This is a genomic window from Palleronia salina (assembly GCF_900141995.1).
Taxonomy (GTDB): domain Bacteria; phylum Pseudomonadota; class Alphaproteobacteria; order Rhodobacterales; family Rhodobacteraceae; genus Palleronia; species Palleronia salina.
Window position 1 is genome coordinate 391,262 of sequence record NZ_FQZA01000002.1, and the last position, 55,322, is coordinate 446,583.

Annotated in this window: 57 protein-coding genes (2 of these 57 running past the window's edge); 31 read left to right on the forward strand and 26 right to left on the reverse strand. The window is 68.8% G+C overall.

What is annotated here, in order from left to right:
* The 3 genes from BUB76_RS04870 to BUB76_RS04880 form a co-directional block, all read left to right on the forward strand.
* Positions 1 to 504: the end of an amidase gene (locus BUB76_RS04870; protein WP_073127553.1), read on the forward strand. The gene continues 822 nt to the left of window position 1, outside the view; only the last 504 of its 1,326 coding nucleotides appear in the window; its start codon lies off the left edge, out of view; it ends in the stop codon at positions 502 to 504.
* Positions 505 to 621: 117 nt separating this feature from the next.
* Entirely contained in the window at positions 622 to 1,806 is a 1,185-nt protein-coding gene (locus tag BUB76_RS04875; RefSeq protein WP_073127322.1) for an aminotransferase class I/II-fold pyridoxal phosphate-dependent enzyme, read from the forward strand.
* Positions 1,807 to 1,825: 19 nt separating this feature from the next.
* On the forward strand, positions 1,826 to 4,705 hold the full coding sequence (locus tag BUB76_RS04880; RefSeq protein ID WP_073127324.1) for a DNA translocase FtsK: 2,880 nt from the start codon (positions 1,826 to 1,828) through the stop codon (positions 4,703 to 4,705).
* A gap of 322 nt (positions 4,706 to 5,027) precedes the next feature.
* Here the strand turns inward: BUB76_RS04880 and dps are convergent, their stop codons facing one another.
* Entirely contained in the window at positions 5,028 to 5,507 is a 480-nt protein-coding gene (gene dps, locus BUB76_RS04885) for a DNA starvation/stationary phase protection protein Dps (protein ID WP_073127327.1), read from the reverse strand.
* A 190-nt stretch (positions 5,508 to 5,697) separates the two neighbouring features.
* Here dps and BUB76_RS04890 point away from each other — a divergent pair, with 190 nt between their 5' ends.
* From BUB76_RS04890 to BUB76_RS04900, 3 genes are all read left to right on the forward strand, one after another.
* Positions 5,698 to 6,300, forward strand: a complete 603-nt coding sequence (locus BUB76_RS04890; RefSeq protein ID WP_139250774.1) for a LolA family protein — start codon at positions 5,698 to 5,700, stop codon at positions 6,298 to 6,300.
* A 45-nt stretch (positions 6,301 to 6,345) separates the two neighbouring features.
* On the forward strand, positions 6,346 to 7,263 hold the full coding sequence (locus BUB76_RS04895; protein WP_073127329.1) for a DMT family transporter: 918 nt from the start codon (positions 6,346 to 6,348) through the stop codon (positions 7,261 to 7,263).
* 99 nt (positions 7,264 to 7,362) lie between these two features.
* Positions 7,363 to 7,557, forward strand: a complete 195-nt coding sequence (locus tag BUB76_RS04900) for a hypothetical protein (protein ID WP_073127331.1) — start codon at positions 7,363 to 7,365, stop codon at positions 7,555 to 7,557.
* 6 nt (positions 7,558 to 7,563) lie between these two features.
* Here BUB76_RS04900 and BUB76_RS04905 read toward each other — a convergent pair whose 3' ends face one another.
* Entirely contained in the window at positions 7,564 to 8,433 is an 870-nt protein-coding gene (locus BUB76_RS04905) for a branched-chain amino acid aminotransferase (protein WP_073127333.1), read from the reverse strand.
* Between the two features lie 153 nt (positions 8,434 to 8,586).
* Here BUB76_RS04905 and BUB76_RS04910 point away from each other — a divergent pair, with 153 nt between their 5' ends.
* The 8 genes from BUB76_RS04910 to BUB76_RS17315 all read left to right on the forward strand — a co-directional run bounded on the left by BUB76_RS04910 (position 8,587) and on the right by BUB76_RS17315 (position 14,751).
* Positions 8,587 to 9,090: a MarR family winged helix-turn-helix transcriptional regulator gene (locus BUB76_RS04910; RefSeq protein ID WP_073127335.1), complete on the forward strand. Its 504-nt coding sequence runs from the start codon at positions 8,587 to 8,589 to the stop codon at positions 9,088 to 9,090.
* A complete protein-coding gene (locus BUB76_RS04915; protein ID WP_073127337.1) occupies positions 9,087 to 9,797 on the forward strand; it encodes a response regulator in 711 nt (236 codons plus the stop codon). The genes BUB76_RS04910 and BUB76_RS04915 overlap by 4 nt, the downstream gene beginning before the upstream one ends.
* A gap of 41 nt (positions 9,798 to 9,838) precedes the next feature.
* Positions 9,839 to 10,765, forward strand: coding sequence for a histone deacetylase family protein (locus BUB76_RS04920; protein ID WP_073127339.1), 927 nt, complete (start codon positions 9,839 to 9,841; stop codon positions 10,763 to 10,765).
* Entirely contained in the window at positions 10,762 to 11,004 is a 243-nt protein-coding gene (locus BUB76_RS04925; RefSeq protein WP_073127341.1) for an exodeoxyribonuclease VII small subunit, read from the forward strand. Before BUB76_RS04920 ends, BUB76_RS04925 begins: the two co-directional genes overlap by 4 nt.
* On the forward strand, positions 11,001 to 11,867 hold the full coding sequence (locus BUB76_RS04930; protein ID WP_175550265.1) for a polyprenyl synthetase family protein: 867 nt from the start codon (positions 11,001 to 11,003) through the stop codon (positions 11,865 to 11,867). The genes BUB76_RS04925 and BUB76_RS04930 overlap by 4 nt, the downstream gene beginning before the upstream one ends.
* 99 nt (positions 11,868 to 11,966) lie before the next feature.
* Positions 11,967 to 13,892, forward strand: a complete 1,926-nt coding sequence (gene dxs / locus BUB76_RS04935; RefSeq protein WP_073127344.1) for a 1-deoxy-D-xylulose-5-phosphate synthase — start codon at positions 11,967 to 11,969, stop codon at positions 13,890 to 13,892.
* 127 nt (positions 13,893 to 14,019) lie between these two features.
* Positions 14,020 to 14,586: a redoxin domain-containing protein gene (locus tag BUB76_RS04940; protein ID WP_084140537.1), complete on the forward strand. Its 567-nt coding sequence runs from the start codon at positions 14,020 to 14,022 to the stop codon at positions 14,584 to 14,586.
* 3 nt (positions 14,587 to 14,589) lie between these two features.
* Positions 14,590 to 14,751 carry a thioredoxin domain-containing protein gene (locus BUB76_RS17315; RefSeq protein ID WP_175550266.1) on the forward strand — a complete coding sequence of 54 codons (162 nt, stop codon included), beginning with the start codon at positions 14,590 to 14,592 and terminating at the stop codon, positions 14,749 to 14,751.
* Between the two features lies 1 nt (position 14,752).
* Here BUB76_RS17315 and BUB76_RS04945 read toward each other — a convergent pair whose 3' ends face one another.
* The 4 genes from BUB76_RS04945 to BUB76_RS04960 all read right to left on the reverse strand — a co-directional run bounded on the left by BUB76_RS04945 (position 14,753) and on the right by BUB76_RS04960 (position 18,845).
* Positions 14,753 to 16,087 carry a TrkH family potassium uptake protein gene (locus tag BUB76_RS04945; RefSeq protein WP_084140539.1) on the reverse strand — a complete coding sequence of 445 codons (1,335 nt, stop codon included), beginning with the start codon at positions 16,085 to 16,087 and terminating at the stop codon, positions 14,753 to 14,755.
* Positions 16,084 to 16,743 (reverse strand): potassium channel family protein, encoded by a 660-nt coding sequence (locus BUB76_RS04950; protein WP_073127346.1) that lies wholly within the window; start codon positions 16,741 to 16,743, stop codon positions 16,084 to 16,086. Before BUB76_RS04950 ends, BUB76_RS04945 begins: the two co-directional genes overlap by 4 nt.
* A 93-nt stretch (positions 16,744 to 16,836) precedes the next feature.
* The gene (locus BUB76_RS04955; protein WP_073127348.1) at positions 16,837 to 17,694 is read right to left on the reverse strand and encodes an SDR family oxidoreductase; all 858 of its coding nucleotides are present in this window, start codon (positions 17,692 to 17,694) and stop codon (positions 16,837 to 16,839) included.
* A gap of 167 nt (positions 17,695 to 17,861) precedes the next feature.
* Entirely contained in the window at positions 17,862 to 18,845 is a 984-nt protein-coding gene (locus tag BUB76_RS04960; protein WP_073127350.1) for a DNA topoisomerase IB, read from the reverse strand.
* Between the two features lie 106 nt (positions 18,846 to 18,951).
* Between BUB76_RS04960 and BUB76_RS04965 the strand changes: the two genes are divergently transcribed.
* The 8 genes from BUB76_RS04965 (at position 18,952) to BUB76_RS05000 (ending at position 26,039) form a co-directional block, all read left to right on the forward strand.
* Entirely contained in the window at positions 18,952 to 20,433 is a 1,482-nt protein-coding gene (locus BUB76_RS04965; protein ID WP_073127352.1) for an AMP nucleosidase, read from the forward strand.
* Positions 20,430 to 21,311 carry a DMT family transporter gene (locus tag BUB76_RS04970; protein ID WP_084140540.1) on the forward strand — a complete coding sequence of 294 codons (882 nt, stop codon included), beginning with the start codon at positions 20,430 to 20,432 and terminating at the stop codon, positions 21,309 to 21,311. The genes BUB76_RS04965 and BUB76_RS04970 overlap by 4 nt, the downstream gene beginning before the upstream one ends.
* Before the next feature lie 136 nt (positions 21,312 to 21,447).
* Positions 21,448 to 21,738, forward strand: coding sequence for an HU family DNA-binding protein (locus tag BUB76_RS04975; protein WP_073127354.1), 291 nt, complete (start codon positions 21,448 to 21,450; stop codon positions 21,736 to 21,738).
* Between the two features lie 212 nt (positions 21,739 to 21,950).
* A complete protein-coding gene (locus BUB76_RS04980) occupies positions 21,951 to 22,244 on the forward strand; it encodes a DUF1330 domain-containing protein (protein ID WP_073127357.1) in 294 nt (97 codons plus the stop codon).
* A 187-nt stretch (positions 22,245 to 22,431) separates the two neighbouring features.
* The gene (mtgA, locus tag BUB76_RS04985; RefSeq protein ID WP_073127359.1) at positions 22,432 to 23,187 is read left to right on the forward strand and encodes a monofunctional biosynthetic peptidoglycan transglycosylase; all 756 of its coding nucleotides are present in this window, start codon (positions 22,432 to 22,434) and stop codon (positions 23,185 to 23,187) included.
* Between the two features lie 71 nt (positions 23,188 to 23,258).
* A complete protein-coding gene (gene fzlA, locus BUB76_RS04990; RefSeq protein ID WP_073127361.1) occupies positions 23,259 to 23,924 on the forward strand; it encodes an FtsZ-binding protein FzlA in 666 nt (221 codons plus the stop codon).
* On the forward strand, positions 23,924 to 25,009 hold the full coding sequence (gene queG, locus BUB76_RS04995) for a tRNA epoxyqueuosine(34) reductase QueG (RefSeq protein ID WP_073127363.1): 1,086 nt from the start codon (positions 23,924 to 23,926) through the stop codon (positions 25,007 to 25,009). The genes fzlA and queG overlap by 1 nt, the downstream gene beginning before the upstream one ends.
* A 13-nt stretch (positions 25,010 to 25,022) precedes the next feature.
* On the forward strand, positions 25,023 to 26,039 hold the full coding sequence (locus tag BUB76_RS05000; protein ID WP_073127365.1) for an App1 family protein phosphatidate phosphatase: 1,017 nt from the start codon (positions 25,023 to 25,025) through the stop codon (positions 26,037 to 26,039).
* Between the two features lie 6 nt (positions 26,040 to 26,045).
* Here BUB76_RS05000 and BUB76_RS05005 read toward each other — a convergent pair whose 3' ends face one another.
* Positions 26,046 to 27,152 (reverse strand): zinc-ribbon domain-containing protein, encoded by a 1,107-nt coding sequence (locus BUB76_RS05005; protein WP_073127368.1) that lies wholly within the window; start codon positions 27,150 to 27,152, stop codon positions 26,046 to 26,048.
* Positions 27,153 to 27,301: 149 nt separating this feature from the next.
* Here BUB76_RS05005 and BUB76_RS05010 point away from each other — a divergent pair, with 149 nt between their 5' ends.
* The 4 genes from BUB76_RS05010 (at position 27,302) to BUB76_RS05025 (ending at position 30,637) form a co-directional block, all read left to right on the forward strand.
* Positions 27,302 to 27,979, forward strand: coding sequence for a cell division ATP-binding protein FtsE (locus BUB76_RS05010; protein WP_073127564.1), 678 nt, complete (start codon positions 27,302 to 27,304; stop codon positions 27,977 to 27,979).
* Positions 27,980 to 27,984: 5 nt separating this feature from the next.
* The gene (locus BUB76_RS05015; protein WP_073127370.1) at positions 27,985 to 28,878 is read left to right on the forward strand and encodes a cell division protein FtsX; all 894 of its coding nucleotides are present in this window, start codon (positions 27,985 to 27,987) and stop codon (positions 28,876 to 28,878) included.
* A complete protein-coding gene (locus tag BUB76_RS05020; protein ID WP_073127372.1) occupies positions 28,875 to 29,621 on the forward strand; it encodes a lysophospholipid acyltransferase family protein in 747 nt (248 codons plus the stop codon). The genes BUB76_RS05015 and BUB76_RS05020 overlap by 4 nt, the downstream gene beginning before the upstream one ends.
* Positions 29,622 to 29,695: 74 nt before the next feature.
* Complete coding sequence (locus tag BUB76_RS05025) at positions 29,696 to 30,637, forward strand: 2-hydroxyacid dehydrogenase (protein ID WP_073127374.1); 942 nt, start codon at positions 29,696 to 29,698, stop codon at positions 30,635 to 30,637.
* On the opposite strand, the gene BUB76_RS05030 is transcribed toward BUB76_RS05025, so the two are convergent.
* The 7 genes from BUB76_RS05030 to BUB76_RS05060 all read right to left on the reverse strand — a co-directional run bounded on the left by BUB76_RS05030 (position 30,634) and on the right by BUB76_RS05060 (position 37,743).
* A complete protein-coding gene (locus tag BUB76_RS05030; protein ID WP_236737859.1) occupies positions 30,634 to 31,536 on the reverse strand; it encodes a DMT family transporter in 903 nt (300 codons plus the stop codon). The two genes, BUB76_RS05025 and BUB76_RS05030, sit on opposite strands and share 4 nt — an antisense overlap.
* A gap of 35 nt (positions 31,537 to 31,571) precedes the next feature.
* The gene (locus BUB76_RS05035; protein WP_073127376.1) at positions 31,572 to 32,297 is read right to left on the reverse strand and encodes an SDR family oxidoreductase; all 726 of its coding nucleotides are present in this window, start codon (positions 32,295 to 32,297) and stop codon (positions 31,572 to 31,574) included.
* 1 nt (position 32,298) lies between these two features.
* Positions 32,299 to 33,186 (reverse strand): NAD(P)-dependent oxidoreductase, encoded by an 888-nt coding sequence (locus BUB76_RS05040; RefSeq protein ID WP_073127378.1) that lies wholly within the window; start codon positions 33,184 to 33,186, stop codon positions 32,299 to 32,301.
* A 21-nt stretch (positions 33,187 to 33,207) separates the two neighbouring features.
* On the reverse strand, positions 33,208 to 34,158 hold the full coding sequence (locus BUB76_RS05045) for a phytanoyl-CoA dioxygenase family protein (protein ID WP_073127380.1): 951 nt from the start codon (positions 34,156 to 34,158) through the stop codon (positions 33,208 to 33,210).
* Positions 34,159 to 34,228: 70 nt separating this feature from the next.
* Entirely contained in the window at positions 34,229 to 35,824 is a 1,596-nt protein-coding gene (locus BUB76_RS05050) for a TRAP transporter large permease (protein ID WP_073127382.1), read from the reverse strand.
* Between the two features lie 7 nt (positions 35,825 to 35,831).
* A complete protein-coding gene (locus tag BUB76_RS05055) occupies positions 35,832 to 36,635 on the reverse strand; it encodes a TRAP transporter small permease subunit (protein ID WP_073127384.1) in 804 nt (267 codons plus the stop codon).
* An 88-nt stretch (positions 36,636 to 36,723) separates the two neighbouring features.
* Positions 36,724 to 37,743, reverse strand: a complete 1,020-nt coding sequence (locus BUB76_RS05060) for a TRAP transporter substrate-binding protein (protein ID WP_073127386.1) — start codon at positions 37,741 to 37,743, stop codon at positions 36,724 to 36,726.
* Between the two features lie 225 nt (positions 37,744 to 37,968).
* Here BUB76_RS05060 and BUB76_RS05065 point away from each other — a divergent pair, with 225 nt between their 5' ends.
* Together BUB76_RS05065 and BUB76_RS05070 are read left to right on the forward strand one after the other, a co-directional pair.
* The gene (locus tag BUB76_RS05065) at positions 37,969 to 38,619 is read left to right on the forward strand and encodes a GntR family transcriptional regulator (protein WP_073127388.1); all 651 of its coding nucleotides are present in this window, start codon (positions 37,969 to 37,971) and stop codon (positions 38,617 to 38,619) included.
* A gap of 69 nt (positions 38,620 to 38,688) precedes the next feature.
* Positions 38,689 to 39,534 (forward strand): fumarylacetoacetate hydrolase family protein, encoded by an 846-nt coding sequence (locus tag BUB76_RS05070; protein WP_073127390.1) that lies wholly within the window; start codon positions 38,689 to 38,691, stop codon positions 39,532 to 39,534.
* A 164-nt stretch (positions 39,535 to 39,698) separates the two neighbouring features.
* Here BUB76_RS05070 and BUB76_RS05075 read toward each other — a convergent pair whose 3' ends face one another.
* The 11 genes from BUB76_RS05075 to BUB76_RS05125 form a co-directional block, all read right to left on the reverse strand.
* The gene (locus BUB76_RS05075; RefSeq protein WP_073127391.1) at positions 39,699 to 40,286 is read right to left on the reverse strand and encodes a flavodoxin domain-containing protein; all 588 of its coding nucleotides are present in this window, start codon (positions 40,284 to 40,286) and stop codon (positions 39,699 to 39,701) included.
* Between the two features lie 106 nt (positions 40,287 to 40,392).
* Positions 40,393 to 41,430 (reverse strand): transketolase family protein, encoded by a 1,038-nt coding sequence (locus tag BUB76_RS05080; RefSeq protein WP_084140542.1) that lies wholly within the window; start codon positions 41,428 to 41,430, stop codon positions 40,393 to 40,395.
* Positions 41,427 to 42,272 carry a transketolase gene (locus tag BUB76_RS05085; protein WP_073127393.1) on the reverse strand — a complete coding sequence of 282 codons (846 nt, stop codon included), beginning with the start codon at positions 42,270 to 42,272 and terminating at the stop codon, positions 41,427 to 41,429. Before BUB76_RS05085 ends, BUB76_RS05080 begins: the two co-directional genes overlap by 4 nt.
* Complete coding sequence (locus BUB76_RS05090; RefSeq protein WP_073127395.1) at positions 42,269 to 43,036, reverse strand: hydroxypyruvate isomerase family protein; 768 nt, start codon at positions 43,034 to 43,036, stop codon at positions 42,269 to 42,271. The genes BUB76_RS05085 and BUB76_RS05090 overlap by 4 nt, the downstream gene beginning before the upstream one ends.
* A 46-nt stretch (positions 43,037 to 43,082) precedes the next feature.
* On the reverse strand, positions 43,083 to 44,573 hold the full coding sequence (locus BUB76_RS05095) for a UxaA family hydrolase (protein WP_073127397.1): 1,491 nt from the start codon (positions 44,571 to 44,573) through the stop codon (positions 43,083 to 43,085).
* 4 nt (positions 44,574 to 44,577) lie between these two features.
* The gene (gene otnC, locus BUB76_RS05100) at positions 44,578 to 45,225 is read right to left on the reverse strand and encodes a 3-oxo-tetronate 4-phosphate decarboxylase (RefSeq protein WP_073127399.1); all 648 of its coding nucleotides are present in this window, start codon (positions 45,223 to 45,225) and stop codon (positions 44,578 to 44,580) included.
* The gene (gene otnK / locus BUB76_RS05105; RefSeq protein ID WP_073127401.1) at positions 45,222 to 46,463 is read right to left on the reverse strand and encodes a 3-oxo-tetronate kinase; all 1,242 of its coding nucleotides are present in this window, start codon (positions 46,461 to 46,463) and stop codon (positions 45,222 to 45,224) included. Before otnK ends, otnC begins: the two co-directional genes overlap by 4 nt.
* Positions 46,457 to 47,356: an L-threonate dehydrogenase gene (ltnD, locus tag BUB76_RS05110; RefSeq protein ID WP_073127403.1), complete on the reverse strand. Its 900-nt coding sequence runs from the start codon at positions 47,354 to 47,356 to the stop codon at positions 46,457 to 46,459. Before ltnD ends, otnK begins: the two co-directional genes overlap by 7 nt.
* A gap of 12 nt (positions 47,357 to 47,368) precedes the next feature.
* Entirely contained in the window at positions 47,369 to 48,337 is a 969-nt protein-coding gene (gene denD / locus BUB76_RS05115) for a D-erythronate dehydrogenase (protein ID WP_073127405.1), read from the reverse strand.
* Positions 48,334 to 49,251, reverse strand: a complete 918-nt coding sequence (locus BUB76_RS05120) for a sugar kinase (RefSeq protein ID WP_073127407.1) — start codon at positions 49,249 to 49,251, stop codon at positions 48,334 to 48,336. The genes denD and BUB76_RS05120 overlap by 4 nt, the downstream gene beginning before the upstream one ends.
* Entirely contained in the window at positions 49,248 to 49,847 is a 600-nt protein-coding gene (locus BUB76_RS05125; protein WP_073127409.1) for a LysE family translocator, read from the reverse strand. The genes BUB76_RS05120 and BUB76_RS05125 overlap by 4 nt, the downstream gene beginning before the upstream one ends.
* A gap of 149 nt (positions 49,848 to 49,996) precedes the next feature.
* Here BUB76_RS05125 and BUB76_RS05130 point away from each other — a divergent pair, with 149 nt between their 5' ends.
* The 3 genes from BUB76_RS05130 to BUB76_RS05140 all read left to right on the forward strand — a co-directional run bounded on the left by BUB76_RS05130 (position 49,997) and on the right by BUB76_RS05140 (position 53,677).
* The gene (locus tag BUB76_RS05130; RefSeq protein WP_073127412.1) at positions 49,997 to 50,887 is read left to right on the forward strand and encodes a phytanoyl-CoA dioxygenase family protein; all 891 of its coding nucleotides are present in this window, start codon (positions 49,997 to 49,999) and stop codon (positions 50,885 to 50,887) included.
* A gap of 257 nt (positions 50,888 to 51,144) precedes the next feature.
* Positions 51,145 to 52,926 carry an IlvD/Edd family dehydratase gene (locus tag BUB76_RS05135; RefSeq protein WP_073127414.1) on the forward strand — a complete coding sequence of 594 codons (1,782 nt, stop codon included), beginning with the start codon at positions 51,145 to 51,147 and terminating at the stop codon, positions 52,924 to 52,926.
* Between the two features lie 10 nt (positions 52,927 to 52,936).
* The gene (locus tag BUB76_RS05140) at positions 52,937 to 53,677 is read left to right on the forward strand and encodes an SDR family oxidoreductase (protein ID WP_073127418.1); all 741 of its coding nucleotides are present in this window, start codon (positions 52,937 to 52,939) and stop codon (positions 53,675 to 53,677) included.
* Between the two features lie 215 nt (positions 53,678 to 53,892).
* Here BUB76_RS05140 and pheT read toward each other — a convergent pair whose 3' ends face one another.
* Positions 53,893 to 55,322, reverse strand: the 3' portion of a protein-coding gene (pheT, locus tag BUB76_RS05145; RefSeq protein WP_073127421.1) for a phenylalanine--tRNA ligase subunit beta. 967 nt of this gene lie beyond the right edge of the window; only the last 1,430 of its 2,397 coding nucleotides appear in the window; the start codon falls outside the window, past its right edge — the gene reads right to left on this strand; it ends in the stop codon at positions 53,893 to 53,895.

The window sequence follows — 55,322 nt, forward strand, 5'->3', positions numbered from 1 at the left end:
GAACGGGCCGGGGCGGTGGTCGAGCGCCGCGCGCTGCCCTGCGTCGATACCGCGCTGGCGCAAAGCCCGCTGGTTTTCGCGCCCGAGGGCTATGCCATCTGGCGCGAGACGATCGAATCCGCGCCCGACAGGATGTATCACCAGGTGCGGACCCGGTTCCGGGCGGGCGCCGATGTCAGCGCCTGCGACTTCGTGGCCGCGTGGCGCACGCTCGACCGAATGCGCGCCGAATACGCCGCGGCGACCGCCGGATACGACGCCGTGATCCAACCGACCTGCCCGATCCTGCCGCCCAAGCGCGCCCGGCTCGAGACCGACGACGACTACTACGTCAGCGCGAACCTGATGACCCTGCGCAACACCCGGATCGGCAACCTTCTGGGCCTGGCCGGGCTGAGCCTGCCCAGCGGCACGCCCTCGGTCGGCCTTCTTTTGCAGGGGCTTGCGGGGCACGAGGGGCGTCTTCTGCGGCTCGGGCAAGCGGCTGAACGGGCGCTGGCCTAAAAGCCACAGGCCCCCCGCCAAGCCCCGTGCCGCCCGCCAGCCGGCTGGACCGCCCGGCGGGCTTCACGTTATCGTTCGTCCCAAATGGGGCGACAGACCCCTGTATCGAGGCACCTAATGCAGCACCCCGCGCGGTTCCAAACCCTGCCGGCCTATGCGTTTCCGCGTCTGCGGAGCCTTCTCGACGTGCACGCTCCCGGCGGCGACGTGATCCACATGACCATCGGTGACCCGCGCCACGCGCCGCCGGACTTCGTCCTGGACGAGATCGCGGCGCATGTGGGGGCCTTTGCGAACTACCCGCCCAATGACGGCACGCCCGTGCTGCGCCACTCGATCACCGCCTGGCTCAAGCGGCGCTACGGTGTCGAGGTCTGCGCCGAAACCCAGGTCCTGCCGCTGAACGGCACACGCGAGGGGCTGTTCAACGCCGCCGTCGCCCTGTGCCCCGAGGAAAAGAACGGCCAGGTGCCGGTCGTTCTGACCCCGAACCCGTTCTACCAGGTCTACGCGGTCGCGGCGCTGGCCATGGCGGCCCAGCCGCATTACGTGCCCGCGACGGCCGCGACCGGGTTTCTGCCCGACTACACGGCGCTGCCGCCCGAAGTGCTGGACCGGGTCGCCGTCGCCTATATCTGCTCGCCCTCGAACCCGCAGGGTGCCGTCGCGGACACCGAATACTGGCGCAGCCTGCTGGAGCTGGCCGAGCGGCACGATTTCCGGGTCTTCGCGGATGAATGCTATTCCGAGGTCTATCGCGGCACGCCGCCGCCGGGCGCCATGGAAGTGGCGCAGAAGATGGGCGCCGACCCCGAGCGGCTGCTGATCTTCCATTCGCTGTCCAAGCGTTCGAACCTCGCCGGTCTGCGCTCGGGCTTCGTCGCGGGCGGCAAGCAGACGATCGCGGCGCTGAAGCAGCTGCGCAACTACGCGGGCGCGCCCCTTCCGGTGCCGTTGCAGGCGGTGGCCGCCCGCGCCTGGGCCGACGAGGCCCACGTGGACGCCAGCCGCGCGCGCTATGTCCGCAAGTACGAGATGGCCGACCGCATCTTCGCGAACATACCGGGCTGCGCGGCGCCCCAGGCGGGGTTCTTTCTGTGGCTGCCGGTCGAGGATGGCGAGGCGGCCGCGCTGAAGCTGTGGCAGACAACGGGGGTCCGGGTGCTGCCGGGCGCCTACCTGTCGCGCGATACCGACGCGGGCAATCCGGGGAAGAAGTTCATCAGGGTGGCGATGGTCGCCGACGAGGACGAGGTGGCCGAGGGTCTGACACAGATCCGCGACTGCCTGTTCAAAGAATAAAAAGAGCAACGAGGCAACGATGGCGTATCAGACACGCGGGCGGGACCCGCTGTTCGACAGCAACACCCAGGCGGCGCTGGAACGGCGCGGGCGCGAACTGCTGGGCCTTCTGCTGATTGGTTTGGGCGTCGCCGTCGCGCTGATGCTGGCCAGCTATCGCCCAGACGATCCCAGCTGGCTTTCGGTCACCTCCGAGCCGGCGCGCAACCTGCTGGGGCGCATGGGCGCCTCGATCGCGTCACCGCTGAACATCATCGTGGGCTGGGGCGCCTGGGGCATCGCGCTGACCTTCCTGGTCTGGGGCGGGCGGTTCCTGATGCACCGCGGCGAAGAGCGCGCCCTGTCGCGCGCCGTCTTCGCACCGATCGCCATCGCGCTGGGCTCGGTCTATGCCTCGACCCACGTGCCGGGTGCCGACTGGGGCCATTCCTTCGGTCTGGGCGGGCTGTTCGGGGATACCGCGCTGGGCACGCTGCTGGGCGTGCTGGGCGTCTCGGGGGCCTTCGGGCTCAAGGCCACGGCGTTCCTGCTGATGGTCGCGACGCTGGTGATGGGCGGCTTCGTTCTGGGCGTGACCCGGGCCGAGCTGCGCCAGATCGCGGGCTGGCTGCTGCGCGGCATCGTGATGACCTATGCCTCGCTGATGACCGCGCTGGCCGCCGGGTCTCGGACCGTGGGCGCCGGCGTGGGCGCGGGGGCCGCCGCCGCGGCACAGGCACGCGCCCGCCGGGCCGAGCGCGCCGCCGAACGCGAAGCCGCGCGCCAGGCCGCTCTGCTGGAACCCGAGACGGACGGCCCGGCGCAGCCTCGCCCCGTTCTGCGCGCCGCCCCGCCGCGCCCCGTCGCGAACGAGGACGAGGAGCTCTTCGGAGAGGACGAGGACGATTATGCCGATCAGCCCCGCGCCGGTATCCTGGGGCGGCTGACCGGCGCCCTGCGCACGTCCGACGCGGCCGCCGAGCAGATGCCGCCCCTGTCCGGTGAGGACCGCATCAAGTCCAAGATCTCCGATGTCATCAAGGCCCGGGCGCGCAGCCAGCCGGTGCTGACGGCGGGGCACGCGCGTGGCGCCGAGCCCTTGCTGGCGCGCCGCCATCCGCGCGGCCCGCAACCGTTGCGCATCGACCAGACGCCGCCGCTGACGGCGACGGACGCCCCCCAGGCCGAGCCGGTCGAGGATGACCTGAGCGCGCGTGAAATGCCCGAGCCCGAGCTGGTCGCGCCCACCCCGCACCGCCCCGAACCGCAGCCGGCCCCCCGCGCCGCGCCGCCGGCCCCGCAGACCAAGCCCGTGGTCCAGCACATGAACCGCAAGGCCCCCGCGCCGTCGACCAAGGCCAAGGACGAGGCGCAGCCCAAGCTGGCCTTCGACGACCAGAGCGCGGCCTACGAGCATCCGCCGCTGTCGCTGCTGACCAGCCCCGACACGGTGACGCGGCATGTTCTGAGCGACGAGGCGCTGGAAGAGAACGCGCGGATGCTCGAGAACGTGCTGGACGATTACGGCGTGAAGGGCGAGATCGTCAGCGTCCGCCCCGGCCCCGTCGTCACCATGTACGAGCTTGAGCCGGCGCCGGGTCTGAAGGCCAGCCGCGTTATCGGCTTGGCCGACGACATCGCGCGATCCATGTCGGCCCTGTCGGCGCGGGTTTCGACCGTTCCGGGGCGCAGTGTCATCGGCATCGAATTGCCCAACGAGAACCGCGAGATGTGCGTCCTGCGCGAGATCCTGGCCACCCGCGATTTCGGCGACGGCAACCACCGCCTGCCGCTGGCGCTGGGCAAGGATATCGGCGGTGACCCGGTGGTCGCGAACCTTGCCAAGATGCCCCACCTCCTGATCGCGGGGACGACCGGCTCGGGCAAGTCGGTGGCGATCAACACCATGATCCTGTCGCTGCTTTACAAGCTGACACCGGACGAGTGCCGGATGATCATGATCGATCCGAAGATGCTGGAACTGTCTGTTTATGATGGGATTCCGCATCTTCTGAGCCCCGTCGTCACCGACCCCAAGAAGGCGGTCGTCGCCCTGAAATGGGTCGTTGGCGAGATGGAGGACCGGTACCGCAAGATGTCCAAGATGGGCGTGCGCAACATCGAGGGCTACAATGGCCGCGTGCGCGAGGCGCTGGCCAAGGACGAGATGTTCGAGCGGACGGTCCAGACCGGGTTCGACGACGACACGGGCGAGCCGATCTACGAGACCGAGGAGATCCAGCCCGAGATCCTGCCGTTCATCGTCGTCATCGTGGACGAGATGGCCGACCTGATGATGGTCGCGGGCAAGGAAATCGAAGCCTGTATTCAACGGCTTGCGCAGATGGCACGGGCCAGCGGCATCCACCTGATCATGGCCACGCAGCGCCCGTCGGTGGACGTCATCACCGGCACGATCAAGGCGAACTTCCCGACGCGGATCAGCTTCAGCGTGACCTCGAAGATCGACAGCCGCACCATCCTGGGCGAGCAGGGGGCCGAGCAGCTTCTGGGCATGGGGGACATGCTCTACATGGCGGGCGGATCGAAGATCACCCGCGTGCACGGGCCGTTCTGCTCGGACGAGGAGGTCGAGGAAATCGTCAACTATCTCAAGAGCTTCGGTCCGCCCGAATACATGTCGGGCGTGGTCGACGGCCCCGCCGAGGACAAGGGCAGCGACATCGACGCGGTGCTGGGTCTGGGCGGCGGCGACGGCAATTCCGAGGACGAACTGTACGACAAGGCGGTCGCCATCGTCATCAAGGACCGCAAGTGCTCGACCTCGTATATCCAGCGCAAGCTGGCCATCGGCTACAACAAGGCTGCACGGCTGGTGGAGCAGATGGAGGAAGAGGGCGTCGTCAGCAGCGCCAACCACGTGGGCAAGCGCGAGATCCTGGTGCCGGAACCGACCTGAGGGGGCGCGCAACCGCGGCGCGGGCCGTCCTGTCCACGATCTGTGCACGGATGGTGCCGCGGTCGTGCCCCTAGCGTGCGCCCCGCGTGCCGCTTCCGTGCGGCGGGGGTGCACCGGCAGGCCCATGATGTCGGACCGGCGGCCTAGATCGTGCACGGGGCGTGCACCGGACGTGCCGACGCGAAGACGACAATGTGCACCTGGGCCATTGGGGTTGAATACTGAAGGCGCTCGCCGGGACACGGGATCTGCGCCTTGCGGGGTGCAAAAACGAGAACGGCCCGCCGAGGGCGGGCCGTTTCGTCTTAAGCGGTCGTGACGCTTACTGCTTGCCGTTGGCGCCGATGAACCAGCAGTCCTTGTCCATCGTGCGGCTGATCTCGACGAACAGGTCTTCGCTGTCGGGGTCGCCGGCCTCGTCGGCGGTCTCGGCGGCCTTGCGGATCATCTCACCGCATTTCAGGAACCGGTCCTTCAGCGCTTTGATGTGATCCTCGATGTGCTCCATGTCGGTCGGATACGGCTCGATGTTCGACTCGGCCGCGACGACCTCGACGGTGCCTTTCGCCTGGCCGCCCAGGATGGTGCAGCGTTCGGCGATGGTGTCCTGCGCCTCGCGCAGGTTGTCGGCCACGTCGTCCAGCAGCTCGTGGACGCCGATGAAGCCGGGGCCCTTCAGGTTCCAATGGGCCTGCTTCACGGCGAGGGCCAGGGCCGACACGTCGGCGAGGCGGGCGTTGAGCAGGTCGATGACCTTGTGGCGGGCCTGATCGTCGATTCCTTGAACAAATGCTTCGGGCATTGCGGATTCCTTTTATCAGTCGTGCATGGGTGCGAGCGGCCTTGCCGCCGCGCTTGTCCCAGTAATCCGCGCGGGGCCTGCCCGGTTCCATCGCCTTTGTCGCAGGGCGACACGGGCGTGTTATTGCCTGACGATGGCGGGGTGCGGCATGCGGTCCTATATGCGGTGCAAGAAACGGAAGGACGCAACCATGCTTACCAAACGACATTTTCTGATGGGCACCGCCGCCGTGCTGGCCGCCAGGCCGGCGATGGCCGCGCCGATCTCGCTGAATGCGTTGTCGCAATACTTGAACGCCATGCGCACCGCCGAGGCCGAGTTTACCCAGATCAACGCCGACGGCACGATCTCGACCGGGCAGATCTACATCCAGCGGCCCGGGCGCGTGCGCTTCGACTACAACCCGCCGGAGGAAACGCTGGTCATGGCCGGCGGCGGACAGGTCGCCGTGTTCGACGGCAAGTCCAACACCGGCCGCCCCGAGCAATACCCGCTGAGCCGCACGCCGCTGAGCATCATCCTCGAGGCGAACGTGAACCTGGCGCAGCGCAACATGGTGGTCGGCCACCGCGAGGACGGCGCCAAGACCATCGTCACCGCGCAGGACCCCGAGAACCCGCAATACGGCCGGATCGAGCTGGTGTTCACCGCCAACCCGATCCAGCTGCGCCAGTGGGTGATCATCGACGGGCAGGGCAGCCGGACCACGGTGGTGCTGGGCGATCTGCAGACCGGGGGCAACTTCCCGGCGCGGTATTTCTCGATCCCGACCGAGATTTCGCGCCGCGGCTAGGGGCGGCCACTGGCCGCCGCCGCCGCCCGGGTGTAAGGCCGCCCCATGGCCCCCACCCGCGGCATCCTGATGATCCTCGTCGCCATGGCGCTCTTCACCCTGATGTCGAGCTTCGTGAAGGCGGCATCGGTGCGCGTGCCCACGGGCGAGGTCGTTTTCTTCCGCGCCGGCCTGTCGATCCCGATCATCGCGGCGTGGCTGTGGATGCGGGGCGACCTGGCGGCGGGGCTGCGCACCGCGAACTGGCACCGCCACGCCGTGCGCGGACTCGCGGGGACGATGGCCATGGGCATGGGGTTCGCCGGATTGGCGCACCTGCCGCTGGCCGAGGTGACGGCGATCCGCTTCGTCACGCCGGTGATGCTTGTGATCTTCGCAGCGCTGATCCTGGGCGAACGGGTGCGGCTGGTGCGGATCACCGCCGTGGCCATGGGCTTGGTCGGCGTGGGCATCATTGTCTGGCCGCAGCTTGGGCAGGAGGGGCTGGGCCCCACCGCCACCCTGGGCGTGGCGCTGACGCTGGGCTCGGCCACGCTGGCCGCGCTGGCGCAGACCTTCATCAAGGCGATGTCGGGCTCCGAGCGGGTCGAGGCCATCGTCTTCTACTTCTCCTGCACCGCCGCCACCCTGTCGCTGCTGACGCTGCCCTTCGGCTGGGTCTGGCCCACGCCCTATGAATGGGCGCTGCTGCTGGGCGCGGGCAGTATCGGCGTGGTGGGGCAGTTGCTGATGACCGCCAGCTATCGCCACGCCGACGCGGGCGCGCTGGCGCCGTTCACCTATACCTCGATGCTGTGGGCGATCGGGCTGGGCTATGTCTGGTTCGGGGACGTGCCGGGGCTTTATACGCTGGCGGGCGCCGCTCTGGTCATCGCGGCGGGCATCGTCATCGTCTGGCGCGAACGGCAGCTGGCCCGCGGCGGCACCGCGCGCCGCAAGCTGCGCGCCAAGGGGATGATGTAGCCGGTCCTTGCATTCCCGTCGCGGGCCGAGGTCGGGGCATGAAATCGGCGCGGTGTTATGGTATGTTCAGCGCACGCATTGGCACTGGGAGGAGCCGACATGACACGCCACATCATCGACAAGAGCGCGCCGAGCCCGTCGCGCCGCGCGATTCGCACGTTCCTGCGGATGGAGCGGGCCGAGGCCAGCGGCGGCATCAGCCGGCTGGTCGCCCGGCTGGACCGGCAGCCCGGCCGGCGCACCGGGGCGCGCCTGCCTGCGTTTCTGCGGATCGACCGCGGCCGCGAGGCCTGACCGGCCCTAGCTGCGGACCAGCTTTTCGTAGCTTTCGGCCACGTCGCGGGTCAGCGCGCCGACCTCGAACGTGTAGTCGCCGATCTGGCCCACCGGCGTGACCTCGGCCGCGGTGCCGGTCAGCCAGCACTGCTCGAAGCCCTCGAGCTCTTCGGGCATGATGTGGCGTTCGTGCACCGTCACGCCCTTGTCGCGCAGCATGGCAAGCACCGTCTGCCGGGTGATCCCGTTCAGGAAGCAGTCGGGCAGGGGGGTGTGCACCTCGCCGTCCTTGACGAAGAAGATGTTGGCGCCGGTCGCCTCGGCCACGTAGCCGCGATAGTCCAGCATCATGGCGTCCGAGCATCCCTTGGCCTCGGCCGCGTGCTTGGACATGGTGCAGATCATATAGAGACCGGCCGCCTTCGCCTCGCAGGGGATGGTTTCGGGCGACGGGCGCTTCCACTTGGACAGGTCGAGCTTGGCGCCCTTCATCTTGGCGTCGCCGTAGTAGTTGCCCCATTCCCAGGCCGCGACGGCCATGCGCACCGGGTTACGCGCCGAGGCGACCCCCATGTCGGACCCCGCCCCGCGCCACGCCACCGCGCGGACATAGGCGTTCTCCAGCCCGTTGGCCTTCAGCACCGCTTCTTTCGCGGCGTCGATCTCGGCCACGGTATAGGGGATCTCGAAGTCGACGAGGTTGGCGGATTTCTTCAGACGCTCCGAATGCTCGGTGCCCTTGAAGATCTTGCCGTTGTAGCAGCGCTCGCCCTCGAAGACCGAGCTTGCGTAGTGCAGCGCGTGGGTCAGGATGTGCACCTTCGCGTCACGCCATTCCACCATCTGGCCGTCCATCCAGATCTTGCCGTCACGATCGTCATAGCCGCCAGACATGGCCGTATTCCTTACCTAATTTTCCGTTTGTTACCCGAATGCGTCCGCTTCGGACATTTTATTGCGATAATTGCGAGAATCCGCTAACAGTCGGTGCTTGGAATGTCAATAAGGCTGACGTAAACTCGGGGCAATTCGGCGATGAGGGGCGCGATGAACAAGCCACATTCTCCGGGCGGCGAGGGATTGCTGTTCCTGACCGACGCCCAGCTGCGCAAGGGGATCGAGGCGATGTTCTTCGCCTATCGCGGCTTCACCGCCGATCCCGACCGGATCCTGGCGCAATACGGCTATGGCCGGGCGCATCACCGGGCGGTGCATTTCATCAACCGGACGCCGGGCACGAACGTGAACAACCTGCTGCAGATCCTGGGCGTGACGAAGCAGTCGCTGAACCGCGTGCTGCGGACGCTGATCGCCGACGGGCTGGTCGACAGCCGCGTGGGCGCGCGCGACAAGCGCGAGCGGCACCTGTTCCTGACCGACAAGGGCGCCGCGCTGGAGGCCGAGCTGAGCGAGGCGCAGCGCGTGCGCATGCGCGCCGCCTACCGCGATGCCGGTCCGCAGGCCGTGGCAGGCTTTCGCGCCGTGCTCGAGGCGATGATGGACCCCGAACAGCGCCGCCAGTTCAACGAAGACCTCGAGGCCGGGTCATGAGCGGGCCCGACGCGCACCTGATGATCGTCGACGACGACGAGCGGATCCGGTCGCTTCTGTGCAAGTTCCTGGCGCGCAGCGGGTTCTTCGTGACCGGCGCGCGGGACGCGGCCCACGCGCGGCGCCTGCTGGAGGGGCTGGATTTCGACCTGATCGTGCTGGACGTGATGATGCCGGGCGAGGACGGCGTGTCGCTGACCCGCCACCTGCGCGAGACGCGCGCGATCCCGGTCCTGCTGCTGACGGCGAAGGGCGAGACCGCCGACCGCATCGCGGGCCTCGAGGCGGGGGCGGACGACTACCTGGCCAAGCCGTTCGAGCCGAAGGAGCTGCTGCTGCGCATCAACGCCATCCTGCGCCGCGTGCCCCAGGAGGTCGAGACCGACGCCGCGCCCAAGGTGCTGAACCTGGGGGACGTGCGCTACGACATCGCGCGGGGCGAGATGTGGCGCGGCCCCGACATGGTGCGCCTGACTGCCACGGAGGCGCAGCTGATGCGCATCTTCGCGGGACAGGTGGGCGAGCCGGTGTCGCGCGCCAAGCTGATCGAGGACCTGGGCCGCACCGGGCCGGACGGCGAGATCGCGCAGGACCGCGCGGTGGACGTCCAGATCACCCGCCTGCGCCGCAAGATCGAGGCCGACTCGAAACAGCCCCGCTATTTGCAGACGGTCCGCGGCGCGGGCTATGTCCTGATGACCGACTGACGTCGGACAAAGGTATTTTTGGAAAGATGAAGGCGGCAGCGATGCTCTACTACGCCACCGACGCGGGGTATGCCCATGTCACGCCCGATGGCCACCCCGAGCAGGTGGCCCGGCTGACGGCCATCGCCGACGCTCTGGAGGGCGTGGAGGGGCTGGACCGGCGCGAGGCGCCCGTGGCCGACGACGCTGCCCTGCTGCTGTGTCATACGCAGGCCCATATCGACCGCATCCGCCGCGCCGCGCCCGAGCGGGGCCGCCGCCGCCAGCTGGACGGGGACACGTATATGAGCCACGGCTCGCTCCAGGCCGCGCTTGGCGGCGTGGGCGGCTGCGTGGCGGCGGTGGACGCGGTCCTGGATGGTGAGGCGCGCGCCGCCTTCGTCGGCTGCCGCCCGCCCGGCCACCACGCCGAGCGTCAGACCCCCATGGGGTTCTGCCTGTTCGGCAACGTGGCCATCGCCGCGCGCCACGCGCTGGAGCGCCACGGCCTGAGCCGGGTCGCCGTGGTGGATTTCGACGTGCACCACGGCAACGGCACGCAGGACCTGCTGTGGGACGAGGGCCGCGCGCTGTTCGTCAGTTCGCACCAGATGCCGCTGTTTCCCGGGACGGGCGCCCCGGACGAGCGGGGCGCGCACGGGCAGGTGGTGAACCTGCCGCTGGCGCCCGACACCGACGGCCAGCACATGCGCGACGTCTACGAAAGCCACGTCTTCCCGAAACTGCTGGAATGGCAGCCCGAGCTGCTGCTGATCTCGGTCGGGTTCGACGCGCATTTCGATGACCCGCTGGCGCAGCTGCAGTGGGAGACCGAGGATTTCGCCTGGCTGACCGAACGGCTGTGCGACGTGGCGGACCGGACCTGCGACGGGCGCGTCGTCTCGACTTTGGAGGGCGGATATGATCTGGACGCCTTGGGCGCGTCCGTCGCCGCCCATGTCACGACCCTGAGGGACCGCAGCCGATGACCGAGACCCCCGTCGAAAGCCTCAGCTTCGAGGATGCCATGGCCGAGCTGGAACGCGTGGTGGCCAAGCTCGATTCAGGCGACGTGCCGCTGGAGGAGTCCATCGCGCTCTACAAGCGCGGCGCGGCTCTGAAGGAGCATTGCGCCCAGAAGCTGAAGGATGCCGAGGAGAAGGTCGCGATGATCACCCTCGACGGGCAGGGCCAGCCCAAGGGCACCGAGCCTCTCGACCCGCAGTGAGATTTGCCGCGCGACTGACCGGCTGCGCCGCGCGCATCGGGGCGCGGCTGGACACGGCCGTGACCGGCGGCGACCCGGTGCACCACGCCATGCGCCACGCTGTTTCGGGCGGCAAGCGGTTGCGCGGGTTCCTGGTGATGGAAGGCGCGCGGCTGAACGGCCTGGACGATGCCGACGCGGTGACCGCCGCCGCCGCGATCGAGGCGCTGCACGCCTACAGCCTGGTGCATGACGACCTGCCCGCCATGGACGACGACGACCTGCGGCGCGGCCTGCCCACGGTGCACGTGAAATGGGACGATGCCACCGCGATCCTGGCGGGGGACGCGTTGCAGACCCTGGCGTTCGAGCTGCTGTCCCGCGCCGACTGCCACCCCGACCCGGCGGTGCGCGTGGCGCTGGTGGCGGGGCTGGCGCGCGCCGCGGGCGCGCAGGGCATGGTGCTGGGACAGGCGCGCGACATCGCCGCCGAGGCCGCGCGGACGCCGCTGGACCTGGCGGCGATCACCGACCTGCAGGCGGGCAAGACCGGCGCGCTGATCGAGTGGTCGGGCGGCGCGGGCGCGACGCTGGCGGGCGCCGACCCCGCGCCGCTGACCGCCTATGCGCGCGCGCTGGGGCTGGCCTTCCAGATCGCCGACGACCTGCTGGACGTGGAGGGCGACGCGGCTGCCACCGGCAAGGCGGTCGGCAAGGACGCGGCGGCGGGCAAGGCCACCTTCGTGTCGCTTCTGGGCGTGGACGGCGCGCGGGCGCGGGCGGGCGCGCTGGTGGCGCAGGCCTGCGACGCGCTGGCCCCCTACGGGCCCAGGGCCGAGATCCTGCGCGACTGCGCCCGCTTCGTCATTGACCGCAAGGCGTGAGGGCTATCTGCGCCGAAGGTCGGGCCGATCCGGATGACGACTCCTTTGCCTGTGGCGCCAAAGCGCGCTACGTTGACAATACTGTAAACCGAGGTTGACATGACCGACCGCCCGAAAACCCCGCATCTCGACCGGATCTCCAGCCCCGCCGACCTGCGGCGGATGGATGATACCAGCCTGTCGCACGTGGCCGATGAGCTCAGGGCAGAGACGATTTCGGCCGTGAGCGAAACCGGCGGCCACCTGGGCGCCGGGCTGGGCGTGGTGGAGCTGACCGTGGCGCTGCACGCGGTGTTCGACACCCCGCGCGACCGGCTGATCTGGGACGTGAGCCACCAGTGCTATCCCCACAAGATCCTGACCGGGCGGCGTGACCGCATCCGCACCCTGCGCAAGAAGGACGGGCTGAGCGGTTTCACCAAGCGCAGCGAGTCGCCCTACGACCCGTTCGGCGCGGCCCACAGCTCGACCTCGATCAGCGCGGCGCTGGGCTTTACCGTGGCGCGGGACCTGGGCGGCGCGCCGGACCCGGCGCTGGGCGACGCGATCGCGGTGATCGGCGACGGCGCCATGTCCGCCGGCATGGCCTACGAGGCGATGAACAACGCGGGCCACCTGGGCAAGCGGATGTTTGTCGTCCTCAACGACAACGAGATGTCCATCGCCCCACCCGTGGGCGCGATGTCGTCCTACCTGTCGCGCCTTTACGCGGGCGCACCGTTCCAGGAGCTGAAGGCCGCCGCCAAGGGCGCGGTGTCGATGCTGCCCACGCCGTTCCAGCAGGGGGCGCGGCGGGCGCGCGACCTGCTGAAGCACTCGGTCATCGGCGGCACGCTGTTCGAGGAACTGGGCTTCAGCTATCTCGGGCCCATCGACGGGCACGACATGGAGCAGCTTCTACCGGTGCTGCGCACCGTGCGCGCGCGGGCGACCGGGCCCGTCCTGATCCACGTCATCACCAAGAAGGGCAAGGGCTATTCCCCCGCCGAGAACGCGGCGGACCGCGGCCACGCGACCGCCAAGTTCGACGTGCTGAGCGGCAAGCAGTCGAAGGCCAAGTCGAACGCGCCGTCCTACACCTCGGTCTTCGCCAAGTCGCTGGTCGAGGAGGCCGCGCGCGACGACCGGGTCTGCGCGGTGACCGCCGCCATGCCCGACGGCACCGGGCTGAACCTGTTCGCCGAACGCTACCCGTCGCGCTGTTTCGACGTGGGGATCGCCGAACAGCACGGCGTGACATTCAGCGCGGGGCTGGCCGCCGGCGGGATGAAGCCGTTCTGCGCGATCTACTCGACCTTCCTGCAGCGCGGCTATGACCAGGTGGTGCACGACGTGGCGCTGCAACGGCTGCCCGTGCGCTTTGCCATCGACCGGGCCGGGCTGGTGGGCGCCGACGGCGCGACCCACGCGGGCGCGTTCGACACCGCCTACCTGTCGAACCTGCCGGGCTTCGTCGTCATGGCCGCGGCAGACGAGGCCGAGCTGAAGCACATGGTCGCCACCGCCGCGGCGCATGACAGCGGGCCGATCGCGTTCCGTTTCCCCCGGGGCGAGGGCACGGGCGTCGAGATGCCCGAGCGGGGCGAGGTGCTGGAGATCGGCAAGGGCCGCATGATTCGCGAAGGCAAGGGCGTCGCGCTGCTGAACTTCGGCGCGCGGCTGAAAGAGATCGAGGAGGCGGTCGAGGCGCTGGACGCGCGCGGCATCAATCCCACCGTCGCGGACGCGCGGTTCGCCAAGCCGCTGGACCGCGAGCTGATCCTGGACCTGGCACGCGACCACGACGCGCTGATCACCATCGAGGAGGGCAGCATCGGCGGCTTCGGCAGCCACGTGGCCCAGCTTCTGGCCGAGGAAGGCGTCTTCGACACCGGGCTGAAGTTCCGGTCGATGGTGCTGCCCGACATCTTCATCGACCAGGCCAGCCCGCGCGACATGTACGCGGTCGCCGGCCTGAACGCCGAGGATATCGAGGCCAAGGTGCTTTCGGTCCTCGGGGTCGAGCAGATCGGGAAGCGCGCCTGAGCAACATTCTTTGACGCAGCACATCTTCCAGTTGACTGCGCGGCGAAACGGCGGACAATCCTTAACAAATGGTTAATCCGGCAACGCGGGCAAAGACCCGTGACCCGGTTCATGGCGAGCGGGTCACATGTTCTTTCGCAAATCGAGCAGTTTCTTCGACGGCACCGGCGGTGGCGCCACCGAGGCGCGCGTGCCGGCGGCCTATGCCCGTCAGGTCCCCTGGGTGCCGGGAATCGGGGATATTTTCGCCGATTTCTCGGCCGACAGCACGTTTGGCCGGTTCGAATTCCACGACTGGGCGAAGGATCAGTGGACCGTCCTTTTCGGCCACCCGCAGGCCAATTCGGCTGTCTGCGCGACCGAAATCGCCGAGTTCGCCGCCGCCCAGGATGACTTTGACCGACGCAACGTCAGGTTGCTTGGCGTCACCCAGAGCGACATCCAGACCGAGTCGGCCTGGATCGCCGATATCGAGGGCACCTTCGACGTCTCGGTGGTCTTTCCCGTGGTCGCCGACGAGGGCGGCAAGCTGGCGCGGCTGATGGGGATGTTCCACCCCAACTCGGTGCGCCCCTTGCCGGTGCGCAAGACCTTCATCCTGGACGAGACCATGCGCATCCGGGCGATTTTCGAGTATCCCAACGCCATCGGCCGCAGCACGCACGAGATCCTGCGCGTCATCGACGGGATGTAGATCGTGGATCGCGACGGGCTGTACGCGCCGGCCAACTGGGAGCCGGGCAGCACCATGGTCGTCCCGCCCACCATGAGCGACGAAGAGGCCGAGACGGGCTTCGCCGGTCGTTGGCTGCGCGTGAACGCCTACCTGCGGACGGCCGTGCCGGGGCGCCGCCGCTAGGTCAGCCCAGGTAGATCTGCCCCGAGGGGTAGCGGACGCGCGGCGTCACGCGCGTGGCCAGGAAGAAGCCCAGCGCCAGCGGACCGACCCGGCCCGCGAACATCAGCACCATGATGACCGCGCGGCCCCAGCCGTCGAGCTCGCCCGTGGCGCCCAGCGACAGGCCCACGGTGCCGAAGGCCGATGCGACCTCGAACAGGGCCAGCTTGAACTCGATGTCGGTGCTGAGCGTCAGGGCGAAGAAGCTGGTGAAGATCAGCAGCGTACTGATGGTGGTCAGCGCCATGACCTTCTGAACCTCGTCCGCGCCGATGGACCGGCCGAACGCGGTCAGCTGCGTGCTGCGGCGAAAGAAGGCGATCACGCCCATCAGCAGCACGAGCACGGTGGTCACCTTGATCCCGCCCGCGGTCGAGGCCGAGCCGCCCCCCACGATCATCAGCCCGATGGTTAACAGCGTGGTGCTGTCGCGCATGGCGGCGGTATCGACGCTGTTGAACCCGGCGGTGCGCGGCGTGACGGCCTGGAACCAGCCGGCCAGCAGGCGGTCGCCCACCGAGTCCAGCCCGCCCAGCGTGTCGGGGTTGGTCCATTCCAGCATCGTGAACAGCAGGAAGGACGCGGCGATCAGGATCGCGCTGCCCGCCAGCATGAGCTTGGAATGCAGCGACAGCGCGCGCCAGGACCGCCTGCGCCAGACCTCCGACAGGACGACGAAGCCCAGCCCCGAGACCACGAACATCAGCGAGATTACCAGGGTGACCACCGGGTCGCCGGCGTAGTCGATCAGCGAGTTCGAGAAGGTCGAGAAGCCCGCGTTGTTGAAGGCCGAGACCGCGTGGAAAACGGCGTCCCACAGGCCGGGGCCCCAGCCCTCCTGCGGGACGAAGCGCGTGGCGAGCAGGGCCGCCCCGATCAGCTCGGCCCCCAGTGCGACGGCGAAGATCGTGCGCACGAGCGGGCCCAGGTCGGACACCGAGGTCTGGTTCACCTCCTCGCGCAGGATCATCTGCGAAGGCAGGCCGATTGGCACGCCCAGCGCCGAGAGCAGAAGCACGGCGAACGCCATCAGGCCCAGGCCGCCCAGCTGGATCAGGATGGCGATGACGATCTGCCCGAACAGCGTGAAGTCGGACCCGGTATCGACCACCACCAGCCCCGTCACGGTGACGGCCGACACGGCGGTGAAAAGCGCATCGCCGAACCCCACGGCATCGTTGTGCGAGATGGGCAGCCACAGCACCAAGGCGCCCAGCGAGATGAAGACGGCGTAGATGGCGGTCAGGATACCCGGCGGCGGCGTCGCGCGGAGCCAGGCCTGGAGCGTCCGGGTCATAGGCTGGAGGTGAACGCGCGCAGATCGGCCCGGAGGCCCAGGAGCAGCAGCCGGTCATCGCATTCCAGCGTGGTGTTGTCCCCCTCGGTCCCGAGATAGTCGGTCCCGCGCATGACACCGAGACAGCGCAAGTCGAACTTGGACAGGTTCAGATCGCCCAGCGATTCGCCGTTCAGCGCGTCCGGGATGATCAGGTTGACCACGTAGAACCCGTTGCCCAGCGTGACGAAATCCCGCACCAGCGGGTTGTTCATCATCTGCGCGACCTGGTTGCCCACGTCGACCTCGGGGTGGATCACGCGCTCGACCCCCAGGCGCGACAGGATGCGGTGATGGGTCTTGGACGTGGCCTTGGCCCAGATCGTTTCGACCCCGATCACCTTGAGGTTCATGGTGGCCAGCACGCTGGCCTCGAGGTCGTGGCCCATGGAAACAAGCGCCGCGTCGCATTCGCCGACGCCCGCCTCGCGCAGGGCCGCCTCGTCGCGCACGTCGAGGATCAGCGCCTGGTCCAGCTTGTCGGCCATGGCGTTGACGACCTTGTCGTCGCCGTCGATGCCGATGACGTAGTTCTCGAAGCGGGCAAGTTCGGTCGCGACCGTCGCGCCGAAATTTCCCAGCCCGAGCACGGCGAAACTGCCTTTCTTCTCGGCCATGGTTCCCAGCCCTTCATTCGGTTGGGAAGAAGGGTATCGCGGGCGCGGGGGAAGTCGAGGCCGCGCCGCATCAACATTTGCGCCGGGACCGGGCTAGTCGCCGCCCTTCAGCAGCGCGGCCAGCCCGTCGCGATAGGTCGGGTGGATCAGCTTCACCCCCAGTTCCGACTTGATGCGGTCGTTCCGCACGCGCTTGCTTTCGGCGTAGAAGCTGCGCGCCATGGGGGTCATGTCGGCGTCGTCGAAGGCGATCGCCGGGGGGCGCGGCACGCCCAGCAGGTCGGCGGCGTGGGCGATCACGTCCTCGGGCGGGGCCGGGTCGTCGTCGCAGAGATTGTAGACCGCGCCGGGATTGGGGCGGTCGATCGAGGCCGCGAGCACCTGCGCGATATCGTCCACGTGGATGCGGCTGAACACCTGTCCGGGCTTGACGATCCGCCGCGCGGTGCCCGCGCGCACCTTGGCGAAGGGGCCGCGGCCGGGGCCGTAGATCCCCGCCAGCCGGAAGATGTGCAGCGGCAGGCCGGTGTCCCGGGCGAGGTCCCGCCACGCCGTTTCGGCCGCGACGCGGGCCACGCCGCGCCTTGTCGAGGGCGTGAGCGCCGTGTCCTCGTCCACCCAGCCGCCGCCGTGGTCGCCGTATACCCCCGTGGTCGACAGGTAGCCCACCCACAGCAGGTGCGGCGCGGCCCGCGCGATGGCGTCGCGGGCGACGGCCAGGGTGGGGTCGGTGCCATCGTCCGGCCCGGCCGAGATCAGCAGATGCGTGGCGCGCGCCAGCGCGGGCCCCGGGTCATCGCCGGGAAAGATCATGGGCGTGACGCCGGTGGCCGCGATGGCGCCGGCCTTGTCGGCGCTGCGGGTGGTGCCGGTGATGCGCCAGCCGCGCTCCAGCAGGATCGGCGCGAGCGCGCGGGCGGAGAAGCCGTGACCGAAGGACAGGAGGTTCATGGGAACGGGGTAGACGGGCGGTGGGCCCTGATCAAGCCCGGGCCGTGGCGCGGGGGGTGAGATGCGTGGGGGCTGCCTGCCCCCACACCCCCGGAGGTATTTGGGGAAAGATGAAGGGCGGGGGCGAGACCGTCTGGCGAGGCCCGGCCGGGCGGCCCGTTCGCGGGTCAGCCGGTGAGCAGATGCAGCACGGCGCGCTCGGCGATGCGCAGGCCGCGCCGATCGGGCGCGGCGTCGGCCAGCGCGGCGCGGTCGTCCGCGTCGCGATCGGTGAGGGCGATCACCTCGGGGTGGATGTAGCTGTTGCGCGCGATGGTCGGCGTGTTGCCGAGGCGGTTGGCGGCGGCCTCGGCCATGGCCTTGATCGTCAGGCGGTCCTCTTTCAACGCGATCTCCATCGCGGCGGTGGTGCCGTTCCAGGTGCGGAAGGTCTTGGCGGTGAATCCGTCCTGCCCGGTGATGTCGTGCAGAAGCTCGTTCACCTGGCTCGACGTGACCTCGTGCGCCGCGCCCGCGTCGTCGAGCCAGGTGACCAGCGTCGCGCAGGGCAGGTCGTCGAGCTGGTGGAGCACCTGCGCGAGGCGCTTGTCGCGCAGGCTGCGCTTTATGGTGGCGCCGCCCTTGCCGGGATAGCGGAGCTTCAGCGCGTCGGGGCCGAGCTGCACGTGCCGGGGCCGCAGCGTGGTGGCGCCGTAGGTGCCGTTCTCCTCGGCGTAGTCGCGGTTGCCCACGCGCAAGGACAGCCGGTCGATCATCGCGAGCACCGCCGCCGTGGCCACGGCGCGGTCGCCCGCCGCGCCTTGCAGGTCGCGCCGGATGCGCCGCCGGATCGCCGGCAGGGCCGCGCCGAACCCGGCGAGATCGTCGAATTTCCGGCGCGCGCGGAAGGCGGTCCATGCCGCGTGGTAGCGGTACTGCTTGCGGTCGCGGTCGTCGCGCCCGGTGGCCTGCAGGTGGCCGTCGGCGCGGGGGCAGATCCAGACATCGCCATAGGCGGGCGGCACGGCCAGCGCGTCCAGGCGCCGCCGCTCGGCCCGGTCGTCGATGCGGGTGCCGTCGGGCGCGGTGTAGGACCAGCCGCGCCCGGCCCGCCGCCGGGTTATGCCGGGCCGGGTGTCGGGGTAGTAGACCAGGTCGGGTACATCCTTCATCGTGCCCGTCAACACCCGCCCGGAACGCGCGGTTCCGCGTCGGCCTTGCTTGTGGGGAAGGGGCCTTTTCGCTAAGCCTCGCGCAACCCCCGAGGAGCCGCGATCCATGACAGAACCCCGCAGCCTGCCCATCGAAAGCCCCGAGGCGCCGCAGCCCCAGGCGTTCACCGATCCCGACGCGGCGGTCGCGCGCCTGAAGGAGCTGTACGACCAGGCGTCGCAGTTCCTGTGCGACCGGTTCACCGCCGCCATCGGGGGCGAAACGCCGCAGGCCCGGTACCGCGCGTTCTATCCCGAGATCCGGATGACGACGACGACCTACGGCACCACCGACAGCCGCCTGAGCTTCGGCCACGTGGCGGTGCCGGGGCGGTACTCGACCACGATCACCCGGCCGGACCTGTTCGCCAACTACCTGCGCCAGCAGCTGCGGTTCCTGCTGACGAACCAGGACGTGCCGGTCATCATCGGCGCGTCCGAGACGCCGATGCCGGTGCATTTCGCCGTGGCCAACAGCCCCGGCCTGACCGTGCCGCAGGAAGGCGCGGCGGATTTCGTGCTGCGCGACATGTTCGACGTGCCCGATCTGAGCACCACCCACGACGCCATCGTGAGCGGCGAGGGCTTCACCTACGAGGACGGATCGGGGCCGCTGGCGCCCTTCACCGCGCAGCGCATCGACTATTCGCTGGCGCGCCTGTCGCATTACACCGCGACCGACGCCGAGCATTTCCAGAACCACGTGCTGTTCACGAACTACCAGTTCTACATCGAGGAGTTCGAGGCCTACGCCCGCCAGGCGCTGGCCGATCCCGACAGCGGCTATACCGCCTTCGTGGGGCCGGGCAACGTGGTCATCACCGACCCCGAGGCGCCGCTGCCCGCGCCCGCCAAGATGCCGCAGATGCCGACCTATCACCTCGTGCGCGACAAGGGGCAGGGCATCACCATGGTCAATATCGGCATCGGCCCGTCCAACGCGAAGACCGCGACCGACCACATCGCCGTGCTGCGCCCCCATGCCTGGCTGATGGTCGGCCACTGCGCGGGGCTGCGCAATTCGCAGCGGCTGGGCGATTTCGTGCTGGCCCACGGGTATCTGCGCGAGGATCACGTTCTGGACGACGACCTGCCGGTCTGGGTGCCGATCCCGGCGCTGGCCGAGATCCAGATCGCGTTGGAGACCGCGGTCGAGGACGTGGCCGAGCTGGAAGGCTACGAGCTGAAGCGCATCATGCGCACGGGCACCGTGGCCACCATCGACAACCGCAACTGGGAGCTGCGCGACCAGTCCGGCCCGGTGCAGCGGCTGAGCCAGTCGCGCGCCATCGCCCTGGACATGGAGAGCGCCACCATCGCCGCCAACGGGTTCCGCTTCCGCGTGCCTTACGGCACGCTTCTGTGCGTCAGCGACAAGCCGCTGCACGGCGAGCTGAAGCTGCCCGGCATGGCGAGCGACTTCTACCGCACCCAGGTGGCGCGTCACCTGCTGATCGGCGTGCGCGCCATGGAGAACATCCGCGAGATGCCGCTGGAGCGGATCCATTCCCGCAAGCTGCGGTCCTTCGAGGAGACGGCGTTCCTGTGAGCGACGCGCCGGCGCCCGCCGGGGATGCGGCGCCGCGTCCCCTGGTGGCCGTGGCGATCATGGTGGTCGCCATGTCGCTGATCCCGGTGGGCGATGCCTTCAACAAGGCCGCCGCGAACGCGTCTGACCACGCGCCGGTCACGCTGGCCTGGTGGCGGTTCGCCGTGGGCACGGTCCTTGTGCTGCCCGTCGCGCTGGGACTGGCGCGGGACCGGCGACCGCGGCGGGCGTTCCTTGCGGCGGCCGCGCTGCGCGGCGCGCTGATCGGGGGCGGCATCGTCTGCATCACCACCGCGCTGACGCAGGTGCCGCTGGCCGACGCCTTCGGCGCGTTCTTCATCGGACCCTTCGTTGCCATGGCGCTGGCCCGCATCGTGTTGGGCGAGCCGGTCGCGCCCCGCGACTGGGCCGCGGCGGCCCTGGGATTTGCCGGCGTGCTGCTGGTGGTGCGGCCGGGCGCGGAGATGCAGCCGGGCGTGCTGTGGGCCGTGGGGGCGGGCTGCTTCTATGGCACCTACATCACCGCCACCCGGGCGACGGCGCATATCGGGCGGCCGCTGTCGCAGCTGGCCGGGCAGCTGGTGGCGGGGCTGATCCTGCTGTTGCCCTTGGCGCTGGCCGACCCGGTGCCGCTCTGGCCGCAGGTGCCGGGATTGCTCGTTGGCTCGGGCGCGGCGTCGGGCACCGGCAACCTGCTGGCCATCGTGGCGCTGTCGCTCGGGGCCACGGGGCTGCTCGCACCGCTGATCTACACGCAATTGCTGGTGGCGGCGGTGCTGAGCGTGCTGGTTTTCGGCGATCCGATTTCGGGCGTCGCGGCGTTTGGCATGACGCTGATCGTGCTTGCGGGGCTCAGCCGTGTGGTTTCGAGGGCCTGATTACACGTATTTTTCGTGTTACAGGCGATTACACCCCTTGTTTTCCTTGACCTGACAGCCCCTAGGCGTTGTGTTGATGCCATAGATGGCGGCACTGCCGCATCACGACAGGCAAGAATGCACGAGGAGAGCACTGATGGCCACGAAACCGATGACGAAGACCCAGCTGGTGGCGGCCCTGGCCGAGAAGATGGGCAGCGACAAGAAATCCGCCAACGAGGCGCTGGAGGCGATGACCACCGTCATCACCGAGGAAGTGTCGAACGGCGGCGCCGTGACCCTGCCCGGCGTCGGCAAGATCTACTGCCGCGAGCGCCCCGAGCGCATGGTGCGCAACCCCGCCACCGGCGAGCAGATCAAGAAGGACGCCGACAAGGTGGTCAAGATGACCATCGCCAAGGCGCTGAAGGACAGCGTGAACGGCTGATGTTCCGCGGGGGACCCGTGGGGGCCAGCCCCCACACCCCCGAGGTATTTCGGGAAAGATGAAGGGGCGGGGCCGGCGGCCGCGCCCCTTTTCGTTTGCGAGGCGCGAGGCGACGGACAGCGAGGCGCCCGTCCGGAGGACCGGCATTGCCCGGAAAGATGGGGCGCCATACGCTGCAGGGAGCGGGAGCCGTTCACTAGGGAGAGGTTCGCATGACCGCCTTCATCGTCGGCCGGATGACGATTCACAGCCGGGACTGGATGGACGAATACTTCTCCGCGATCCCCGACCTCGTGGCGCGGCACGGGGGCGCGTTCCGGGTGCGGGGGGGAGACCCGGCGGCCCTGGAGGGGGACGGCCCCCTGCCGGACGCCGCCTTCATCATCCAGTTCCCCGACCGCGCGCATGCCCGGTCCTTCTGGGAGTCGGACGCGTTCCAGGCGCTCGCGGTCCTGCGGCGCTCCGGGTCCACGCTGGACGCCATTCTCGTCGACGGGGTGGCGTGACTCCGCTGGCTGCCGCCCCGGTCTGCCGCCGGTCCGGGCGCGGCGCCGGCAGCATCCGGTCGCGCCGGTGCCCGGTTGTGCCCGCCGCCGCAGGGGGGACCGGCCGTGGCTCGCCCCCCGGAAACAGACCGGGGCGGCGCGCCGTTTTTCGGCTTGCAGGACCGGCGGTCGGCGGTGAAAGGAAGACATGGCGAAATCCACCCGCAAGAAGACCGCACGCCGGAGCGAGCCGAAGCTGAGCGCGAAGAAGGGCGGCGCGACGCGGCGCCGGCCGCGCCCGGTGCGCTGGCTGCTGCGCTGGGTCCTGGGGCTGGGGCTGGTGGCGGTGACGCTGGTCCTGCTGGCCGTGTCCCTGTTCGCCGTCTTCAACCCGCCCACCACCTGGTACATGGCGTCCGAGACGCGGCGGCTGGGCGCCGTCGACCATGAATGGGTGCCGCTGTCGGGCGTCGCGCCGGTGATGGCGCGCGCGGTCGTGGCGGCGGAGGACGCGAATTTCTGCACCCATTGGGGGTTCGACATCGCGGCCATCCGCAAGGCCATCGCCGAGGGCGGCGAGCGCGGCGCCTCGACCATCAGCCAGCAGGTGGTGAAGAACGTCTATCTCTGGCACGGGCGGTCGTGGTTGCGAAAGGCGCTGGAGGCCGCGATCACCCCGGTGATGGAGCTGGTCTGGCCCAAGGCGCGCATCGTCGAGGTCTACCTGAACGTGGCCGAGTTCGGCGAGGGCGTGTTCGGCATCGACGCCGCAGCCTACCGCTATTTCCGGGTGACGCCGGCCCAGCTCAACGCCGAGCAGGCATCGCGGCTGGCCGCCATCCTGCCCGATCCCAAGGGGCGGTCGGCCTCGAACCCGTCGGATTTCGTGCTGCGGCGGGCGCGATCGATCCGTGACGGGGCGGCGACCATCGAAGCGGACGGGCGGGCCGCCTGTTTCCAGTAGCGCCCCCACTGGACGCGGCGCCGCGATCAAGGCATTCATCCCCTACTCCCCCATTTGCACCCGAGGCTGCCATGTACCGCCTGTTCCACGTCCCGTTGTCGCCGTTCTGCCGCAAGGTGCGGCTGGCCCTGGCCGAGAAGCGCATCGAGGTCGAGCTGGTCGAGGAGCGCTACTGGGAGCGCGACGCCGACTTCATGCGCCGCAACCCGGCGGGCAAGGTGCCCGTGCTGCGCGTGGACGGCGCGCACCTGTCGGAATCCATGGCGATCTGCGAGTTCCTGGAGGAAACCCACCCCGAGCCCGCGCTGCTGCCCGCGACCACCGAGGGCCGCTATGAGACGCGGCGGCTGGTGTCGTGGTTCGACGACAAGTTCTTCAACGAGGTGACGTCGAAGCTGCTCTATGAACGGGTGAACAAGAAGGTGATGAAGCAGGGCTATCCCGACAGCGCGGCGGTGAAGGCGGGGGCCAAGGCGATCAAGTTCCACCTGGATTACATGGCGTGGCTGCTGGACCAGCGACGCTGGCTGGCGGGCGACCAGATGACCCTGGCCGATTTCGCCGCCGCCGCGCACCTGTCGTCGCTGGATTACATCTCGGACGTGGACTGGCGCCGGTCCGAGACCGTCAAGGACTGGTACGCGACGATCAAGTCGCGGCCCGCCTTCCGCAGCATCCTGGCCGACCAGGTGCCGGGCTTCCCGCCGCCCGCGCATTACACCGACCTGGATTTCTGATGGCGGGCCGGCCGCCCGAGTATTTCCAGACCAGTGATGAGGGCGCCGCCGCGCTGAAGGCCGAGCTGGCGGCCTTCGCGGCCGAGGCGGGATTCGTGAAGATGGGCGTGTGCCGTCCCGACGCGATCCCCGAGGCGGCGGGCCGGCTGCGCGCGTTCCTGGACGACGGCCACCACGGGCAGATGGGCTGGATGACCGAGCGCACCGGCTGGCGCGGCGACCCGGCCGCGCTGTGGCCCGCGGCGCGGTCGGTGGTGATGCTGGCCGAAAGCTATACCCCCGGGCACGACCCGCTGGAGGACCTGGAGGACGGCACCCGCGGGGCGGTCAGCGTCTATGCCCAGGGGCGCGATTACCACGACGTGGTGAAGAAGCGGCTGAAGCGGGTGGGCCGCTGGCTGCTGGACCGGGCGGGGCCGGGGGCCGAGATCAAGGTCTTCGTCGACACCGCGCCGGTGATGGAGAAGCCGCTGGCCCAGGCGGCGGGGCTGGGCTGGCAGGGCAAGCACACCAACCTGCTGGGCCGCGACCTGGGCAACTGGGTGTTTCTCGGCGCGATCTTCACCACCGTCGCGCTGCCGCCCGACCCGCCCGAGGCCGAGCATTGCGGCAGCTGCACCCGGTGCCTCGACATCTGCCCCACGGACGCCTTTCCCGCGCCCTTCCGGCTGGATGCGCGGCGCTGCATTTCCTACCTCACCATCGAGCACCGCGGGCCGGTGGACGAGGCGCTGCGCCCCGGGCTGGGTAACCGGATCTACGGGTGCGACGACTGCCTTGCGGTGTGCCCGTGGAACAAGTTCGCCACCGCCGCGCGCGACATGCGCCTGGCGCCGCAGCCGGGACGGCGCGCCCCCGAATTGGCGACGCTCGCCCGGCTGGACGACGCGGGGTTCCGGGCGATGTTCGCCGGATCGCCGATCAAGCGGATCGGGCGCGACCGCATGGTGCGCAACGTGTGCTACGCCATCGGCAACTCGGGCGCGCCGCACCTGTCGCAATCTGTGGCGCCGCTGACACAGGACCCCGATCCCGCCGTTGCCGATGCGGCCCGCTGGGCTAGGATGCGGCTGGCGCAGAACTGACCGGAGGACACCCGTGGCCCAACGCGGCTTGCTGCACAGGATCGCGATCAGGGCCGAGGCGTGGGTGGACCGGGTGCGACCGCGGCGGCGGCCCGAGGCCCCGGTGCTGGACGCCTATCGCGGATACGCCGTGCCGGGGGGCGTGGTCCTGCGCGGCCGCGTGCTGGGCAGCCTGCGCCGCACGACCCCCGACCCGGAGCAGAGCCGCTGGCAGAACGCGCGCGAGATGATCTCGCTGTTCCTGAGCGACGAGGTGGCCGACGTCACCGTCCTGGCGCCCGATCACGGCGTGGCGGTCCAAAGCGACGAGGAAGGCTATGTCACGCTGGAGGTGCCGGTCACCGGCGCGCCGCCCGGCTGGTACGACGTGCCCCTGGAAATCGAGGGCCAGCCTGACAGCCGCAAGATGTTCCGCGCGATGATCCCGTCGCCGCAGGCGCGGCTGGGCGTGATCTCGGACATCGACGACACGATGATGCAGACCGGGGCCTATTCGCTAATGCGCAACCTGTGGACCACCTTCACCGGCTCGGCCGAGACGCGGCGGATCTTTCCCGATGCCATCGTGCTGATGGACTGGCTGACCAACCACGGGCGTAACCCGGTTTTCTACGTCAGCTCCAGCCCCTGGAACCTGCATGCCTTCCTGGAACGGGTGTTTGACCGAGCGGGGCTCGCCACCGGCCCGATGTTCCTGCGCGACCTCGGGATCAGCGAGACGCAGTTCATCTCGGGTACCCATGGCGACCACAAGGGCAGCGCCATCGACCGGATCATGGCGGCGAACCCGGGCCTGGATTTCGTGCTGCTTGGCGACACCGGCCAGCACGACGCCGAGGTCTACCTTGAGGCCGCGCACCGCCATGGCGGGCGCGTGCGCGCCGTGGCCCTGCGCGAGCCGGGACCGGGGCCCGACGACGCCAGCCGCGCGGCGATCGCGGCGCTGAAGCGGCAGGGGGTGAAGGTTGTGCATGACCGCGACTTCAGCGCGGCGGCGGACCGGCTGTCGGCGGCCGGGCTGGCGCCCTGAGCGGGATCAGTCGCTGCCGGCGCCCACGATCATCTCGGCCGCGCTGATCAGCAGGTTGTCCAGCGTGGCCCGGAATTCGTTCACCGCCTGCACGTAGACCGCCAGGGCGGGTTCCGCCGCGGGCAGGGCCAGCACGATCTGCGGGGCGAGGTAATAGAGCAGCATCGCCAGCGCCGTCAGGAACAACACGAGGCCGAAGCCCAGCCGGAAGGCCGACCTCGACCTGCGGGCCGGACCGTCATCCTCGTCGTCGAAATCGTCGTCGAAGCTGTCGGATTGCCGCCGCGACGTGGCCGTGAGGGTCGAATTGATCTGGTCGATATCCGGCAGCAAATCGCCGCGCGACGCGGCGGCGGCCCGGGCGCGGTCCTGCGTGTCGCGCGCGTCCTGGCGCCGGGCCGGGGCCGGGTCATCCATCGTGTCCGAGCTGTCGTCCCGGGTCGCGCGGTCGTCTTCGAGCGTGGCGGCGATGTCGGCAGCGACGGGGTCGTGGGGCGGCGTTTCCACGCGATCGGGCCCGGTGTCCCAATCCTCGAGAAAGGCGTCGTCCTCGTCGTCCTCGTCGTCCTCGTCGTCCACGTCCGGCGCGCCGGCGTCGGCCTGTCCGGCCGGGTCCCGGTCGTCCGCGTCTTCGGCGGTCTCCTCGTCCACCGGGAGCGTCTCGTCGGGCAGGTCCACGGGCGCCGTCGCGGCCGGTTCGCCCCAATCCGCCTCGTCGTCGTAGTCGTCCGTCGCGGCGGGGTCCGGCACAGGCGGCGGCGGGGGTGCCTCGCGGCGGCGCGCGGGCTCGGGCAGGCCCATCTCGGTCTGCTCTTCCACGGGCTGGGCGGCGGCGCGGCGGCGTTGGGCGGCCTCGCGCTCGGCCTCCTCGCGCAGGATGGCGCGGGTGCGTTCGTCAAGCTCGCGCCGGCGGCGGCGCTGCTCGGTCCCGTCCTCGGATGACGTGTCGTCGACGGAGGGCGTGGATGCGCCGGCGGGGTCACGCGCAACACCGTCGGGGCCGGCAAACCACGTGTGCCCGCAATTCGAGCATTGCACGTCGCGGCCCTCGGAAGGGATGAGACCCGGGTCGATTTCGTACTGCGCCTCGCAATTCGGGCAGATCAGCCGCATCACGTTTCCCTTTGTCGCGGCGCCATTTTCGACTTCCGCTTGCCTGTACTGAATTGTTAGCTGTGCGTCAGAGCATTTCAAACCCCTGACGCCGTGTCCGGGGGTTTCACGCCACACTGTGTGGCACAGCTGCCGGGATGGGGACCGTTTTGATCGAGCTTTCGGGCGTGAGCTATGGCTATGACGGGCGGCCATTGATCCAGGACCTGGACCTGGCATTGGCGCCGGGGTCGTTCCATTTCCTGACCGGGCCGTCCGGCGCCGGGAAAACCACGCTGTTGAAATTGTGCTACCTGGAATTGGCGCCGGTCCAGGGACGGATCTCGGCCTTCGGCAAACCCGCGGAGCAGCTGGGCCGGGACGGGATCGCGCAGCTGCGCCGCCGCGTGGGCGTGGTGCACCAGGATTGCCGGTTCCTTGACCACCTTCCGCTGCTCGACAACATCGCGCTGCCGCTGGCGGCCTCGGGCCAGCCGATCGAGGCACACGCCGCCGATATCTCGGCGCTGCTGGAATGGGTGGGGCTGGACGGGCGGGCCGATGCCCTGCCGCCACAGTTGTCGGGGGGCGAGCGGCAGCGCGCCGCGCTGGCCCGCGCGCTGATCCTGTCGCCCGACGTGATCCTGGCCGACGAGCCCACGGGCAATGTCGACTGGGAGATGTCTTTGCGGCTTCTGTCGCTGCTGGTCGAGCTGAACCGCATGGGTAAGGCGGTGCTGATCGCCACCCATGACCTGAACCTTATCCGGCAGGCCAAGTCGCAGGTGCAGGCCCGTGTGCTGCGCCTGCGGGCCGGACGGCTGGACGTGGCGGGGGCGGACCTGTGAGCCGGATGGTGCCGATCCTGGGGCTGCTGCGGGGCGACACCTCGGCCGACCGGGTGGTGCCGCCCACGGGCTTCACCGCGCGGCTGACCGTGTTCACCGCGGCGGCCATGGCCTTCCTCGCGGTCTTCGCGCTGGCGCTGTCGCTGGCCACCGCGCGGCTGGCCGACCGCTGGGGCACCGCGCTGGCGCAGGGGGCGACGATCCGCATCTCGGCCCCCGCCGAGCAGCGCGCCGCGCAGACCGAGGCGGTGCTGCGGATCCTGCGCGAGACCCCGGGCGTCGCGTCGGCCCGCGCGCTGGGCGAGGACGAGCAGCGCGCGCTGCTGGCGCCGTGGTTCGGCCCCGACCTGCCGGTCGAGACCCTGCCGATCCCGCAACTGGTCGAGGTGGTCGAGGACGGCCGCGGCTTCGACGCGCAGGGGGTGCGCCTGCGGCTGAGGGCCGAGGCGCCCGGCGCCGTGCTGGACGACCACAGCAGGTGGCGGCGTCCGCTGGTGCGCGCGGCGGATCGGCTGAACCTGCTGGGGCTGGGCGCACTGACGCTGATCGTGCTGACCATGGCCGCGATGATCACGCTGGCCGCCGGTGCCGCGCTGGCCGCCAACCGGCAGGTGATGGCGGTGCTGCGGCTGGTGGGCGCGCGCGACACCTACATCGCGCGGGCCTTCGTGCGCCGGTTCACCCTGCGCGCGGGGCTTGGCGCCGCGGTGGGCACGGCCCTGTCCATGGGCGCCGTGGCCGCGCTGCCGCGGATGGACGCCGCCGGCAGCTTCCTGACCGGGCTGGGCTTCACCGGGGCGGGCTGGTTGCTGCCCTTGCTGATCCCGCCGCTTGCTGCTTTGATCGCGTTCTGGGCCACGCGATACGCCGCGATGAAAGCGTTGAAGGAGATTCCATGAACGCGCTCCAGTTCCTGCGCTCGCTGGCGTTCAACATCTACATGTACGTCTTCATGGCGGGTCTGGGGATCGTGTTCTTCCCGTGGGCCGCGTTCTCGTCGCGGGGCGCACGCACGGCCTGCACCATCTACGCCAACCACATCGTGCGGATGGCGGCGATCATGGTGGGCCTGAAATCCGAGGTGCGCGGCCCCGTTCCGCAGGGCGAGGTCATGGTCGCGGCCAAGCATCAGTCGTTCCTGGATATCCTGATCATCTTTGCCGCGCTGCCCCGTCCCAAGTTCATCATGAAGGCCGAGCTGATGTATGCCCCCGTGCTGGGTCAGTACGCTTATCGGCTCGGCTGTGTGCCGGTGAACCGGGGCAAGCGGGGCAAGGCCGTCGCCAAGATGCTGGAGGACGTGCAGCGCGGGCGGCGCGAGCCGGGGCAGCTTTGCATCTATCCGCAGGGCACCCGCGTGGCGCCCGGCGTTCCGGCCCCCTACAAGATCGGGACCCACGTCCTTTACGAACAGCTGGGACAGGACTGCGTGCCCGTGGCGACCAATGTGGGCGTGTTCTGGCCCAAGCGCGGCGTCATGCGCCGCCCGGGCACCTGCGTGGTCGAATTCCTCGAGCCGATCCAGCCGGGGCTGGGCCGCCGCGAGTTCATGAAGCAGCTGGAAGACTCGATCGAAGGGGCCTCGAACCGCCTGAACGACGAGGCGGGGTTCGTCCCGCCGGCGGCCCGCACGGCGGACTGAGCCCCGGCGGGATTTGGTATACCAAGGCGGCGCGTTCGCTGTTAGCGTCCCGGCAATCGCATCAGGAGGACGCCATGACCGCCAAGACGCTTGCCATCGGCAACTACAACGACACCGACGCCGCCGCGCTGGAGCATGACCTGAACGCTCAGCGCGTGTCCAACCTGGACGAGGCGCTGGCGCTGGACGACGCCGCGCGCGAGGCCGTGACCGCCATCGCCTACATGGGCCACGCGGCGTTCGGCGGCGACGCCATGGACGCGTTCCCGAACCTTTGCCTGATCGCGAATTTCGGCGTGGGCTACGACGCCATCGACGTGGACGCGGCGAGCGCCCGGGACATCGCGCTGACCAACACGCCGGACGTGCTGAACGACGACGTGGCCGACCTGGCCGTGGCCATGCTGCTGATGCAGGGACGGCGGATGCGGCAGGGCGACGAACTGGTCCGCTCGGGCCGCTGGGCCGACGGCGAAAGCTTTCCGCTGAACCGCAAGATGAGCGGCGCGAAGGTGGGTATCCTCGGGCTGGGCCGGATCGGGCACGACATCGCCAGCCGCCTGGCCGCGTTCAAGATGGACCTGCATTACTGGTCGCGCTCGGAAAAGGACACGCCCGGCTGGACCTACCACGGCGATCCCATGGACCTGGCCCGCGCGGTGGACGTGCTGGTCATCGCGCTGGTGGGCGGCCCCGAGACCGAGAACATGGTGAATGCCGCCATGCTGGACGCGCTGGGCAAGGACGGCGTGGTCATCAACATCTCGCGCGGGACGACCGTGGACGAGGGCGCGCTGCTGGACGCGCTCGAGGCCGGACGCATCGCCGGGGCCGGGCTGGACGTGTTCGTGGGCGAGCCGAAGGTCGATCCGCGCTTCTACAAGCTGGACCAGGTGGTGCTGCAGCCGCACCAGGGCTCCGGCACCGTCGCGACGCGGGCCGCCATGGGTCAGCTGCAGCGTGACAACGTGGCCGCCTTCCACGATGGCAAGCCGCTGCTGACCCGCGTGAACTAGCGCGTGGCGGGCGAGGGCGGCGGGGGGCCCCGCCGTTCCCGTTCACGGTGCCAGATATAGACGCCGGCCGCGATGATGATGAGGCCGCCCAGCAGCGTCCAGACGGTGGGCCAGGTGCCGAACACCAGGATCGAGGCGATGGCCGCCAGCACGATCTGGATGTAGATCATCGGCGCGAGGATCGACGCATCCGCCAGCCGGTGCGCGTAGGTCGCGAAGATATGGCTGGTGCCGCCGAAGATCCCGACGAGGCACAGCACCACGTAGCCGCCGACGCTGTCGGGCCAGACCCAGACCGACCAGGCGAAGGGCAGCAGGACCAGCGTGGCGAGTCCCGAAGCCCAGACCTGCGAGGTCGCGTTGCTTTCGATCCCCGCCAGCATCCGCGTCATGATGAAGTAGAGCGACGCCAGCGTCATCGCGAGCAGGTTCAGCAGCATCGCCGGGTGGAACTCGGCCCCCCAGGGCTGCATCACGACCAGCACGCCCAGGAAGCCCACGCAGACGGCCACCAGCCGGTGGATGCCCACCCGTTCGCCCAGGATCGGGATGGCGAGCAGCGTCACCGCGATGGGCCCCGAGAACATGATCGTCGTCGTCACCGTCAGCGGCAGGTATTGCAACGCGGTGAAGTTGCATACGGTGCTGCCCATCAGGAACAGCGACCGCAGCGCCTGCCGCTTCGGCGCGTTCGACCGGATGGCGTCGCCCCCCTCGCGCGGGAGGAACATCACCAGCGCCTGCAGGAAATGCACCGCGTAACGCGCGAACACGACCTGGATCGCCGGCAGCCCCGCCAGCACCAGCCACTTGGCCGAGGTATCGATGCAGGTGAAGCCCAGCACGGCCAGGGCCATCATCCCGACGCCCAGGCCCAGCCGGTCTTCTCGGGCCGCCACCTCGTGATGAAGTGGCGGCTGATGAACGCTTGGCATCAGCCCACCGACCACCCGCCGTCGATGACATGCGCGTGCCCGGTGGTGAAGGCGCTCTCGTCCGAGCCCAGGTAGATCGCCAGCTTGGCGATTTCCTCGGGCGTGCCGACGCGGCCCATGGGCTGGCGGGCGATGAACTGCTTCTTCGCGGCCTCGTAGTCGCCGCTGTCCTCCCACCGCTGGTGCAGCGACGGGCTGTCCACGGTGCCGGGACAGATGCAGTTGCAGCGCACGCCGGTGGTCACGTAGTCCAGCGCGACCGACTTGGTCATGGCGATGACCGCCGCCTTGGTCGCCGCGTAGACGAAGCGGTTCGGCGCCGCGATGATCGAGCTGGCCACGGACGAGACGTTGATGATCGAGCCGCCGCCGCGTTCCACCATGCCCGGCAGCGCGACCTGCATCCCGTGAAACTGCGTGCGGCAGTTCAGGTCGAACGCGAAGCCCCACTGCTCGTCCGTGCAATCGGCGATGGTGCCGTTATGCACGAAGCCCGCGCAGTTCACGAGGATGTCGGGCTTGGCGTCGGTGATCGCCTTTTGCAGCGCATCCTTGTCGGTGGCGTCCAGCGCGAAGCTTTCGGCCGCCTTGATGTCCGACAGCAGGTCACCCTTCAGGTCGGTGGCCACCACGTGCGCACCCTCGGCGGTCATCGCCTCGGCCACGGCGCGGCCGATGCCTTGCCCGGCCGCCGTGATGAAGGCGCGTTTTCCGTTCAGTCTCATGTTACTTGCTTTCCAGGTTCTTGGTCATCCAGTCCACCATCTCGGGGACGTTCAAATCGCCCGAGCCGCCATCGCGCGCGGCCCGAAGGGTGGCATCGGCGCAGCCGGCCATGCGGCTGTCGACGCCGAAATTCTCGGCCATCTGCTTGTAGTAGCCCACGTCCTTGGCCGCGTTCGCGACCGAGAAGGCCAGGTCGATCTGCCCGTCGGTGGCATAGTTCTTGATGAAGTCCATCATGCCCGAGTGGTTCGGCCCCGCCGCCATCACGTCGTAGACCATCTGGCGCGGCACGCCGACCTTGTCCGACACGGCGAAGACCTCGGACATGGCCATGGCGGTGGTCATGGCGAAGAAGTTGTTCATCAGCTTGATCTTGTGGCCGTTGCCCAGGTCGCCCAGGTGAAAGACGTTCTCGCCCAGGTCGTCGAGCACCGGCTTCACCTTGTCGTAGGCGTCCTTGTCGCCCGCGCACATGATGTTCAGCTTGCCGTCCACCGCGTGGGCGGGCGTGCGGCCCAGCGGCGCGTCCAGGTAGGCCGCGCCCTTCTCGGCCAGGTCGGCGCCGATCTTGGTGGTCGAGCTCGGCAGCGAGGTGCCGAAGTCGATGACCACCTGCCCGGATTTCGTGCCGGCCAGTACGCCGTCATCGCCGTAGATGCGCGATTCGACATGGTCAGACGTGCCCATGCAGAGCATCACGATGTCCGAGCCTTCGGCCAGTTCCCGGGCCGACGCGGCCTCGGTCGCGCCGCGCGAAATGGCTTCCTCGATCCCGCTGCGGTCGCGGTTGCCCAGTGCGATGACGGGATAGCCGGCCTTCTGCAGGCACTCGACCATGGCGCGGCCCATCAGCCCCAGCCCGATGAATCCGATAGTTGGCTTGCTCATGCTTTCTTCCTTTCGTGATCGTCAGGCGCAGGCCGGGCTGTCGCCCGTCCAGCGATGAATCGGGATGTGCGGCTGCGGCGCGAGCCGGGCGCGCGTGTCCAGCCACATCTGCCGCCACGTCGACCAATCCCCCAGGACCGCGTTCGGGTCCCTGGCCGAGCGGGCGACGAATTCGGGGAAATGCGACCGCCCCGTGGGCTGGCCGGTGACGTTGTAGCGGATGTCGAAGCTCCACCGGAACCGGTCCGAGCGGTTGTCGAGCGATGCGTGCGGCGTCAGCGGGTGGAAGATCACCGCGCCGCCGGCCTTCACCGGCAGGGGGATCGCCCTGGATTCGTCCAGGAAGCCGTCCGCGATGGCGGTCTGGCGCTTGGGGCAGTGCGGGTACATCTGCGGCCGGCCCGGCACGACCTGCAGGCAGCCGTTCTCGACGGTGGCATCCTCGACCGCGATCCAGACGGTGACCATCCGCGTGTCGTCGCCGTCCTCGTGCGCGACGGCGCGGTCCTGGTGCCAGTCGGTCTGCATCAGGTGGGCGCGCGTCTCGGTCTCGCGGATATTCGGCGCGGGCGGCTTCAGGCGGACGTGCTGGATCGGGTTCGACGTGATCTCGGGGCCGATCAGGTCCTCGACCAGGTCCAGAAGCCGCGGGTCGGTCACCATGTCGAAGACCGCGGGCCCGATATGGAAGGGCGTGTCGGCATGGATCTTGTCGCCGGGCAGCGAGATGTCCATCGGCTGAAACCAGTCGCAGCCGGCGTGGTACGAGGTCAGCAGCTTCTGCCAGAAATCGGCGCCGTTGGCGGGCGGCACCAGCCCCTGCGCGTGCCAGTCGTCGTAAAGACGGTCGAGCAGGTCGACATATTCGCGGCGCACGGCCTCGAGGGCGGCGGGCGACACTGCGTTCTCGACGACCAGGTAGCCGTCGGACTCGAATTTCGCGATCTGGGTGTCCGTGAGGTGGAGGGGCATGGCCTCGCTCCTTGAAATGGGGAAATGGAAGCGTGCGCCGCCCCGGGGACCGGGACGGCGCGCGGTCACGTCAGAGGAATAGCGTGACGATGGGCGGATACATCAGCAGGACCGACAGCGCGCAAAGCTGCAGCGCGATGAAGGGCAGGAACCCCTTGAAGATGTCGGTCAGCTCGATCCCCGGAGGGGCCACCGATTTCAGGTAGAACGCGGCCGGCCCGAAGGGCGGCGACAGGAAACTGACCTGCATGTTCATACAGAACACCACGCCGAACCAGATCGGGATGTAGCGCGCATCGATGCTGGCGAAGAAGCCGATCTCTTCGGCGGGCAGTTGCGTCACGATGGGCAGGAACACCGGCATGATCAGCAGCACGATCCCGATCCAGTCCATGAACATCCCCATGATGAGGAAGATGAACATCATGATCAGGATGATCCCCATGGTGGGCAGGTCGGCCCCGGTGATCAGGTTCGCCACGTAGGTCGGTCCGCCGGCCAGCGTGTAGGCGGCCGCCAGCGCCGCGGCGCCGATGGTGACCCAGATGATCGTGCCCGTGGACTTCAGCGTGCGCATCAGGCTGTCCCACACGATGATGAACGTCATCTCGCGCCGGAAGAGGCCGATCACGAAGACGGCGATCACGCCCATGCCCGCGGCCTCGGTGATGCCGGTGATGCCGCCGTAGATGCTGCCCAGCACCACGCCGATGACGACGATGGGCGCGACAAGGCCCTTGCCCATGTTCCATCCGCGCGACGTGCGTTCACGGCCCACCACGAAGAAGATCGTGGCCAGCGCGATCGCGAAGGCGCCGATCAGGTAGGGGAAGTCGCTGACCATGCCCAGCAGGATCGGATCCTCGCCCTCGCGCGGGACGTTCGCCCCGGTGAGCGTGAAGAACAGCGCCCGGATGATCAGCACGCCCACGACCCAGCACGCCATCCGCGCGAGGAAGCCCAGGAACATCAGGGCCTTCTCGCTGCCCTCGGGGGCGTCGGGATCGGCTTCGGGCAGGGGCGCCATCGACGGCGTGATGCGGGTGCGCACGACGATGTAGATGATGAAGAACGACGCCAGCATGAAGCCCGGCAGGAAGGACGCGGTGAACAGCGCCTTGATCGAGGTCTCCGTCACCAGCCCGTAGAAGATCAGCACGATCGAGGGCGGGATCATGGTGCCGAGGCTGCCGCTTGCGCAGATGGTGCCGATGGCGAGGTTCTGGTTGTAGCCCAGCCGCAGCATCTGCGGCAGCGCGATCAGGCCCAGCAGCACGACTTCGCCGCCGATGATGCCCGACATGGCGGCCATGATGACGGCCATGATCGAGGTCACGATGGCGATGCCGCCCCGGGTCCGCGCCAGCCACACGTTCAGGGACGAATACATGTCGCGCGCGATGCCGCATCGTTCCAGTAGTGCCGCCATGAAGATGAAGAGCGGGATCGAGATGAGGACGTAGTTCGTCATCTGCCGGTACACGGCCTGCGCCAGCACCGACAGGGGCCCGCGGCCGAAGGTGTTGAACAGCAGGTCCACGTCGAACTTGAGGATCAGCGTGACCACCGCCAGGAAGGCCGAGGCGAAGCCCAGGGGCATCCCGATGGCCAGCAGCGCGAACATTGCCAGCAGGATGATCAGGCTGAGGGTTCCGATATCTACCATTTTGGACTCAATCGTTCAGGGTGCTGCGGATGTTCTCGATCTCGGTCTCGTCCACCGCATCGGGATTGGCGTAGGCGTCTTCCTTCGACCAGTCGGCGATCAGGTTCGACACGGCCTGCAGGGCCACCAGAACCATCGACAGCAGGAGGAAGGGCTTGATGATGCCGGGAATGGGCGGATCCCAGGCGGTGCCGAAGGTCTCCATCCGCATGAAACGGGTCTCGGCGTCGTTGTAGCCGCCCCAGACCAGCGCGAAGACGAAGAAGCAGATCAGCAGGACCGACATGCTGTCGGACAGCTTGCGCATCCACCGCGGCATCCGGTCGTAGATCACCGGGATGCGGATGTGACAGCGCTGCTGCATGGCGTACTGACCCGACAGCAGGAACACGAAGGCCGCGATCCAGAGCGACAGCTCGTTCGCCCAGAGCGTCGGCGCCGAGAAGACGTAGCGCGACACCACCTCGTAGAACATCACCACGACGATCAGCGCGATCGAGATCATTGCGGCGCGGGACAGGACCAGCGACACGATGTCGAAGATGCCGTCGCGGGGCGGTTCGATGTCGCCCTTGAAATCGGACAGGTAGACCGACGCGAACAGGATCGCCCCGAAGACGCAGGCCAGCATCAGCTGGACCATCGGGCGTTCGGCCGGGCGGATCATCTCGTACATCGCGATGGCCTCGGGATCGAGGATGCGCATGGCGACGAAGTAGACATAGAGCAGCAGCGACGCGGCGATGAACGCGATCATGATGAGCTTGACCGGCCTGCGCAGGCTGCCGAGCCAGACGGATTTGCCTTCCATGGGGGCCCCCAGTCGGATCGTAGGTTAAAAAAGGCGGACCCCTTGCGCGAAGGGGCCCGCCGCGGACCTTTGCGGCCTTCGGCCGTCCTTATTCGCCCGAGATCAGGCCGAGGTCGGACAGGTAGGACTTGTGGCTTTCCAGAAGCGCGGCGGCCTCGGGCGAGCGGGTGCCCCAGTCGTCCCAGGCAACCTGAGCGGCGCGACGGAACTCGGCGCGGTCCTCGGCCGACCAGTCATGCAGCGTGACGCCCTGCTCCTGCAGATCGGCGGCGGCTTCGGCGTTGGCCTTCTCGTTCGCCAGGGCGACCTGGAAGGACAGCTTCTGCCAAGCGGTGTCGATGATGCGGCGGTGCTGTTCGCTCAGACCTTCCCAGACGGCCTGGTTGCAGGCGAGGTGGTCCGACGGCATCGAGTGGAAGCCGGGATAGGTCGCGTGGCTGACGATGTCGTAGAGACCGAGGCCCACGTTGTTGGCCAGGCCCGACGCGTCGGCGCCGTCGATGATGCCGGTTTCCAGCGCGGTGAAGATCTCGGTGAAGTCCATCACGATGGGCGAGGCGCCCAGTTCTTCGAAGATCTCGGTTTCCATGCCCGGGGGCGACCGGAACTTCCAGCCTTCCAGGTCCGCGAAGCCGGCGATCGGCGTCGACGAGGACAGCGATTCCTGGCCGTAGATCGACCAGCCGATCAGCTGCATGCCCTGCGCGTTGTAAAGCTCCTGCGCGGCTTCGTAGCCGTCACCGTAATACAGCCAGCTGTACTGCTGCCACGGGGTGTCGTAGCCGCCCATGATGTCGCCGACGAACTGGAACGCCGGGTTCTTGCCTGTCTGGTAGGCGCCGCCGGTGGCGTCGCAGTCCAGGATGCCGTTGATCGCCGCGTCGAAGGTTTCGACGGTGGCGACGACCGAGGACGAGTAGAACATCTCGATGGAAATGTCGCCGCCCGACATGGTTTCGACGTCGTCGATCCACTGGGCCAGAAGCTGGCCGGTGGGGTGTTCGGTCGCGTAGTGGGTTTGGATCCGCAGGGTCACTTCCTGCGCCATGGCCTGGCTGGCAAGCAGAGCGCCAGCGGCAGCCGTGACCATCAAGGTCTTGGTCTTCATTGATTTTCCCTCCCGAGCGGCTGTTGCGCCGCCTTTTTAGTATGAAACGTGGCTGACGCCGCGTCGCACGAAGATGGTATACCATCGCTGGAAACGCTAGCGAATGGTCTGTCGACAATCAATGGTTTTTGGTATACCAAATTTCGAAACCGTTATCGCTCCTGGTTTCGATGCGCGGCAGCCCCTGTCGCCGCGTTGCGAAACGGGGGCTTAGCAGGAAACCGAATGTCCGAGCCGTCCTTGCCCGAACAGATCGCCAACGAGCTTCGGCGCGACATCCTGCGGGGCACCCTGGTGCCGGGCGCGCCGCTGAAGGAACGCGACCGGGCGCTGGAAATGGGTGTCAGCCGCACTCCCATGCGCGAGGCGATCCGAATCCTCAGCCAGGAGGGGCTGGTGGTCCTGCGTCCCGCGCGCAGCCCGCTGGTCGCCGACCCGCCCCTGTCGGACATCATGGACCACGTGATCGTGCTGCGCGCGCTGGAAGAGCTGTCGGGCGAACTGGCCTGCACCAACGCCACCGAAGAGGACCTGGACAAGCTGCGCGCGATCAACGCCAAGTTCGAGTCCGAATTCTATACCGCCGACCGTCTCGTGTCGTTCGAGACCGACATGTCGTTCCACATGGCCATCGCCCGCGCGTCGCATAACTACGCCCTGGCCGACACGCACAGGTCGTTCCTGGCGCGGCTGTGGCGGGCGCGGTTCCTGACCTCGACCCGCCGGCGTAACCGCCAGACGGTTCTGGAACAGCACGCCGCGCTTCTGGATGCGCTCTGCCGCCGGGACCGCGCGGCGCTGAAGACCGCGTTCGACGCGCACCTGGGACACCTGGCCGACGATATCCGCAAGGTCTTCGAAAAAGAGCAGACCTAGGCGCGACGGCCCCAACACCCGATCAACCGATTCAACAGGAAAGCCCCGAAAGGGCGGAAAGGACACGCGATGAAGCTGCTGAGATTTGGACCCAAGGGCGCCGAGAAGCCCGGACTGCTGGACGACGACGGCCAGGTGCGCGACCTGTCGGGCAAGGTGGACGAGCTTGCCGGCGACGGCGTGTCGCTGGACGCGCTGGAGAAGATCCGCGGCATCGACCCGTCCAGCCTGCCCGTGGTGTCCGACCCCGGCCGGATTGGCAGCCCGCTGGCCTGGGTGCCGAACTTCTTCTGCATCGGCCTGAACTATTCCAAGCACGCCGCCGAGACCGGTGCCGACGAGCCGAGTGAGCCGATCCTGTTCAACAAGACCAGCTCGGCCCTGTCGGGTCCGAACGACCCGGTGATCCAGCCGCGCAACTCGACCAAGCTGGACTGGGAAGTCGAGCTGGGCATCGTGATCGGCAAGCCCTGTCTCTACGTCTCGGAGGACGACGCGCTGGATTACGTGGCCGGTTACGCGACCATCAACGACGTGAGCGAGCGCGCCTTCCAGATCGAGCGTGGCGGCCAGTGGACCAAGGGCAAGTCCGCCCCGACCTTCGGCCCCGTCGGCCCCTACCTGGTCACCGCCGACGAGGTGGGCGACCCGCAGAAGCTGGCCGTGTCGCTGAGCGTCAACGGCAAGGTCATGCAGGATTCGAACACCTCGGACATGATTTTCACCGTCCGCCAGATCGTCAGCTACATGAGCCAGTTCATGGAACTGCGCCCCGGTGACATCATCGCCACCGGCACGCCCGAGGGCGTGGGCATGGGCCTGAACCCCCAGGTATTCCTGAAGCCCGGCGACGTGATGGAAGTCACGATCGAGAAGCTGGGCGGCCAGCGCCAGGAAGTGGTCGCCGCCGACTGAAGACGCCCCCGGCCCTCGTGCCGGGATGCGCGCAACACCGGATCGGCCCCCTTGCGGGGCCGATTTTCATTTCCGGAATTCAGCCGGGCGCTTCGATCATCGACCGATGCGCCGGATCGCCGCCGTCACCATCCACGCTTCTTCGGTGCGAATAGGCGCCCGGGTCAGCTCCGCTCGACGCAGCCCCGGGCTGACGTTTCGAGATCGACCACGCTGCCGCCGCCGGACGCTTCGGCCAGGAAGCCGTCAACGGCGTCGCGCAGCGCGAGCCAGTCGGTGAACTCGCGCGGGCCGTCGCTCACGTCCACGTCCACGTTGTGCAACAGGACGTGCTGCACGATCTGGCGCTGGTAGTAGTCGTAGTTGTCGGACCGGATCGCCCCCGCGACCAGAAGCTCGCGATCCGGGGTGAAGCCCGTCCGCATCTTCATCTCGTCCAGGAAATCCTGCGCCTCGTCGCGCCCCTCCGGGAAGGCGGCCTTCAGGCTGACCGACAGCATCAGCGTCGGCACCGCCGCCAGGTCCTCGAGGCTGGTGGCGACCAGCAACTCGAAATTCTTGGGGTGGCGGCGTTCGTGGACCGGTGCGGCCAGGATCACCCGGTCGGTGGTATTCAGGCGCAGCGGCGCGGTCTGCTGGCTGGCGTCGAACAGGCCGACACTGCCCCCGGCGGCATGGACGCGCTCGGCCACCCGCTCGACGATGCGGCGGGTCTGCCCCTCGTAGCTTTCGAAGATGATGATGGTGCGCATTCCGCCCTCCGCGACGTGTGCCGGGGGCATCCGCCGCCCCGGTCGTCCGTGTCTCTAGGACGGTGCCGGGGCGGCTTCCTTGCGCCAGATCAATTCAGGCGCGATGTCACAGCAGGCCTTTCACCCGCTTCACGACGGCATCGACCGACAGGCCGTACTGGTCGTGCAGGGTGGGCAGGGCGCCGGCATCGAGCCATTCGTCGGGCAGTGCGACCTGCGCGAAGGCGGGGCGCAGGCCGCGCCGCATGAGCGTGCCGGCCACGGCCTCGCCCAGCCCGCCGTTGATCGAATGGTTCTCGGCCGTGACGACCAGGCGTCCGGTCTTGCCGCAGGCCTCGGCGATGGTGTCCTCGTCCAGCGGCTTGATCGTCGGCACGTGCAGCACTCCGGCCTCGACCCCGTCCTTTTGCAGCCGCGCGGCGGCATCCAGGGCGCGCATGGTCATCAGCCCGGTCGAGACGAACAGCACGTCGCCCCCGTCGCGGATCATCTGCGCCTTGCCCAGCTTGAACCGGTAGCCGTATTCTCCCAGCACGTCCGGCACCTGCCCGCGCAGAAGGCGCATGTAGACGGGGCCGGGGTGATCGGCGATGGCGCGGGTGGCCTGGTCGATCTCGGTCGCGTCGCAGGGATCCAGGACCGTGAGGCCCGGCATCCCGCGCATGATGGCGATATCCTCGGTCGACTGGTGCGACGGCCCATAGCCCGTGGTCAGGCCCGGCAGCGCGCAGCAGATCTTCACCGGCAGGTTGTCCTCGGCGATGGCCATGGCGATGAAGTCGTAGGCCCGCCGCGCCGCGAACACGGCATAGGTGGTGGCGAAGGGGGTGAAGCCTTCCTTGGCCAGCCCAGCGGCGGCCGAGATCAGCACCTGTTCGGCCATGCCCATCTGGTAGAACTTGTCCGGGTGCGCCTTGGCGAAGACGTGCAGGTCGGTGTATTTCGACAGGTCCGCCGACAGCCCGACGATGTCGTCGCGGGTCTGGGCGAGCTCGGCGAGGGCGTGACCGAACGGCGCGGGCTTGGTCGCCCGCCCCTCGGCATCCAGCGACGCGATCATGGCCGAGGTGCGCGCGCCCCCCTTGGGCGGTGCGCTGCGGGCGACGTTCTTGGGCGTGCGGCGGGAATTGGGACCGAGGCTCATGCGGGTTTTCCTTCGTCCAGAATGGCCAGGGCGCGGTCCCATTCATCCTCTTCCACGCGGACGAAATGGGTGATCTCGCGTTCCTCGAGGAACGGCACGCCCTTGCACATGGTCGTGCGGCAGATGACGACGCGGGGTTGCGGGCCGGGGTGGTGGCGCGCGGCGTCCAGCGCGGCGACGACGGCGTCGATATCGTTGCCGTCGACCTCTTGCGCGAACCAGCCGAACGCCTCCCAGCGGGGCGCCTCGGGCATCTGCATCAGCGCGTCCGACGGTTTGCCGTCGGCCTGCTGGTCGTTCACGTCGACGATGGCGATCAGGTTGTCGAGCTTCCACTGCGTGGCGCTCTGGACCGCTTCCCAGGTCGAGCCCTCGCCCAGTTCACCGTCGCTGAGCAGGTTGTAGACGAAGGCCGGGTTGTCCTTGCGCTTGAGCCCCAGCGCCATGCCCACGGCGATGCCGAGCCCGTGGCCCAGCGAGCCGCCCGTGATCTCCATCCCGGGAGTGTAGGACGCCATGCCCGACATGGGCAGGCGGCTGTCGTCGGTGCCGTAGGTCTCGAGCTCCTGCTCGGGCAGGATGCCGGCCTCGATCATCGCGGCATAGAGCGCGATGGCGTAGTGGCCGATGGACAGCAGGAAGCGGTCGCGCCCCTCCCATTCGGGGTCGTCGGGGCGATAGCTGAGCGCGTGGAAATAGCTGGCGGCCAGCACGTCGGCCACGCCGAGCGCCTGACCGATATAGCCCTGGCCCTGTACCTGCCCCATGCGCACCGCGTTGTGGCGGATGGCCCAGGCGCGGCGCGCGAGGCTCACGTTGGATCTGTGATGATCGGGTGTCATGTCCGGCCCTCCCGTGCCGTTTTCAACCAGTCGAGCGTTTCGTCCGTGGGGCGCGGATCCTTGTATTCCGCGCCCAGCGGGGTCTGCCATCCGAGCTGGTCCAGCAGCCCGAAGATATAGGGGTAATGCACTTCGCCATGGTCGGGCGTGCCGCGGTCGGGCACCGCGGCGAACTGCACATGGCCGATGATGGGCATCAGGTCCTGCAGCTGGTGGGTCAGGTCGCCGCCCATCATCTGCAGGTGATAGCAGTCGAACATCAGCTTCACCGTGTCGTCGCCCACCGCGTTGATGATGCGGGCGGCCTCGGTCGCGGTCTTCAGGAAATAGCCCGGCGCGTCGTAGCGGTTCAGCGGCTCGATCAGGATGCCGCGTCCGCCCGCGCGCGCGCAGGCGAATTGCAGGTTGTTGATGAAGGTCGCCTCGGCTTCCATCCCCTCGGCGAAACCTGCCATGACGTGGACGTTCGCCGCGTCGATCGCCACGGCGTAGTCCAGCGCCTGCTCGATGGCCGCTCGGGCGTCGCCTTCGCGGCCGGGCAGGGCCGACAGGCCGTTCTCGCCCGCGTCGACATCCCCGCGCGAGGTGTTGAGCCCCAGGCAGGGCAGGCCCGTCTCGTCCAGCGCGGCCTTCACGTCGGCCGGGTCGTCATCGTAGGGCCAGTGCAGCTCGACAGCGTCGAAGCCCGCCGCCCTGGCCGCACGGATGCGGTCGGGATAGGGGCGGTCGTCCCAGAGAAACCCGAGATTGGCCGAGAATTTCATCGCGCTGTCCTTTCGGTTGCGTTCCGTCGCTGGCCGCGTGGCCGCCTCACATCACCGCGCCGATCTGCCAGGGCACGAATTCGTGGTCGCCCAGACCCTGCGCCTCGGATTTCGTGCGCTCGCCCGAGGCGACCCGCAGCCACATCTCGTAGATCTCGCGGCCGACATCCTCGACCGAGCGCTCGCCCGACAGGATCGTGCCCGCGTTCACGTCCATGTCCTCGGTCATGCGGTTGAACATCTCGGAATTGGTGGCGACCTTCATGCTAGGCGAGGGCTTCGCGCCGAATGCCGAGCCGCGCCCGGTGGTGAAGCACACGAGGTTGCAGCCCGACGCGATCTGGCCGGTCACGCTGGCCGGGTCGTAGCCGGGGCTGTCCATGAAGGTGAAGCCCTTGGCCGTCACCGGCTCGGCGTACTTGTAGACGCCGGTCAGCGGCGTGGTGCCGCCCTTGGCCGCCGCGCCCAGCGACTTTTCCAGGATCGTGGTCAGGCCGCCGCGCTTGTTGCCGGGGCTGGGGTTGTTGTCCATCGAGCCGTTGTTGCGGGCGGTATAGTCCTCCCACCACTTGATGCGCTCGATCAGCCGCTCGCCCACGGTGCGGTCCACCGCGCGGGCGGTCAGCAGGTGTTCGGCGCCGTAGATCTCGGGCGTCTCGGCCAGCACGCCGGTGCCGCCCTGCGCCACCAGCAGGTCGCAGGCATGGCCCACGGCGGGGTTGGCGGTGATGCCCGACCACGCGTCCGAGCCGCCGCATTGCAACGCGACCATCAGGTCCGAGACCGGGCACTCCTCGCGCTCGGCCGCGTTCACCACGGGCAGCATCGCCTCGATCTTCTTGATGCCCAGCTCGACCGTCTTGCGCAGCCCGCCCACGTCCTGGATGTTCATGTGCTGGAACAGCGGCCCGGGCGTCAGGCCATAGGCTTCGACCAGCCAGTCGATCTGCATCATCTCGCAGCCGAGACCGGCCATCAGCACGGCGCCCACGTTGGGGTTGCGGGCATAGCCCCACATCACGCGCTGCAACGCCTCGAACCCGTCGCCCGAGCCGGCCATGCCGCAGCCGGTGCCGTGGGCGAAGGCCACCACGCCGTCCACGTTGGGATAATCCGCGAGCCGTTCGTCGGTGAAGTGCTCGGCGATCTTGTGCGCCGCCGTCGCCGAACAGTTCACCGAGGTGATGACGGCGATGAAGTTGCGCGTGCCGACGCGGCCCGTTTCGCGGCGGTAGCCCATGAAGGTGTCCTGCCGTTCGGCGGGGGCGACCGGTTTCAGGTTGGTCGCGAACTCGTATTCGTGGTCGACCGACCGGAATTCCAGGTTGTGGCTGTGCACGTGGGCGCCGGCCGGGATGTCGTCCGAGGCATAGCCGATGATTTGCGCGTACTTGCGGACGGGGGCGCCCTTGGCGATGGGCTCGACCGCCATCTTGTGGCCGCGCGGGACCAGCGTGGTCGCGCCCTCCTGTCCGATTTCCAGCGGTTTGACGGCGGTGACGACGTTGTCCTCGGGGGACAGGCGGACGGTCAGCATGGATCTAATCCCATTTCACATCGAATTTGGTGACGACGGCCTGCACCTGGTCGTCGGTCAAGGGGCGGGCATTCATCCCGCGCGTGAGCAGCGCGAGCTTCGCGGTCTCTTCCAGTTCCTCGATCGCGTTGCAGGCGGCCTGCGGGTCCTTGCCCGCGACCACCGGGCCGTGATGGGCCAGCATGACCGCGCTGCGCTTGCCCGCGAGGCCGCGCACCGCGTCGCCCATGGCCGGGTCGCCGGGCAGGAACACCGGCAGCAGCTTGACCTTGCCCAGCTGCATGATCGCGTAGGGCGTCAGCGGCGGCAGGAAGTTGTCCTCGTCCGCGCCATCGAGCAGCGACAGCGCGACCGAGTGGGTGGAATGCAGGTGCACCACGGCGCCCGTGGTGCCGCGCGTATCGTAGAACGCGGTATGAAGCGGCATTTCCTTCGTGGGCCTGTCGCCCGCGATGTGATTGCCCTGATCGTCGAATTTCGACAGGCGCGCGGGGTCGAGCCGCCCGAAGCTGGATCCGGTGGGCGATACCAGCAGCCCGCCATCGGGCGTGCGGGCCGAGATGTTGCCGGTCGAGCCATGGGTCAGCCCCCGGTCGAACAGGGACTTGGCCAGAAGGCACAGGTCTTCGCGCAGGCGGGTCTCGTCGCTCATAGCTTCTCCAGCGCCTCGGCGAAGAAGCCTTCGCTGCCGAAATTGCCGGATTTCAGCGTGATGGCGATATCGTGCCCGTCCGAGGTGGCGAAACACCACGGCACGCCCGGCGCGATCTCGGGGCCGATCTCCAGCCGCGCGACGCCGAGCGCCTGCGTCACGGCGCCCGAGGTCTCGCCGCCGGCCACGACGAAGCGGCGGGCGCCGCTTTCACGGGCCGAGCGGGCGCATCGGGCCAGCGCCTGTTCCACGATCTCGCCCGCTTGCGCCGTGCCCAGCTTGTCCTGCGCGGCGCGGACCTCGTCCGGCTCGGCCGTGGCGTAGATCAGCGGCGCGTCGGCCAGGTCCTGCGCCACCAGCCAGTCGAGCGCGGCTTGCGGTCCGTCACTGTCCAGCGTCAGCGGGTCGAGCTTGAATTTCGGCCCGTCATAGGCCGCCACCTGCTTGCGCGTCATGGCCGAGCACGAGCCCGACAGGATCACGGCACCCGCGTCCGGGGCGGTCGGCGCGGGCGCCTCGGCCTCATCGCCGATCAGGTCCGCCGCGCGGTAGAGGTCGGGCAGGGGCGCGGCCACGGCGCTGCCGCCGGTCATCAGCCCGAAGTCGCGGCAGGCGGTGGCGATGGTGGTCAGGTCCTCGTCGGCGACGGCATCCACGATCACGTGGGGCGGCGCGTCGGCCAGTGCCGCGCGCAGCGCGTCGGCGCCGCGCGCCACGGTCAGACGGTCGACGAGGCCCACGTCCCGTTTCACCTGCGGCGCGAGCAGCCGCACCAGGTTGCTGTCGCGCATGGGCGTCAGCGGATGGTCCTTCATCGGGCTTTCGGCCAGCGGTTGCTGCCCGACGAAAAGGTTGCCCATGAAGATCGACCGCCCGTTCTCGGGGAAGGCGGGGCAATAGATGGTCTGCGTGGCGCCGATCCGGTCCATCAGCGCCTCGGCCACGGGGCCGATATTGCCGTGGTCGGTGGAATCGAAGGTCGAGCAGTATTTCCAGAAGAAGCGCTCGGCCCCCGCCTTTTTCAGCCAGTCCAGCGCCGCGAGCGCCTGGGACACCGCGTCCTCCACCGGCGCGGTGCGGATCTTGAGCGCGATGACTTCGAACGCCGCCGCATCCTCGGGCGGGCCGTCCGGCACGCCGATGCGCAGGCTCACGCGCACGCCGGACCGGGCCAGCAGCCCGGCCAGGTCCGTCGCGCCGGTGAAGTCGTCGGCGATGCAGCCGAGGACGGTCATGATTTCCCCGGCAGATCGAGCCCGGCGTTGCGGGCATAGACCTTGACCAGTGCGGCATCATCCTCGCGTCCCAGCCCAGACCCTTGGGCGGCCAACCATTGCTGCAGGGCCGCCGCCGTCACCGGCGCGCCGAACTTGGCCGAATGCGCCACGTCGAGGCAGATGCCCAGGTCCTTGGGCCAGATGTCCACGGCCGAAAGCGGGGTGTAGTCGCCCGCCACCACGTGGGGCACGCGGTTTTCCAGCACCCACGAGGTGCCCGCGCATTGCGGGATGATCTCGGCGAATTTCTCGGGGCTGACACCTTGCGTCATGCCGAAGGTCAGCGCCTCGGCCATGCCCGCCAGGTTGATGCCCACCAGCATCTGGTTGATCGCCTTCATGGCCGAGCCGGGGCCGGCCTCGCCGCCCAGTTCGTAGACCTGGCTGGCCATGGCGTCGAGGCAGGGGCGCGCCTTGTCGAACGCGTCGGGCGTGCCCGAGGCCAGCACCGAAAGCTCGCCCTTGGCGCTGCGCTGTGGCCCGCCCGAGATCGGCGCGTCGAGGTAGAGGCAGCCGGCCTCGTGGCACTTCGCCTCCATCTCGCGGGCGAAATCGGGGGCGACGGTGGCGCAGGACATGACGACCGTGCCGGGCTTCAGATGCGGCACGATCCCGTCGTCGCCGAACAGCACCGTCTCGGTCTGCGCGGCGTTGATGACGACGCTGATGACGACGTCGCAGTTGCCCGCGACATCGGCCATGGCGCCCTCGGCCCCGCCATCCGAGACGAAGCGCGCCATGCTGTCGGGGTTGATGTCGAAGCCGTGAACCGTGTGGCCCGCCCGCAGAAGCGACGAGGCCACGCCGTAGCCCATGGAGCCCAGGCCGATGACGGCGGCGGTTTGGGTGGTCATATCGTGTCCTCCTCAGGCGGCGGGCTTGTCGTCTTCCAGGTAGTAGCGGACGTTGTCTTCGAAGCTGTCGTCGGCCTCGAGCCCCAGCGCCAGCGCCTTGTCGGCGTGGATGTCGAAGCGCCAGCCGGTGACGATGGACTGGATCGACGGGTCGTCCTCGAACTTGATGAGCTTGGCGGGTTCCGGTCCCGCGACGGCGGTCATCGCGTCGATCATCTGGCGGATCGACCAGGTGCGGCCCGGCATCTGCATGACGTGGTTCTTGCCCATGTCGGCGCGGTCGACCTCGGCGATCTTCACCAGGTTCTCAACGCATTGCCGCAGGCTGAGGTAGTAGTGCAGGAAGTCGTCGCCCACGGGGCAGACGGCCTCGACCCCGTTCAGCGGTTCGCGGATGATCGACGACATGAAGGACGACGCCGCGCGGTTGGGCTTGCCCGGCCGGACCGAGATCGTGGGCAGCCGCACGCCGCGCCCGTCGATATAGCCCTTGCGCGAGAAGTCGTTCAGCAGCAGCTCGCCCGCCGCCTTCTGCGCGCCGTAGCTGGTCTGCGGGTTCAGGAAGGTCTGGCCGGTGATCGGGTCGTCGACCTCGCCGCCGTAGACGGCGATGGACGAGGTGAAGACGACGACCGGGTTGGTACCCAGCTTGCGGCAGCGTTCGAACACGTTCCAGACGCCGAAGAGGTTGATGTCGTAGCCGGCCTCGAATTCTTCCTCGGCGTGGGCCGACACGACCGCGGCCAGGAGATAGACCACGTCGGTGTCTTCGGTCAGGCAGGCCGCGATGCTGTCGGGGTCGGTGATGTTGCAGCTGGCATAATCGACCGCGACCTTGCCCGCGTCGATCTGGGGCGGATCGTTCACGTCGGCCAGGGTGATCTTGTCGATGCCCTTGCCGCGCAGGGTGCCGCGCTGGGCGAGCTTGGCGCCGAGCCGGTTGCCGACAACGCCGCCGCCGCCGATGATCAGGATGTTCATGTGTCTCCTCCCTCGAAAATCTGGGGCACCAGGGCGCCCGTGTGTTGGATGACGCCGCCCGCCAGCCCCATGGCCGAGGCCGCCGCCGTTTCCAGGTCTGCGCCCGTGGCCAGCCCGGCCAGCAGCCCGGCGGCGAAGCTGTCGCCCGCCGCCGTGGTGTCGACAGGCGTGACTGGTTGCGGCGACAGCGTGCGCTCGCCCGTCGCCTCGGACCACAACGTGATGGGACCTTCGCCGTCCTTGACCACCACCATGGCCGAGCCGCCTTCGCGATAGCGGGCGATGGTGTCGGACGGGGTCGCGTCGCCGAAGAGCGACGTCTCCTCGTCGAAGGACGGCAGCACCAGGTCGGCCGCCGCAGCGCCGCGGGTCAGGCCCGCGCGCATGGCGTCCTCGCCCTCCCACAGCCGGGGGCGCAGGTTGGTGTCGAAGCTGACCTGCGTGCCGGTCTCGCGCGCGCGGTCCAGCGCCTGGCACAGGGCAGTGCGCCCGGTGGGCGGCAGAATCGCCAGGGTGATGCCCGACAGGTGGATCCAGTCACGGCCCGACAGAAGCGTTTCGATCCAGCCCATGTCCTCGGTCATGCGCCGCGCGGCGGACTGGTCGCGCCAGTAGGAAAAGCTGCGCTCGCCGTTCTCGACCGAGATCATGTAAAGCCCGACGCTGCGCCCCTCGACCCGGCGGATGGCCCGGATGTCGATGCCCGCGTCGCGCATGAAGGCCAGCATCTCGTCCGACACGGCGTCGTGGCCCACGCAGGTGCCGTAGGAGACGTTCCACTCCGGCGGCAGCAGGCGGCGTGCGTACCACGCGGTGTTGAACGTGTCGCCGGCAAAGCCGCGCCGATAGGTGTCGGGCCCGGTCTGGGCCAGTTCCACCATGCATTCCCCGATACTGAGAACCGATCCGCTCATCGCGCGCTTGCCCCCGAAATCAGCGCCAGCGCCACGACCGCCAGCATGGACGCCGCCATGGCGTAGTTGATGCGGCGCTGGGCGCGCTCGCTCAGGTCCAGCCGGTGCAGCGTCGCCCCGGCGAAGAGCCACGCCAGGTGCAGCGGGATCCAGATCGCGTTGGTGATGATCAGCTTGGTCACGATCTCGAACCCGTAGCTGTCGGGCGCGTAGGGAAACCCGGCAAACAGTGTCGTGTTCACGGCATAGGCCTTGGGGTTGATGGTTTGCAGCAGGATCCCCGCGCCGATGCCGGGGGCTGTCGCCTTCTCGATGAAGGCGATGCGGCTGCCCGCCGTGGCGATGCGGAAGGCCAGGTAGCACAGGTATGCGACCGAGGCCGCCATCAGCACCGTGCGAACCACCGGCACCGACAGCACGATGGCCGCCACCCCGGTGATGACCGCCAGCGCCACCAGGTTCGTCCCGATGAACAGCCCCGTGACATAGCGAAACCCGGCGCGAAAGCCGTAGCCCGACCCGACGCCCGCGGTGGACAGCACGCCCGGTCCCGGCGTCACGATCAGGAAGAACACCGCCGCGGCGAATGTCAGCATGGGGCTGTCCCTGCGGCCTTGGTCGTCATCACGCGCCCTCGCCGCCCTTGTCTAGGCGGACCTACGGTTTTGGTATACCATTTACCAAATCGCAGCCGCCGGGCAGAGTCAACCAACTGCGCCGTGCGCAGGAGAGGGGGAGAAAAAAGATGCTGAGCGCCGAGCAGAAACGCTTCTACGACGAGAACGGCTACCTGATGGTCGAGGACGTGGTCACCGGCGATGCGCTGCGCCGGTTGCAGGCCGTCACGCACGACCTGATCGACGCCTCGCGCGGGGTTGCCGAGAGCGACGAGATCTACGACCTGGACCACGGCCATTGCGCCGAGACGCCCCGGCTGACCCGGATCAAGCTGCCGCACAAGGTCGACCCCTGCTACGACGAGATCCTGAAATCGTCCGCCGTGACCGAGGTGCTGCGCGACCTGCTGGGGCCGGACGTGACCCTGCTGACGACCAAGCTGAACACCAAGGCGCCGGGCGGCGGCGCGGCGGTGGAGTGGCACCAGGATTGGGCCTTCTATCCGCACACCAACGACACCCTGCTGGCCGTGGGGCTGATGCTGGACGACGTGGACATGGCCAACGGCCCGCTGCAGGTCATCCCCGGCAGCCACCGCGGCCCGGTCCTGAGCCATCACGCCAACGGCTTCTTCTGCGGGGCGGTCGACCCCGAGGACCCGGATTTCCACCGTGACCGGGCGGTGACGCTGACCGGACGGGCGGGCAGCATGACGGTGCATCACTGCCGCACCCTGCACGGCTCGGCGCCGAACCGGTCCGACCGGCCGCGGCTGGTGCTGTTCTACGAATGCGCGACCGCCGATGCCTGGCCGATCCTGGGGGCCGCGTCCTATATCCACGAGCTGGGTCAACGGCGGTTCTGGGACGATCTGCAGGACCGCCTGGTCTGCGGTGCGCCCTGCCTGGAGCCGCGACTGGCCGATGTCCCGGTGCGGATGCCGCTGCCGCCGGCGCGCGACAACACGTCGATCTTCAAGACCCAGGCGGCGGGCGGCGTGAAATCGGCCTTCGGCTGAGCGGGAATCTCGCCCCGCCAGATCCAGCCCGACCTTGGGCGCGGGTGGAGGGGGTCGCGCGTCGGGGATCCCTGCCGCGCCGATCGGGCCGACACATGTCCGCCGCGCATCCGCCGGGGCAGTGCTCGCGCGCGGTCTCGAACGTCTCGCACGACATTCGTGCGGCAATGGTGGCGTGCCCCGAAATTTTGGTATACCAAAAAATCAGATGCCGGGGCCGGCCCTGTCGCCGTGCCCGTCCGCAAGGGAGATTTCACATGGCCAATACCCGCGCCAACAAGCGGTTTCGTTCGCAGGAATGGTTCGACAACCCCAACAACCCGGGGATGACCGCGCTCTATCTCGAGCGCTACCAGAACCAGACCCACACCCGGGCCGAGCTGCAATCGGGCAAGCCGATCATCGGCATCGCCCAGACCGGCAGCGACCTGGCGCCGTGCAACAAGATCCACGTGTTCCTGATGGACCGGATCAAGGCGGGCATCCGTGACGCGGGCGGCATCCCGATGGAATTTCCCGTCCACCCGATCCAGGAAACCGGCAAGCGCCCCACCGCCGCGCTGGACCGCAACCTGACCTATCTGGGCCTGGTCGAGGTGATGCATGGCTACCCGCTGGACGCCGTGGTGCTGACCACCGGCTGCGACAAGACAACGCCCGCCATGCTGATGGGCGCGGCGACCATGGACCTGCCCGCGATCACGCTGAACGGCGGACCGATGCTGGATGGCTGGTTCAAGGGCAAGCGCGTCGGCTCGGGCGGGGTGATCTGGGAAGGCCGCCGCCTGCTGGCCGAGGGCAAGATCGACTATGACGAATTCATCGACCGGGCCTGCGCGTCGGCCCCGTCGCTGGGCCACTGCAACACCATGGGCACGGCCAGCACCATGAACGCCATGGCCGAGGCGCTGGGCATGTCGCTGACCGGCTGCTCGGCCATCCCCGCGCCGTTCCGCGAGCGGATGGAGATGGCCTATGAAACCGGCAAGCGCATCGTCGCCATGGCCTACGAGGACCTGAAGCCGTCGGACATCATGACCCGCGAGGCCTTCGAGAACGCGATCGTCGTGAACTCGGCCATCGGCGGGTCCACCAACGCGCCGCCGCACCTGCAGGCCGTCGCCCGTCACATGGGGGTCGAGCTGAACGTGAAGGACTGGCAGACGGTGGGCTACGACGTGCCGCTGATGGTCAACATGCAGCCCGCGGGCGCTTACCTGGGCGAATCGTTCCACCGCGCGGGCGGGGTCCCGGCGGTGATGGCCGAGCTGGCCAAGGCCGGCCGCATCCACGGCGGCTGCATGACCGTGACCGGCCGGACCATGGCCGAGAACATCGCCGACCGCGAAAGCTTCGATCACGAGGTCATCACCACCTTCGACGCGCCCATGCGCAAGAACGCGGGCTTCGTGGTGCTGTCGGGCAACCTGTTCGACTCGGCGCTGATGAAGACCAGCGTGATCTCGGACGACTTCCGCCGCCGCTATCTCGACACGCCGGGCAGCGAGGGGATCTACGAGGCGCGGGCGGTCGTGTTCGAGGGCCCCGAGGATTACCACGACCGGATCAACGATCCGTCGCTGGAGATCGACGACCTGACCATCCTGTTCATCCGCAACGTGGGCTGCGTGGGCTATCCCGGCTCGGCCGAGGTGGTGAACATGCAGCCGCCCGATCACATCCTGCGCGGCGGCAACACCCACCTGCCCACCGTGGGCGACGGGCGGCAGTCGGGCACGTCCGAATCGCCCTCGATCCTCAACGCCTCGCCCGAGGCGGTGGTGGGCGGGGGCCTTGCGTTCCTGCGCACCGGCGACCGGGTGCGGCTGGACCTGAACGAGGCCACGCTGAACGCGCTGGTCACCGAGGAGGAGTGGAAGGAACGCCAGTCCGAATGGACGCCGCCCGAGATGAAGCACCAGACCCCGTGGCAGGAGATCTACCGCACCCATGTGGGCCAGCTGGGCGACGGCGGCTGCCTGGAGCTGGCCACCGCCTACCAGCGCATCGCGCGCGACCTGCCCCGCGACAACCATTGAAGGACACGACATGAGCCAGACCATCCTCATCACCGGCGCGTCCAGCGGCATCGGCCGCGTCACCGCGCGCCTGTTCCTCGACCAGGGCTGGAAGGTCGCCCTGGTCGGCCGCCGCAAATCCGCGCTGGAGGAAACCGCCGAGGGGCACGAGGACAGCGCGCTGATCCTGCCCACCGACGTGACCAGCGAGGACGCGGTCACGCAGAGCTTCGTCAAGGTGGCCGAGGAATGGGGCCGGCTCGACGTCCTGTTCAACAACGCGGGCATGAACGTGAAGGGCGGCACGCTGGACGAGATCAGCGTCGAGGATTTCCGCGCCCTGTCCGAGACCAACATCACCGGCATGTTCATCTGCGCCCGCGCGGCCTTCGGGCTGATGCGGCGGCAGGACCCCATGGGCGGGCGCATCATCAACAACGGGTCGATCTCGGCCCATGTCCCGCGGCCGGGCAGCGCGCCCTACACCATGTCGAAACACGCGGTGACGGGGCTGACGCGCACCGTGTCGCTGGACGGGCGGCCCTTCAACATCGCCTGCGGGCAGATCGATATCGGCAACGCGCTGACCGACATGGCCGAGGCGATGACCAAGGGCGTGCCGCAGGCCGACGGGTCCAACAAGGTCGAGGCGGTGATGGACGCGTCGAACGTGGCGTCGTCGGTCCTGCACATGGCGTCGCTGCCGGCCGAGGCCAACGTGCAGTTCATGACCGTGATGGCGACGACCATGCCCTATATCGGCCGCGGCTAGTCTTTCGGCACCGGGATCGGGCGCGCCTTGCGTTCGACCCGGTGCCTCCGGACCGGCAAATGCGACCAGGTATTTTTGGAAAGATGAAGCCGGGGACGGCGCGGGGCCCGATGCGCCGCACGGGGCGGGCGCGTTCCGGAAAGTGACGCTTTGAAGCAAAGCGCGCCGTGGGAGGTCCACGGCGCGCTTTGTCGTCCGTGCCGACCGCCGCGCGATCAGCCGCGCAGCGTGCCGCCGGTGGCCTTTTCGACCTTCTGCACGATGGCCTTCGAGATCGCGTCGATCTGCGCGTCCTTCAGCGTCTCGCCCTGGGGTTGCAGCCGGACGGTGATGGCCAGCGATTTCTTGCCCTCGCCCAGCGCGCCGCCGATGAACTGGTCGAAGACGCGCACGTCCTCGATCAGCGCCTTCTCGGCGGACTGCGCGGCGTTGACCAGCGTCGCGGCCTCGACCCGTTCGTCCACCACGAAGGCGAAGTCGCGTTCCACCGCCTGCAGGTCCGACAGCGCCAGCGCGTGGCGGGCGGCGTCCTGGTTGCGCGGCTGCGGGATCTCGTCGGGGAAGATCGTGAAGGCCACGGCGGGTGTCTTGATCCCAAGGGCCTTGAGCACGCGGGGGTGCAGCGCGCCGAAGACGGCCAGCGTCTTCTTCGGTCCGAGGCAGATGCGGCCGTGCTGCCCGGGATGCCACCAGCCGTCGGCCTCGCGCAGGATCTGGGTCTTGGCGGGCGCACCGAGCGCGGCGAGCACCGCCTCGACATCGGCCTTGGCGTCGAAGGGATCCACGGGCCGCGCGGCGCCGTGCACGTCCTTCGGCCCGGTGCGTCCGGTCAGAAGGCCCGCGACCTGCAACGCCTGCTCGCCCGGCTCGCCGCCGTGGAAGGCGGCGCCGACCTCGAACAGGGCCATGTCGGTCTGGCCGCGCTTGTGGTTGCGCGCGGCGGCCTGCAGCAGCCCGGGCAGGAGCGACGGGCGCAGGTGGCTCATCTCGGACGAGATCGGGTTCTCGAGCATGGTCGCGTCATCGCCGCCGCCGAACAGCGTCGCCGCCTCGCGGTCGATGAAGGAATAGCTGACCACCTCGTTATAGCCCAGCGCGGCGCAGGTCCGGCGGGCGGCCTGTTCGCGTTTCTGCGCCGGGGTCAGGATCGGCGCGGGGACGCCGGGCCGGGCGCGGGGCATGGGCTGCGGCCGGAGCGCGGTGAGCGAGGCCACGCGCGCGACCTCTTCCACCAGGTCGGCGGGGCCGCGGACGTCGCTGCGCCAGCTGGGCACATGCGCCTCGTCGCCGTCGAGCGTGAAGCCCAGCGCCGTCAGCGTCTCGCGCTGGGTGTCCGGCGCGATCTCCATTCCCACCAGCGACTGCACGCGCGTCGTGTCCAGCGTGTAGCTGCGCGGCTCGAGCGGGGCGGCGCCGGCTTCGACGACCTCGGACGCCTCGCCGCCGCAAAGATCGAGGATCATCCGCGTGGCAAGCTCGAGCCCCGGGCGGGTGAAGGCAGGATCGACGCCGCGCTCGAACCGGTAGCGGGCGTCGGAATTGATCTTCAGCGCGCGGCCCGTGCGAGCGATGGTGACGGGGTTCCAGAAGGCGGATTCGAGGAACACGTCCGTGGTGTCGTCGGACACGCCCGAGGGCGCACCGC

Coding starts and splice junctions, on each gene's coding strand:
- BUB76_RS04875 (WP_073127322.1), top strand. CDS start 622: ATGCAGCACCCCGCGCGGTTCCAAACCCTGCCGGCCTATGCGTTTCCG.
- BUB76_RS04880 (WP_073127324.1), top strand. CDS start 1,826: ATGGCGTATCAGACACGCGGGCGGGACCCGCTGTTCGACAGCAACACC.
- dps (WP_073127327.1), bottom strand. CDS start 5,507: ATGCCCGAAGCATTTGTTCAAGGAATCGACGATCAGGCCCGCCACAAG.
- BUB76_RS04890 (WP_139250774.1), top strand. CDS start 5,698: ATGCTTACCAAACGACATTTTCTGATGGGCACCGCCGCCGTGCTGGCC.
- BUB76_RS04895 (WP_073127329.1), top strand. CDS start 6,346: ATGGCCCCCACCCGCGGCATCCTGATGATCCTCGTCGCCATGGCGCTC.
- BUB76_RS04900 (WP_073127331.1), top strand. CDS start 7,363: ATGACACGCCACATCATCGACAAGAGCGCGCCGAGCCCGTCGCGCCGC.
- BUB76_RS04905 (WP_073127333.1), bottom strand. CDS start 8,433: ATGTCTGGCGGCTATGACGATCGTGACGGCAAGATCTGGATGGACGGC.
- BUB76_RS04910 (WP_073127335.1), top strand. CDS start 8,587: ATGAACAAGCCACATTCTCCGGGCGGCGAGGGATTGCTGTTCCTGACC.
- BUB76_RS04915 (WP_073127337.1), top strand. CDS start 9,087: ATGAGCGGGCCCGACGCGCACCTGATGATCGTCGACGACGACGAGCGG.
- BUB76_RS04920 (WP_073127339.1), top strand. CDS start 9,839: ATGCTCTACTACGCCACCGACGCGGGGTATGCCCATGTCACGCCCGAT.
- BUB76_RS04925 (WP_073127341.1), top strand. CDS start 10,762: ATGACCGAGACCCCCGTCGAAAGCCTCAGCTTCGAGGATGCCATGGCC.
- dxs (WP_073127344.1), top strand. CDS start 11,967: ATGACCGACCGCCCGAAAACCCCGCATCTCGACCGGATCTCCAGCCCC.
- BUB76_RS04940 (WP_084140537.1), top strand. CDS start 14,020: ATGTTCTTTCGCAAATCGAGCAGTTTCTTCGACGGCACCGGCGGTGGC.
- BUB76_RS04945 (WP_084140539.1), bottom strand. CDS start 16,087: ATGACCCGGACGCTCCAGGCCTGGCTCCGCGCGACGCCGCCGCCGGGT.
- BUB76_RS04950 (WP_073127346.1), bottom strand. CDS start 16,743: ATGGCCGAGAAGAAAGGCAGTTTCGCCGTGCTCGGGCTGGGAAATTTC.
- BUB76_RS04955 (WP_073127348.1), bottom strand. CDS start 17,694: ATGAACCTCCTGTCCTTCGGTCACGGCTTCTCCGCCCGCGCGCTCGCG.
- BUB76_RS04960 (WP_073127350.1), bottom strand. CDS start 18,845: ATGAAGGATGTACCCGACCTGGTCTACTACCCCGACACCCGGCCCGGC.
- BUB76_RS04965 (WP_073127352.1), top strand. CDS start 18,952: ATGACAGAACCCCGCAGCCTGCCCATCGAAAGCCCCGAGGCGCCGCAG.
- BUB76_RS04975 (WP_073127354.1), top strand. CDS start 21,448: ATGGCCACGAAACCGATGACGAAGACCCAGCTGGTGGCGGCCCTGGCC.
- BUB76_RS04980 (WP_073127357.1), top strand. CDS start 21,951: ATGACCGCCTTCATCGTCGGCCGGATGACGATTCACAGCCGGGACTGG.
- mtgA (WP_073127359.1), top strand. CDS start 22,432: ATGGCGAAATCCACCCGCAAGAAGACCGCACGCCGGAGCGAGCCGAAG.
- fzlA (WP_073127361.1), top strand. CDS start 23,259: ATGTACCGCCTGTTCCACGTCCCGTTGTCGCCGTTCTGCCGCAAGGTG.
- queG (WP_073127363.1), top strand. CDS start 23,924: ATGGCGGGCCGGCCGCCCGAGTATTTCCAGACCAGTGATGAGGGCGCC.
- BUB76_RS05005 (WP_073127368.1), bottom strand. CDS start 27,152: ATGCGGCTGATCTGCCCGAATTGCGAGGCGCAGTACGAAATCGACCCG.
- BUB76_RS05015 (WP_073127370.1), top strand. CDS start 27,985: ATGGTGCCGATCCTGGGGCTGCTGCGGGGCGACACCTCGGCCGACCGG.
- BUB76_RS05020 (WP_073127372.1), top strand. CDS start 28,875: ATGAACGCGCTCCAGTTCCTGCGCTCGCTGGCGTTCAACATCTACATG.
- BUB76_RS05025 (WP_073127374.1), top strand. CDS start 29,696: ATGACCGCCAAGACGCTTGCCATCGGCAACTACAACGACACCGACGCC.
- BUB76_RS05035 (WP_073127376.1), bottom strand. CDS start 32,297: ATGAGACTGAACGGAAAACGCGCCTTCATCACGGCGGCCGGGCAAGGC.
- BUB76_RS05040 (WP_073127378.1), bottom strand. CDS start 33,186: ATGAGCAAGCCAACTATCGGATTCATCGGGCTGGGGCTGATGGGCCGC.
- BUB76_RS05045 (WP_073127380.1), bottom strand. CDS start 34,158: ATGCCCCTCCACCTCACGGACACCCAGATCGCGAAATTCGAGTCCGAC.
- BUB76_RS05050 (WP_073127382.1), bottom strand. CDS start 35,824: ATGGTAGATATCGGAACCCTCAGCCTGATCATCCTGCTGGCAATGTTC.
- BUB76_RS05055 (WP_073127384.1), bottom strand. CDS start 36,635: ATGGAAGGCAAATCCGTCTGGCTCGGCAGCCTGCGCAGGCCGGTCAAG.
- BUB76_RS05060 (WP_073127386.1), bottom strand. CDS start 37,743: ATGAAGACCAAGACCTTGATGGTCACGGCTGCCGCTGGCGCTCTGCTT.
- BUB76_RS05065 (WP_073127388.1), top strand. CDS start 37,969: ATGTCCGAGCCGTCCTTGCCCGAACAGATCGCCAACGAGCTTCGGCGC.
- BUB76_RS05070 (WP_073127390.1), top strand. CDS start 38,689: ATGAAGCTGCTGAGATTTGGACCCAAGGGCGCCGAGAAGCCCGGACTG.
- BUB76_RS05075 (WP_073127391.1), bottom strand. CDS start 40,286: ATGCGCACCATCATCATCTTCGAAAGCTACGAGGGGCAGACCCGCCGC.
- BUB76_RS05080 (WP_084140542.1), bottom strand. CDS start 41,430: ATGAGCCTCGGTCCCAATTCCCGCCGCACGCCCAAGAACGTCGCCCGC.
- BUB76_RS05085 (WP_073127393.1), bottom strand. CDS start 42,272: ATGACACCCGATCATCACAGATCCAACGTGAGCCTCGCGCGCCGCGCC.
- BUB76_RS05090 (WP_073127395.1), bottom strand. CDS start 43,036: ATGAAATTCTCGGCCAATCTCGGGTTTCTCTGGGACGACCGCCCCTAT.
- BUB76_RS05095 (WP_073127397.1), bottom strand. CDS start 44,573: ATGCTGACCGTCCGCCTGTCCCCCGAGGACAACGTCGTCACCGCCGTC.
- otnC (WP_073127399.1), bottom strand. CDS start 45,225: ATGAGCGACGAGACCCGCCTGCGCGAAGACCTGTGCCTTCTGGCCAAG.
- ltnD (WP_073127403.1), bottom strand. CDS start 47,356: ATGACCACCCAAACCGCCGCCGTCATCGGCCTGGGCTCCATGGGCTAC.
- denD (WP_073127405.1), bottom strand. CDS start 48,337: ATGAACATCCTGATCATCGGCGGCGGCGGCGTTGTCGGCAACCGGCTC.
- BUB76_RS05120 (WP_073127407.1), bottom strand. CDS start 49,251: ATGAGCGGATCGGTTCTCAGTATCGGGGAATGCATGGTGGAACTGGCC.
- BUB76_RS05125 (WP_073127409.1), bottom strand. CDS start 49,847: ATGCTGACATTCGCCGCGGCGGTGTTCTTCCTGATCGTGACGCCGGGA.
- BUB76_RS05130 (WP_073127412.1), top strand. CDS start 49,997: ATGCTGAGCGCCGAGCAGAAACGCTTCTACGACGAGAACGGCTACCTG.
- BUB76_RS05135 (WP_073127414.1), top strand. CDS start 51,145: ATGGCCAATACCCGCGCCAACAAGCGGTTTCGTTCGCAGGAATGGTTC.
- BUB76_RS05140 (WP_073127418.1), top strand. CDS start 52,937: ATGAGCCAGACCATCCTCATCACCGGCGCGTCCAGCGGCATCGGCCGC.